A 57,671-nucleotide genomic window follows, 5' to 3' on the forward strand; every position below is an offset into this window, starting at 1 on the left:
ACCAGAAGCAACCTGCTGGCTGCCTTTCGACAATTTGGTCAGGCTATCCTTTAGTGCGTTTATTTTTTCCTTCTCTGTTGGATCAGTCGTACTATCCTCCATGCTGCTTACTTGATCGAGCAGCTGCTGAAGTCCTTGACTGACCGTATCTGCACCGGACTTGGTATGGTCAGCTCCTGTCTTCCAACTACCTAAGGAAGCTGAGAGCTGCTCAGAACCATTTACAATCTGCTTTGCTCCGTTTTGCAGACTAGGAACATTTTCTGCAGCAGATGTTAATCCATCAGCTAATTGCTTCGTGCCATCCTCCGCTTTTATCGCACCTGCTATCAACTTCGTATTGGCATTTTTCATTTGGCTGAGACCATTGCTGAATTGCTGCAATCCGCTTTGGAGCTGTTTTGAACCCGACGAAGCTGAAACCACTCCATTTGAAAAAGCAAGAGATTTATCTGCTAAAGCCTCAAGGTTTTGCTTAATCGTTTTAGCGCCATCGTCCACTGATTTTGCACCATTCGCTAATTTTTCTGCACCACTGTTAGCAGATGTAATTCCATCTGATAAACTACCGGCCCCTTCTTTGGCTTCTGCCATCCCGTTTGAAAGTTCCCCCGCTCCATCACTAGCTTTGTTCAACCCTTTAGCGACATCCTTTAAACTGTCAAACATGGACTCGGCATAGGTCTTGGTGACGGATTCGGAAACGGCTGCTTTTATCTTTTCAACAGCTGAATCGCCGATTTTGGATGATAAATAGTTATTACCTTCATTTACGGTATAAATTAGATTTAGTTTTTTAGGACTTTCACTTTGTAACGTCGTGGCATTTTTTGAAAAGTCTTTTGGAATTTCAATTTCCAAATAATAATCTTGACTCTTCAAACCTTGTTTTGCCTTTTCTGTACTGACAAAATTCCAATTAAAAGTTTTTTTCTCTTTCAAATTCTCAACTAAATCACTGCCAACTGTTAAGTGCTCTCCATTGTACTCGGCACCTTGGTCATTATTGACAATTGCTACAGGCATTCTGTCCAAATGGGAATATGGATCCCAAAAAGCCCATAAGTAGGTTCCACTATAAAGAACAGGAATCGTCATTACACCGATAATGGCGATTAGCAATTTACGCGTCCGAAAAATCCGTAGAAATTCACTTTTCACAGAAGGGAAAAATTTCATGTAGATCACCTCATTCAAATTCTTATTTCAGTCCGTTGTGACCGTAATCCCCATTTAGTCATTTTGAAACAAAAAAATATTCACCCGATTGACCATTTTAGTTTTTTAGTCATTTATAAGACTTTGTTATAATACCACAACTTATTTTTAGTTTCAACCATTTCAGTATTGATTTTTGTTTTGAGAATAGACCATCAAGTCAATACTAGTAGCGGAGAAAAATGGCAAACAACTATTCCCGATAGGATGGATCGGTTGATTCATGAAGGGAAATTGTGTTAGGAGAACATCACTATGACCAAGGAAGAGGTAGTTAAACTTTTAATACTTATAGAATCGGTATATCCCAACTGCGTATTAAAGGGCGAGACGGTCCAGCAATGGTTCCAATTTTGTTCAGAAATAGATTACGAAATAGTAATGGGCCAGGTGAAAAACCACATTCGAAAAAGCCCCTTTCCACCTGCGTTTGCTGATATCGCAGTATTCACATCAGCAGAAAATGATTTCCCAGAAACATTACAAAATGGAAAGAAGAAAATAAAACGTGAATGGAAATCTGACCATCGAAATTCAATACCTGAATGGCTTTCCGAATATTCAGCAAGAAAAAATGTTTAACATAATAAAAAATAAACCGAAAATATAAAGCTTCCAAAAGAAAACTTATATTTCGGTTTTTATAGTTTATCTGTATAAAGTTATAATAGACCCACCATTTGGAGACCATGAGTAATTCCATTGTCGTCAACGGATTTTGTCACATATTTTGCAACTGCCTTTACTCTTTCTTCCGCATTCCCCATTGCCACACTATTTTTAATGGTGGTCAGCATTTCCAAATCATTAAGCCCATCACCAAAGGCAAATTGGTTTTCTTTTGGGATACCTAATTTTTCAACTATTTTTTCAATCCCTTTTGCTTTTGAGCCGCCGTTAGGGAGTACATCGACTGAAACAGGATGCCATCTTACAAAATCAAATTCACGAAACTCCTGTTCATATTGTTTCTCTTCTCCTTCTGGACAAAAAAGGAGAGATTGAAACAGCTCGCGTCCTTTGTAATAATGCGGATCGTGCGAAGGAAAACGGCTAATTTTTAATGTAGCAATACTTTCTGTAATGTAGCTATGCTCTGGTACATTCGTTTTCATATCCTCGTGATCCATAAAGACTACCGGATGATTGTTAAGAAGAGCTGCTTCTGTTAACTTTTCAATTGCTGAGGCATTTAAAGAATTTTTATATAACTCTTCCCCTCTTAACACGACGTATTGTCCGTTATAACTTACAAATGTAGTAATATCCAATTCTTTTCGCAGATCCTCAAACATAAACGGGGCTCGTCCTGTTGCTATGGCTACTTCATGTCCAAGTTCTTTTAATTTAAAAATGGATTCTTTCGTTGAAAGCGGTAGTTCTTTATCATGATTAAGCAGCGTGCCATCTATATCAAAGAATATAATACTTTTATTGGTCATTTTATGATTCCTGCTTTCGATGTGTATTTTTCTTATTAATTCCCATTGGGTTTATTTATTATTTTACCTGAGCGACTGCCTCCCCTTGATAAATCCGAAAGGCTGGAACAATCGTGTCTGAAACAATTTCTTTTCCTTTTTCACGAATGAAATCTAATTTATAATAGGCGTCAAATCTTTGGCTGATTTCCGTTTTTACCAGTTCAGGCGGAGTAACGACGATGAATTGGAACTTCAGTTTTTCGGCGACTGCGAAGATCGGGTCAAGGACATGTGCGGAAGCGGCCTGACCGAACGGATTATCACAGACTAATGGAACCCAGCTTTGAATGGTTTCGCTTTTGACGGATAATAACATCATCATCATTACCATTCGGGCAGATAACTTCTGTCCCCCACTGCCATCGGACTTCGTTTTAGAACCCTGATTAATCGTCTGCCAGGTAGAATAATGTTCTTTTTGCGGTTTCCCGTACATAAAGGCATTATCTGTTCGCATATTATAGACCAGCAGTTCAGGGTATCGATTTCGAAGTGAAACAAATAAAATTTGCTCATCACTTATCAGTTGTTTGATTTCTTCATCTAATAATCGGTTATTGTCATCAATCATATCAAATTGTTTGGTAATTTTGTTAATGGCAGTTACAAAGTGCTGCTTTAGCAGTGGTTCGATATCTTCAGCCTTTTTAGGTAAGATATCTTCTTTGAGCTGGACAAGTGGAAATGATCCTCGTTCATTTTTTAGCTTCATTTTCGAAACCATCGAACGAATGGCCTCTGAAATGCTCATTACTTTCATGCTGGCACGGCTGGCCCAAAAGTTTTGAGCTCTTTCTGCTCTTTCTTTGTCGCGTTCTAATTGTTCCAATCCACTTTGTGAAAAACGTTTCATATTTTTAACGATGGACTGGATATGCGAATAATGCCTTGTATCCAAATGGTCTAGTGTCGTTAACACTTCATTTTTAAAACGTATCTCCCAATCTTTCCCTTCAATCGTGAGCTTTAAATTCCTTAATGATTGATCGATTTTCGCATGCTTCTCTTGGCCTTCATCCTGAATCGCTTGATGTTCTTCACACCAGGCTAGGATACACGCTTTTCCTTGACTCTTAATTTTCTCTAGATCATCATTCGTAAAAACTGCAGCATCCTCTTTTAAGATAACGGAAAGCGTTAATAAATCGCCTTCATAACCCGTAATTTTGGAGCCCGTTTCTTTTTGGCGTTTCTCAGCCTGCTTGATTTCTTCTTTCGCTAATCTTGTTTGGTCTTTAATTTCTACTTCCTTGACTTCTAAGTCAAGGGCTTCCCACTGTTCAGGCTGTTTTTCATGTTTCTCGACTTTCTTCCCTAACTTATCACGCTGTTCACCCGCATGCTTTAAGGACGTTTCCGCCACTGTTACAGCCGTTCCTTGTTCCCGTTCTTCTTTTTCTGCTGTCTTCGCTTCCTTCTGTGCCGTATGCAGCATAGTCTCTAATATACTTAGAGGTTCATCAGGTTCTGCTGCTTTATTCCAGTCAAGATCATGGGTAGTCAGTTTTTTCTCTAATTTCTTTTGCTGCTTTTGTTCGGTTTCTCTTTTTGCTTGAAGAACGAGTAATTCTCTAGCCTGTTCTTCTTTTGATTTTTGAAGCTGTTTTAACTCTTCCGTACTTCCGTTATTCTCTTGTAGTAAATGCGTTGAAAGATGAGGGACCTCTTCGGATTGTTCGGCTTTTTCCTCAGCAGGAAAAGCTGCTTCTTCAATAAAAAACCGGATTTCCTTAATATTTTGCTCGGTTGTAAGCTTCCATTCCACATACGTTTGATTCCACTGGTTTTGTAGTTCAACTGTATTCTGGTGCTCTTTCCCTATTTCTTGCTGCTGAGCTCCTAAGGCTTCCTTTAGCATTTCTTTCTCGACTTTTACCCGTTTATTTTCATGATGAAGAGTTTTTTCTTGATCAAACTCCTCTAATTTTTCTACATTTCTAGTAAGTTTCTCAATTTTACCTTTTGTCTTTTCAAGTTGTTCTTTTAACCCAAGCTGTAAGACTTTTTCTTTTTCTTCCTGTGTTTTAATTTCCTGCAATTGCGTCTTTTTAGTAAGTAGAGCGTTTTGTTCCTGAGTGAGAACTTTTTCGATATCAGTCGAAAGTTCGCTAGATAAAAATCGATCGATTTCTTTTAAAATACGACGCAGGGAGATTTCTGTCTTTTCAATTTCTAGAAGTGTATCTTTCTTTTCGTCTATTTGTTTAGCAATCGTTATTTTCCAACTGGTGAATTGATTTTTATCACTTAATAGATCTTTTTCCGATCCATTAATAATCACAAAGGACGGGTGGTGATATTCGCTGTTCATTTCCTCACGCAAGAAAATTGGTACAGGACTTTTAAACATCCTTCCTGTAAGAACCTGCTGATTAATTTTTTGCCATTGCTGCCCGCTTACGACCAACCCGTATGGAAGGAGCGGATACGTCATAAGGGAATGAGCCATTTCCTCTGAACTTAATGATTGGAGAAATTGGGTTCCATAAAATACATCAATTCCCGTCTTCTCATCGATCCATTCCTTTAATTCCTTCACATCCTTGTTTGCGATCCAGAAGGGCTCATCGTTTAAGGAATGGTCGAGTTGTGTTTCCCAAAGTTCCTTCTTTATTTGTTCAGCTTGTTGGCGGTTATTGCCTAGAACTTCTTCTATTTGTAATGCGTACTTCGACAGGAGTGATTGAGTAAATGGTGCTGTGACATCATCAATTAAACCAAGTAGCTTATCAAAGAGTTTTGCCTCTTTTTGTTTTTGCTCTTCATTTGCTATGTTTAAGTCTTCACATTTTTCCTCTGAATACTGAATCGATTGGACAAGCGTACCATGTGAAGTGGCAAGTTGATTTTGCTTTTCACTAGATTCTTTATCTTTTGCCTGCAGCTCAACTAATCCAGCCTTTTTACCTTCAATTTGTTTTAAAAAACTCTCGATCAAGCCCTTTAAGTCATAGGTTAAGCGATCGCCAAATTCTTGGATAAGTGCCGCTTCCTTCGACTCAAACCTATGCATTTGTGTATAAAGAAAATCAATTTCCGTACTTAGTTGAGCTATTTCTTTTGTCTTTTGTTTATCCTGTTGCAACAGCCCCGATGCTTTTTTATGTAAGAACTTTTGATAGCCCAAATACCGTTTTACACCATCTTGAATCAACAAATAGGATTGCTCCCATTGCTTTCTAGCTTCTTGTTTAATTTCTTCCATTCTTTGATTCACTTGCTCCAAGCCGCTGTTTTGCTCTAATGTCGCAATCTGCTGTGATAGAGAGCGAATAGTTTGTTCGTTTTCACTCCACTCTTTTAATAACAGCTGAAAGTCTAGTTGTGCTTTTCGTTCCTGTTTCTCTTTAACAATTGTTTGTAAGGAAGTATGTTTCTCCCTTTCTTCCACTAATTTCTTCTCCCAGTCCATGACCTCTCTATGAGCTTTCGCAAACTCTAAATTATCTTTCTGATAGCGCAAATCTGCCTGTCTAATCGCCAGTTTTTCCAATTTTTTCTCTAAACCATGCAGCATTTCCTCTTCCGATTGCTTCAAGTGTTCTAATGCACCAAGCAGTTGTCTTCCGGTCTGTATACTTGCATGAACAATTTCTTTATGTTCTACTCCTTTAGCTACGTACTCTTCAAATGGGACAATGTCTTCTAAAAATTCTTTATGGGCTTGCTCTCTTTTTAACAGAACAGGCAGGTCCTTCGCGATACTAGCCTGGCTTTTGAAAATTTCTACTAAATCGTTCTTTTGATGTTCAGCTCGATGCAACACTTGACTTACTGTAGGAATGATTCGTTTTTGAAAGAGAGAATGATCATCCTCAGCGCCCTCGAAATATTTTCCAACGCCCCCTTCATCCTTGTTAATGTCCTTCATAATATCCCAGTCTTTACGATTAATACCATATGTATCAAGGATGCGATAGTGCTTCTTCGGATCTCGGTAAACGTCATATCCATTCCATTTTAGATAGTCCTTTAAGCTTTCCGTTTCAGCAACCTCACCATTTTCATAAAGTGGAATATGCTCAAGCGATGCCTCTTCTTTCCGTTCAAATTCTCTTGTATAAAAGGTAAAAATAGGGAGAATTTTTGCTTCCTGTTCCAATGGTATCCCTTCATGTCCACCTTCATCATTCATCGAAATCCGCTGCTCGGCTGAGAACATCCCGCCCGTCACCAGATGCCGGTTTTCCGCCCCATCTAATTCCCACTGAATGAGAACATGGAAGGTATAGGGAATAAATTGCTCTTTATTGTTAAAGAAAAACTGCTGATAATATCGATTGTTTTGTTTTCCCCACGATGTTCCAGGTTTGAGTATTTGGAAAATAGTCTGGAGGAACACACCTTTCCCGCCCCCATTCATCATGGCAATGAGCCCATTTGTTGATGTCTCATCATTATGAAAATTAAACGTGGTATCTTTATATTGCTTTTGCATGCCATCATACTTGAGGCCGACAATTCTAATTCGATGGATTTTCGGCATGCATATCCTCCTCTGTAGTCATTAATTTTTTAAAAACTTCATAACGATCATAATCATGATACAAATATTCAATTCGCTCAAAAAGTTCTTGTTTGGGAATAACCTTAGCTATATCGTCCCGATCAAGAATGACAATAAGCCCCTCTGTCTCTAATAAGCGCATAGCGCCGGCAATTAAACCGATACGGGTCCGTCTATTGCCTTTTTTACTCCCATAATCATCCGAGTCAACCTCCATGTATTTCCATGTTGTTACAACTTCCTTCATATCAATCCGTTCTTCTTCTCCAAAGGTCGGTTCAACTTTAAGAATGCTCTCCCATTTCATCATTAAGTCATTGACTTGCCGTTCTAATGCATAGTAACTAATCCCTTCCCGCTTTGTGCGGATTTTTGCTGCCTGGTTGCGGTCTATGGCTGCTAAAAAAGACATAATGACAACGCTAATCAGATGAAAATGTTTCTTCGTTTCAACTTGTCTATGCTTTTCCTTCATATGGGTAAAATTCGTAGCAAAGACAGATCCGGTTGGCTGAACAACTAAGTGGATCCGTTTAGGCGATTCAATGATATATGTACCTGATTCGTCTGCCAATAAAAGAACGGTCTGTCTCACTTCCGGATCAAAATATGTCTGAAAGTGTTCGCTATTTTCGTCGATGACTTTATCTTTCAATAAAGAAAAATAGACAGCTGATGCTCTTTTGATCGTTTCTGCATTCATCATTTCTCCTCCTGAACACAAATTTTAAAAGGGGTAATTTTCATTTGATACCATTGATGCGGCTCTGCCCGATGGTCAAACATGGTATAAATCTTTAAGCCTTCGAAGACTTGAAATTGCGGATATTCCTTCATTAATTTATAAAGAAGAATTTCCCTCTCATCTGTTAAGGTTTCTTCCTTTCGATGCAGCACTTGAATCTTCAGCGGTTTTTTATCGAACATCATCCACAAATCAATCGTTTCAGATTCTTCAAACCATAAATCCTGTACTTCTAGTGGCAGCTCGGCTATATCAGCTAACGAGAACTCACGGTTTGTTTGTAAAAATTGAAAAACATAACTCCATGCCTTAATAACTGAATCCCAGTTCGTCACTCGCAACCGAGTAATGTTTTCTTCTGCCTCTTCTTCAATAACGGCATCAGTTAGTTGTTTTTCATCAAATTCTTGTTCGCCCCAAATCCAATCGAGCGGCAGAATAAATTCATTCTTCGGTGAAAATAACGGAGAAAGGACACCTTCTATTATCTCGAAATTTTTGATCCCTTCCTGCATGAACCAATTTTCATAAAAATGCTCCCGAAATGAAACCAGACTGTTTTCCCAAAACAATGAAGGGTTTTCCGCCTTTAATTTCATTTCATAGGAAATATTTTGAATGACTAGCTTAGCAAAACGATCATGCAATTGTCTTGTATGGCCAATTTTTTCTTGAAGAAGAATCAATTCTTTCTGCATAAAATCATCTTCTTCATTCCTGCGTTTGGTCTTTTCTATCATATTAGTAATGGTCCGGAAGTGATTCTTTTCTTCTTCAAATTGCTTTTCAATTTCAACCCGATTGTCGGCCCTTTGCCATTCCTCTTCCATTAATAAGATTTTGGGATTGTTAATCATTTCTTTTTGAAAGGTGAATTCATTTGCCATTAAGCGGTTTACTCTTGAAATGAGGTGATCGAGGTTTCGTGTAGCTTTTCGAAAATTACCGTTCTTAATCAACTGCATACTATAGAGCTGTTCTATTGTAATGGAGAATTCCTCTGCCATTTCTCTGCTCATAAAAATCATTTCCTGAGAGACATCCGTGAGTTTATAAACAATGGATCCGCCTATTTCTAAGTTCGTATATAATTCATCCATCGTGACATATCGATAGGTTTGAGTTTCCCATGATTGTCTGATTTCATCGTAATATAGAGCTTCAAACGGTTTACTATACTCTTCCTTTCCCTGATATAAAAGGCCACTGGTAATTCGTTCAATTTGCTTTTCGTCTGCTAAAAGCTTCATTTGCTTTATGGAATCTTCCACCATGTATTTGATATCGGATTTACTTCTATGATCATCATCATTTAATTCTCGATAAAAAATGGTGAGTAGCACATGCATGAGAATGGTTTGGATATGAGGTTTTAGATCCCCCACCTCCATTCCTCTGCCAAGTTCAAATAATGGATTTAATCGTTGCATCCGCTGGGCGAATCCTTCCCATGACTCGTTCACATCCATCGCCTCCATGATTCGATCGTTAACACTTCTTGCGCTATCCGCTTATTTTCCTGCCATAAATCCTGTAATAGCGCTTGCTCTTCTTCTGTAAACCATTGAAAGAATAAATCACGGTATTTGAGGTTTTGTGTTTGACCTTGTTTCTGTTCATTCCTTTGTTCTATACATTCGAGCATCTTTCGGTAAATTTTTAAGGCTGGCTGAATACAGCAATCTGGATATTTTTCGATAAGCCGAATAAGGATTCCGTAACCTGCAGCATCAAGGTCTCCTGCATAATAGAAAAGATAGGATTTAGGTGGAAACATTCTAAAGAAAAAGGAGAAGCTCCGTTCAATTTTCGTTCCTTCACCATAAATAATCAGTTCTGGTTCATAGTCGAGTTGATTTGCTTCCAATAACTTAATGGATGTATGAAAGAAAGATAGATTTTCGACGATTAGAACTCTCTGAATATCTTTCATTTCTTTCCCTTGTTTCATCCAAAAGACAAAAGGCTCGCCGTAGTTTACCATTTTAAGCTGGTCTTCTCCAATGCCAATTCTAGCTAAAAAACCTTTTCCATCAGGAAAGCTATCACTGTCGAGTAAGAATTTTTCATGACCAAAAAGCTCTAGGCTTCTTTCTTCGACTGACACGACCTCCCGTTCCTGACTGGACTTTAGAAATGTATAGACATTCTGGATACGATTCCATTCATCTTTCGTTTGCCATTCAGGATGCCGTTCATAAAAGGAAAAATCAAACTGATCACCTAATTTCATCATTTCAAGACGATCCCATTTGTTTTCCTGAACTTTTAAATTTACCCAGTGATATAACGATAGAGATGGTGTTCTTCCATTATATTGATTATTTAGAATGGGGATTAGTTGTCCTTCTTCTTTCAATGTTTCAATGGCACGATAAAACAGCGAATAACCATCCATTTCAAAATAATCATCTATTAGCTTCCGCAACTGAAGTTCTAAATCGTTAATATTTATTTTCTTTTTTTGTTTAGGGTGTTGAATATCAGCTATAAAACTTCTCACCCGTGTTTCAATGATGTCGATTGTATTCACCTACTTAGATCTTCTTAGTTTCATAGAAATAGACTATTACAGCCAATTTGGACATCCTTTTATTATAAACTAGTTGTGATATGGTTGGTAAATGAAATTTTCTTAAAATAGTGACTGGATGCGAAAGGACAAAAAAACAATGCTAAAACACTCGAACCTACGAGTGGAATTTAATCAAAAAACCGCACAAGTGAAAAATCACCGTGCGGTTAGTTTTTAACTTCATGTATATCAATACTGATAAATTAAAGTCCACTAGTGTCTTCATCTGTTTTGCCCCACTGACTTGTCAGTTGATCGAGTTTTTCCATACAAACTTTAAGCCGATTAACCTCGGTATGGAGTAATGAAACATGGTGGTGTAGACATGCTTCTCTTTCCACAATCGCCCGCTGCATTTCTTCCGGTGCAGGTCCTCCAGGAAGCGACCGAATTTTCACAAAGTGTTCTGGGTCCATTGCTGTGCGAATAATCTCATCCGATAAATTCAATGGAAATCCGACAACTGTTTTTGCAGCTTCGTCTACGAGTACAGATGTGACATGAGTCGCATTTAGTCCCCTTGCCAAGGCAATTTTCACCACCTGGCTGGCTATGGAATGTGAGGTTCGGAACGGTATGTTTGCTTTCCTAAATAGCGTATCGGCCAATTCCGTTATCGTGGCAAAACTTTCTTGGGCCCTTCTTTTTAAAAGTGCTTCATTTACTTCCAACGTTCCGACCACCACTTTTGCTAACCGAAAAACTTGATCAATGAGGTGCAGGCCCTTCCATAAATATGGCTGAAGGTCATCCTCAGTATCATTTATATCTCCGTACGGTGTGTTATGTAACATTTGAAGTACGGTTTGGGCATTTCCAATTCCGCTTGAACTTAATGCACGAATATGCTCTAGTGATACAGGATTTCTTTTTTGCGGCATAATGGAACTCTTCTGAACATAAGGGTCTGCCACACGAATCGCTGAAAATTCCTGGCTGGACCATAAGAGAAGGTCTTGTGAAAATCGGCCGAGATTGATAAAGGTTAATTGGATCGCTGTGGCAATTTCCCCTAAATAATCGGCACCGCCAATCGAATCATAGGCACTCTTGATGATTTTCGGAAATCCTAATAGCTCTGCGACTGTTTTTCGGTCAATCGGAAATCCGGTTGTAGTAAGTGCAGCAGCGCCGAGTGGACTTACATTGCAAGTATCATAGGCTGCTTTCAATCTTTTTAAGTCACGGTCAACGACATCGTACATACCCAGAAGATAATGGGAGAACGTCATCGGCTGGGCTTGCTGCGTATGGGTATGCCCCAAGACAATGGTTTCCTTATAGTTCTCGATCACCCTCAAAAGTGTTTCTTGAAACGATAGCAGCGCCCGGGTGGCGAGGAGAATCTTGTCCCTAAGAACCATCCTGTATATTGCAACACCCATATCGTTCCTACTCCGGGCAAGGTGCAAACTTCCGCCAATCTCGCCAGCTACATTCATAATTTTACTTTCCACAAGAAAAAAAAGATCCTCAAACTGTCCATCATAGGTGGAATTAAGAAGTGCTTCCTTATCAAGTGCGGAAATCCCTGCCACAATTTGGGATGCTCCATTCTCCTCCAACAACCCTTGTTCTTTCAACATAATCAGGTGGGCTTTATGGACAGCGAGCATCGGCTCTAATAAAGTTTGTTTGGCATGCTCATAAGCAGGTGCCAATACTACCTCTGAATAGGTCGCTCCTGGAAACTCTCGTCCTTCATTTTCAAAAGTGCTATCCTTAATATTCATCACAATACCCCCTATTAATAATTATGTTACTTCAGTTCCCTCAATCCCCAATTTCTGCAGATTTGGGGGCTTTTCTTCCGCTTGTCAGCATAGAATGTAGACAAGCGGAAGTGATCTCTCAATGAAAATAGTTAACCTGGAGGGAATAACCTAATGCAATTTATTGAAGATGTTAAAGACGTCAAATTTAGCTTTTTGGAAAAACCGCCAGCGTCGTCTATGACTTATGCCTTTGTTTATGTTAATAATCACAACGAATACTTTGCAGTCAAAAATGGAGAGCGTTTGTCACGTAGTGAATTGCGGATTGGCAAATATAATAGGGTTTATACAGTCAATATGCAGCAGCAAACTATCGCCTACAAGGAGGAAGTCCCTTCGGCAACAAGAGGTAGAAGGTTTTCTGTCAATTTATTTATCGATATTGCTGTTGAACACCCCGAAAGGTTAGTTCAACAAAATGCAGGAGAAATTGGCAACATTTTCAACAATAATCTGCCCTTCTGGGTGGAGTCGGAAGCAAGATTTTTTCCTATTGAAGAGGATCTGAGTTTTGCCAGACATATTGAAGAATTTTTTCAAACCTCGCGATTGGTCAAGGTGTTAAGAGAGGCTGGTATTGTGGTTCGAAATGTTCGTGTTTTGATCCGGCAAGGTATTCGGGACCAGCGCCATGATGAGGCGATCGCCGATTTAGACCGGAATGCAGAACTAGCCGCCTATCAAGAAGCTCTGGACTTGGAGGAAGCACGCCGGATTTCGGCCTCGATTAAAGAAGCCCTTCAAGCAGGTGATTTTATCACTGCAGGGAAGCTTGGAGAAAAAAATGAAATGGCAAAGCGGTTAGTAGAATCGGAGTTTAGCCAAAATCAAGCCTTCAAATATGAGGTAAACAAACAACTTTTAAACTTGATCAACGATCACACTATTAACCAGTTTGAGGCAGAACAAAGATTGGCCAAGCTAAAAAAACTATTCCCCTATCTCCCCGTCAATTTGGAAAACATCAATAGAAAAAAACAGATTGAAGGTCCAAGGAGAGAACTTTCATCCTATTTATATAAAGGAGATTAGCGATTGTGGAATCCATTTTAAATCAGCTGTTTTGGATCTGGTCACTTATTTCTGTACTTCCGGAATGGTTGCGTATTTTTTTGGTTCTCTTTGTGTTCCTGCAGCTCGCAAGGCTGATTTTGTTGTACATGGTTCCTCCCTTCTTAAACTTGTTGTGCCGTTTGTTGAAAAAAATGCTTTATCCCATTTCTTACCCAATCATGGCACTTCTTTGCACGATCCAAAGAAGCCGGAGAGAAGAGGGAAAAGCTGACATTTCTGTTTGGATTGATATAATTGAAGGATTGCTCGCCTTGTTCGAAAGATTTTTCAACAGAATCATACAGCTTTCCATGAAACGGAAAAGAAATAAGACAAGGATTAAAAGATGGTCCTTCTATTCTGCCACAACTCTAGTGATCTTGCTTACTGCAGCAATCATCAACAATCCAAATGAGTGGTATACACAAAAATGGAAGAAAACTGAGGTCTGGTTAAACCAAGAACATGTGCACATACAAGCATCCGTGACTTCACCTGAACGAAAAGAATTAATTTTAAATAAGAAATATGAAGAAGGCGGAAATATTCGTGATGCTCCTACACTAACCGCGCCCCATCTATACACTATTACAAATGGTGAAATAATGCACTTTTTAAATGAAGAACAAGTTGACTCCAAAGGAATAAAGTGGCTAAAAGTTCAAACCCCAAACGGAATTGAAGGCTGGATTTCAGCCCTGATTGTCAGGGAAAAATAAATTGAGAGAGACCATCTGAGTGTCGCAATGAATGGAACCATTTCCATTATTTAATGATCCTTTGTCACTAGTTTACGGAAGAGATTGGTCTTCATTCGCTTGATGATGACCTTTCCTTCGGCTTTCTTATGAAGTTTTGGTCAATAGTAACTAATTTTTCACCAACACTATTATAACAAAAGTAAAAATCCCACCTTCCATAATAGAAAGTGAGATTTTCACCAATAAATCCTCAAATTTAAGCTTGATAAAAAACTATTTAAACCAATCTACATTTTACTCTGTCCTATCAACTATTGATTGCTTGATAAAGTGAATTGAGCAATATCCCCACTGCAAGTACGAACAAAAAAACATGTGCGTGGTTTATCGTACGCTTTCGTTTATTTTGAAGAAAAATCCATATCCAAAGGATAGCTAAAAGGATATTAATCATGTCCCCTACAAGTTCATTTCCTGGCAATGGCACCCTCTCCTTATAGTCTTAAGCAAATACGATCGTTTTATTACCGTGAACAAGTACCTTATCCTCTACGTGCCAGGAAACGGCCTCAGCAAGAACCCTTCTCTCCACATGACGTCCGGCGGTCTTTAAATCCTCTGCAGTATAGCGTTGGTTAATTCGCTGTACATCCTGTTCAATAATTGGTCCTTCATCAAGATCATTCGTAACGTAATGTGCAGTTGCACCGATTAACTTTACACCACGGTTAAATGCTCTCACGTAAGGATTTGCGCCAACAAATGCCGGCAAGAATGAATGATGGATGTTGATAATTTGATTAGGATACTTTGAAATAAAGTTAGGGGAAAGTATCTGCATATATCTAGCAAGGACAATTAAGTCCACCTTCCCTTTCATTAATTCTAATGCTTTCTGTTCGGCATCTTCTTTCGTTTCGTGAGACATTGGAATATGATAAAAAGGGATGCCATAACTTTCAACTACTTCTTTTAAACTAGTATGATTACTAATTACCATTGGGATATCTACTGAAATTTCATTGGATTTCCAGCGCCAAAGAAGTTCGTTTAGACAATGATCAGTTTTCGAAACAAAGATAGCCATCCGCTTTCTTTTTTCATTATTGCTCAACTGCCAAACTAAGGCATGATCCTGCGCAAGCTCATGTAAATCTTCTTCAAGCTTTTTAATAGAAGGTTCAAATTCTTCCAACTCGAACTCGATTCTCATAAAAAACATACCTGCTCTTGGATCTGTTGTATGTTGATCAAAGTGGACAATATTGGCTTTGTGTTCTAATAAAAAATTCGTGACAGTCGAGATAATACCCGGCTTTTCCCGACATGAAATTAGTAATTTTGCCCGGTTGGGCTTCGATGTTGTGATCACGCTTATACACCATCCTTAAGATTATTAATTATGTATTATAGAAGGACGAATACCCTCGTAATGAGTTAGGCATGAATTTCCTGTCCATACACAGCAAGGGCAGCTTCACCAATAGCTTCGGCTAATGTAGGATGCGGATGAATTGTATGGGCAATATCCATTGCTGTTGCATTCAATACACAAGCAAGCCCGGCCTCAGTAATCATATCCGTTACATGTGGACCTACCATATGTGCTCCTAAAAGCTTATTCGTTCCTTCTTCAACAACCAGTTTGACAAATCCGTCAGATTCACCAAAAACCAATGCCTTTCCAATCGCACGGAAGGAGAATTTACCAACCTTCACCAGATAGCCCTTTTCCTTTGCAGCTTCCTCTGTGAGCCCGACACTCGCTACTTCTGGGCTGCAATAGATACATCTGGCAATAAGGTTTGAATCAAGTAGATTTGGCGTTTTACCTGCCATATGTTCAATAGCAATGATTCCTTCATGTGAAGCAGCATGGGCAAGCTGTAAGCCGCCAATGACATCACCAATGGCGTAAATGTTCGGTTCATTTGTTTGGTAGAACTCATTTGTTTGAATAAAAAACGGATTTAGTTCAACGGCCGTTTTTTCAAGGCCAAAACCTTCTGTATTTGGAGAGCGCCCTACAGATACCAAAAGTTTGTCTGCAGAAAATGGTGTTTCTTTGCCTTTATGCTCCGCTTTAATGGAAACACCCTCACCTTTTTCCAGCGTTTCTGGAAGAACTTTTGCTCCTGTAACGATTTTTACTCCTTTTTTCTTCATCAAACGCTGTACTTCCTTTGAAATATCTGTATCTTCTGATGGTAAAATACGCTCGGCAAATTCAATTACAGTAACTTGGATGCCGAAGTCAGAAAGCATAGATGCCCATTCGATTCCTATTACCCCGCCGCCAACGATAATGATAGAACTCGGAAGCTTCTTCATTTTTAGCGCTTCATCCGAAGTCATCACATACTTCTCATCCACTTCAAGGCCAGGAAGTGTTCTTGGACGGGACCCTGTGGCAATTAAGATATTTTTGGGGCTTAAAATGACTTCCCCTTCATCATTATTCAATTCCACTAACACATCTTTTGTCTGTGTAATACTTCCCTTTCCATCAAAAACATCGATCTTTCCTTTTTTCATTAAATGTTGGACACCTTTATATAGGCGGTCCGTAATTTCTTCTTTCCGGGCCTGTACTTTTGAAAAATTAAGACCCACTACAGGGGCAATTACACCATACTTATCTGCATGCTTTGTTTGAGCGAATACTTCTGCACTTCTTAATAGGGCCTTACTCGGAATACAACCAGCGTGAAGGCATGTTCCACCAATTTTTCCTTTTTCAATAACCGCCGCTCTTAAACCTAATTGTGAAGCGCGAATGGCAGCTACGTACCCACCCGTGCCACCACCGATAATTACGACATCATATTCTTTTGTCATGTGTGTTATCTCCTCTTAACATTATATCTGTCGGAAAACTGCTGAATCTTTCCTATATAGTTAATAAGCTTCTCTACCCGATTAATCGATTGGAATGGCACATGCACTAGAGGCAAAGCTTTCCCCAACTACAAATCCTTGTTCTGTGCTATAGTCAATATGCGTTTCCTCATCTAAATAGCGTTTTGTAAAACGGTCTATTTGAATTTGGATCCCTTCTATTTCCATACATAAATCGTTTCGCCGAGGTTCATCAAATACAATTGAAAACCTAACAGACATTCCGCATCCTCCGCTAACTTCGGCATCAATCCGAGGATTATGATTTTCATTCGCCATCATTTCTTTTAGTTTATTGGTGGCCGCTTCTGTCATTTTTATTATCATAGACTTTCTTCTCCTTACACCTATTTCATTACACAATTACATTTGCGGCATTGACCTGTTCGTCCGCATGATAAGAGGAGCGAACAAGAGGACCTGCCTCGCAGTGACTAAATCCTTTTGACATGGCGATCGTTTTTAGTTCCTCAAACTCTTGTGGACTCCAATACTTTTGAACTTTTAAATGATGTTTGGTAGGCTGCAAATATTGACCAATTGTCATAATATCCACATGGTTCGCTCGAAGATCGCCCATCGTTTCGATAATTTCTTCCTTTGTTTCTCCAAGTCCAATCATAATACTTGATTTGGTTGGAATACTGGCATTCATTTCTTTAGCCCGGCGCAAAAACTCTAAGGAACGTTCATACGTTGCCCGTGCCCGAATACTTGGTGATAACCGTTTAACTGTTTCAATATTGTGATTTAATATATCAGGCCTTGCATCCATTAATGTTTTTAAGTTTTCATATTCACCTTTCATGTCGGACGGAAGGACCTCAATGCTGCAAAATGGATTTCGGCGTCTTACAGCTCTGATCGTTTCTGCAAATACCCCCGCTCCGCCATCTTTTAAATCATCTCGAGCAACAGCGGTAATCACGACATGTTTTAAGCCCATTTTTTCCACTGAATCTGCTACACGCTCTGGCTCTTCCCAATCAAGTTCTGTCGGCAGGCCCGTTTGAACCGCACAAAACCGGCAGGCTCGCGTACAAATACTTCCTAATATCATAAAAGTCGCTGTTTTCCGTTCAGCCCAGCATTCATGAATATTTGGACATTTTGCTTCTTCACAGACGGTATGAAGGTTTTTTTCACGCATCATTTTTTTTAGGCCTGTATATTGTTCATTTGTATTTAGTTTTATTTTTAACCACTCTGGTTTTCGAACATAATTTGTAGACATGTCTATCACTCCTAAAAACAGACATTAGATTTTTTGTATTGGCTGTGTGTTAAATAGGTCTGTTGGTTTCCGTTCCAGGCACTTCGCTTTCCGCGGGCGTGCCGGGGAGCCTCCTCGTCGCTTTGCTCCTGCGGGGTCTCCCCTGCCCCGTACTCCCGCAGGAGTCTTCGTGCCTGGAACGAAGGCCAACAGGGTTTCAAAATCAACATAACCGTTAACACAGCCTTTGTATTTAATAAACCACCAAGAATGAGAGATCATAGGAAGGTTTATTGTCTCCATTTCTTCATTCCTAGTGGTTCAATGATCATTCGTTTAAGATTTTACTGTTACCTTTTGATTAGTTTCTTCTATTATATATCGTAAGATTGGTTGTCTCGCCGCTTGTACTTCATCCAACCGGCCGATGACTGTCGTGTGTGGTGCCTCTAAAACAATCTCTGGGTTTTCTTCTACTTCTTTTGCAATTTTTATCATCACATCGGCAAAGGCATCCATTGTTTCCTTTGACTCCGTTTCTGTAGGTTCAATCATCAAACACTCCTCAACATTCAGCGGGAAGTAGATGGTCGGTGGATGATAGCCAAAATCAAGGAGCCGTTTTGCCATATCAAGAGTTCTTACACCCAGTTTTTTCTGTCTAGAACCGGATAAGACAAATTCATGTTTACACACTTGGGAATACGGAGCATCAAAATATGGTTCAAGTTTTTTACGGAGGTAGTTCGCATGAAGCACTGCCCCCTCAGAAACTTGACGTAATCCCACAGGTCCCATCGTACGAATATAGGTATAAGCACGAACCAAAATTCCAAAGTTTCCATAATATCCTTTTACACGGCCAATTGATAGCGGATGATTCGAGTTCAGTACATATTTCTCACCATCTTTTTCAATACGTGGGACAGGTAAGTACGGAATGAGTTTCTTTTTCACACCGACTGGACCAGCTCCTGGGCCGCCACCGCCATGTGGAGTCGTGAACGTCTTATGAAGATTTAAATGCACAATATCAAATCCCATATGACCCGGTGTTGTTTTTCCAAGAATGGCGTTGGCATTTGCTCCATCGTAGTATAATAAGCCGCCTGCTTCATGAACAACTTTGGCAATTTCCAAAATTTCTTTCTCAAACAATCCAAGTGTATTAGGATTTGTCAGCATCAATGCAGCTGTATCCTGATCCACATGCTTTTTTAATTCTTCTAAGTCGACCAATCCATTTTCATTGGAAGGAATGGTGACTGTTTTAAACCCGGCAACCGTTGCACTGGCAGGGTTTGTACCATGCGCGGAGTCCGGAACAAGGACCTTTGTTCTTTTTTCTCCTTTTTGTTCAAGATAGGCTTTTACCATCATTAAGCCAGTCCATTCTCCCTGTGCTCCTGCAGAAGGCTGTAACGTTACTGAATCCATGCCGGTGATCTCTGCTAATTCTTCCTGCAAATTATATAAAAGCTCTAAAGCGCCCTGAACCGTTTCTGCCGGCTGATAAGGGTGTATGCGGCTAAAGCCATCAAAACGGGCAACATCTTCGTTAATTTTCGGGTTGTATTTCATCGTACAAGAACCTAATGGATAGAACCCATTATCAATTCCGTGGTTTCGGTTGGAAAGCGCTGTGTAATGACGGACAAGCTGAAGTTCTGATACTTCCGGGAGCTCGGCTGGTATATCACGAATCAAATGCTTCGGGTATTTCGTGTTTAAATCAATACGATCGACGTCAGTTTCCGGCAGGCTTGAACCCATACGACCTTCACGACTAATTTCAAAGATTAGCTCATTATATTCAATCATTTACAACTTCCTCCAATACTTTTACAAATTGGTCAATCTCTTCTTTTGTTCTCTGCTCTGTTACTGCAATAAGCATTTGATTGTCAAAACTATAATCACTTTCTAAATCAAATCCTCCGATGATTCCCGCCTCAAGCAGTTTGGTGTTGACCTCTTTGACCGAACGAGGAAGTTCTACCACAAATTCATTAAAAAATGGTGATTGATTGATAATGATAAAACCTGCCTTTTGCAAACACTTTGCCATATAATCGGCTTTCTCAACGTTTAGCTGGGCCATTTGTCGAATTCCTTGCTTTCCAAGTGCAGACATGCAAATAGAAGAAGCAAGTGCATTTAATGCCTGATTGGAACAAATATTAGAAGACGCTTTATCACGGCGAATATGCTGTTCACGTGCTTGCAGCGTTAACACAAATCCACGTTTTCCTTGCTCATCCCTTGTTTGTCCTACAATCCGCCCCGGTACTTTACGCATAAATTTTTTGTGAACTGCGAAATAACCGCAGTGTGGGCCTCCAAAGGCCATCGGTATTCCTAATGGCTGCATATCACCCACCACAATATCTGCCCCGAGTTTACCTGGTGACTGCAGAAGCGCAAGTGCCAATGGATTAGCACTTACAATGAGTAATGCTCCTTGTGTATCCGCAATTTTTTTAATTTCTGCCAAATCTTCAATCGATCCGAAGAAATTCGGGTATTGAACAATAACGGCGGCAATGCTCTTATCCATTTGTTCTTTTAGTCCTCTTAAATCGGTGACATCATCAACAAGATTGACTTCTTCTACTGCATATTCTTGGCCGCGTGCTACTGTATTTAATATTGCTCGTGATTCAGGATGAACCGCTTTTGAAACAAGCACTTTTGAACGCCTTGTTGATGAAATAGCAAGTGAAGCAGCTTCTGCAAGTGATGTAAAGCCATCGTACATGGAAGAGTTGGCAACATCCATTCCTGTTAACTCACAAACCATTGTCTGGAATTCAAAAATGGCTTGCAATTCACCTTGACTGATTTCCGGTTGATATGGCGTATAAGCTGTGTAAAATTCTGAACGTGAAATCATATGATTTACCACGCTTGGAATGTAGTGATCATATGTACCTGCACCAAGAAAGGTTGGATAGTTATTTGCACTTTTGTTTTTGGAAGCAAGCTGTTGCATTTTTTTCAACAGAAGCGGCTCTGGAACCGCTTCTGGAATGTTTAACTCACCCTCTAAACGTATTTCTTTTGGAATGTCCTCAAATAAATCATCGATGGAAGACATGTTTAAAAATGAGAGCATCTCCTCTTGATCTTGTTTCGTATCAGGAAGGTATCTAAATGTGTTGGTCATCTTATTCCCCTCCTTCAATATATGCCTGGTACTCATTTTCATTTAAAAGGGATTTTAACTCCTCTGGATTGGATAGTTCCACTTCTACTAACCACCCTGCATCATATGGCTGTTCATTGATTGTCTCAGGACTATCGTTTAAATCCTCGTTTACACAAATAACCGTGCCTGATACTGGAGCGTAAATTTCAGAAACGGCTTTAACCGATTCGATGGTGCCCATCGATTCCTCCACTGTAACTTCATCATCTACCTCCGGAGTTTCAACAAACACGATATCCCCTAATTGTTTTTGTGCAAAATGAGAAATTCCAATTCGTACCCGATTTCCGTCTAGTTGTAATACCCATTCGTGTTCCTTGCTATATAGTAAACTTGCAGTTGCGTTTGTCATAATTTTACTTCCCTTCATTTTTGTATTTGAATTTGACCATCTATCATGTAATTAAGTACTGTGGGTATCGAATTCTATGATTTTATTAACCCATTTTATAAAACGGTGTCTTAATTACTACTGCATCAATTTGTTTATTACGGATTTCTACTTTTATTTGTGTGTCAACTTGTGCATACTCCGCTGATATAAGAGCAAGACCAATACTTTTCTTTAGAGTGGGTGATTGTGTTCCCGATGTAATGACACCAATTTCCTCTCCACTCTCTGAAACTACTTTATAACCGTGACGGGGAATCCCACGACCAGTAACTTCAATTCCTACTAATTTGCGTTTTAATCCCTCTTCTTTTTGTCTTAAAAGTGCCTCTTTTCCAATAAAATCACTTTCTTTATTGGTTTTCACCGCGAAGCCGATTCCTGCTTCAAGGGGACTAATATCGCTTAACAGTTCTTGACCATAAAGTGCAAGACGTGCCTCTAAACGAAGGGTGTCACGTGCACCCAATCCGCATGGCTTTAAGCCATCTTCACACCCTGCTTCTATCAATTTTTCCCATAGTGCTTCCGCCTGACCAGCTGCTAAATAAAGCTCAAAACCATTTTCACCTGTATAACCTGTACGTGATACGAGGATATCTGTTATTCCGGAAACATTAACATGTTGTGCAAATTTAAATGAGCCAATTTCAGATAGATTGGTTTCCGTTAGTTTTTGCAAAATACGTTCAGCCTCTGGTCCTTGAATGGCTAGCTGCGCAATTTCATTGGAGATATTTTTGAGTGTTACCTCTCCTTTTACATGTTGCTTCATCCATTCAAAGTCTTTATCAATGTTGGCCGCATTGATGACCAGTAAATATTTATCATGCGTTAATTTATAAACTAGTAAATCATCGACCGTTCCGCCGTTCTGGTAGCACATTGCAGTATACTGTGCCTGATTGATACTGAGCTTCGTCACATCGTTTGTGACCAGATAGTTTATGTAGCTTTCTGCATCTTTTCCCTCTACCACTACTTCACCCATATGAGAGACATCAAAAAGTCCTGCTCGGTTACGTACTGACTCATGCTCTTCTAAAATACTTGAAAACTGTACCGGAAGCTCCCAGCCGCCAAAATCGATGACCTTTGCGCCATGTTTTTTATATGTTTCAAATAAGGGTGTCCGTTTTAACAATGTATTAGTAGTCATTGTGTTACCTCCGATTTAGATTTCCGACAAAATAACTGTTCTTTTACCTTTTTACCTGTTTCGGTCATCGCCAGCCCGCCAAGTGCGGTTTCCCTTAGTGTCCTTGGCATTTCCTTTCCAACCTTATACATCGCTTCTATGACTTCGTCACATGGAATCCGGCTTTCCACACCAGCAAGTGATAGATCGGCAGCAGAAAAGGCAATCGAGGTACCAATGACATTTCGTTTAATACAAGGTACTTCAACAAGTCCTGCAACCGGATCACACACCAAGCCTAATAATGATTTCATAGCAATTGCGGTTGCATTTACAGCTTGTTGTGGTGTACCGCCTTTTAACTCTACGATTGTCCCCGCAGCCATTGCCGTTGCGGATCCCACTTCTGCTTGGCAGCCTCCTGCTGCTCCTGAAATAAAGGAACGGTTAGCAATCACGTAACCTAGCATACTTGCAGTAAATAAGCCCATGACTAAATCTTTATATGAATAGGTGTCATTTTTATAAAGTGAAAACAATACACCAGGTAAAATTCCAGCTGCTCCCGCAGTTGGTGTAGCAACAATAATCCCCATACGTGCATTGCTTTCAGATGTAGCTAATGAAAACGTCATGGCATTACTAATGTAATTTCCTGACAAGGGATTGCCCTGAGTCATATAGTTATACATTTTCACCGCATCACCGCCGGAGATACCACTTGGTGCTGTTGAGCCGTCTTTAATTCCGCTATCGACGGCCTCCTTCATTTTGATCAATCGTTCTTCCATCATGCTGATAATGGTTTCTTCGTCTCTTCCCGACTTTTTCGCTTCCAACATCAACATGATTTGACCAATGGTTTTTTGTTCTCTTTCACAAGCTTCAATCAGTTCTGCCATGGACTTAATTTCCATTAAATTGCCTCCATAAATACTTTCTCGTTTGGTTGGAAATGACTAGCAAGGGACGTAAAATCATCGCCTGAACTTAACCGAATATCCACTTTTCTTCCGTTAATCATAAAGATTTTGGATAAACCACCGCCAAGGGATACCCCTCCAACTTTTACAGCCCGATTATTGCATTTGGCTGTCACAATCGTTGTATTGGGATGGTTATAAAAAGTACATTTGTCTTCAAACTCGAAATGGTACTGCATACCTTCCTCTTTTGCCCACTCCAACGAATTTTTTATTCGTGAATCGTCGGTATTCATACCAAGCAATCCGCCGATAAGCGCTTTATCTGTTCCATGTCCTTGGTACGTTTCAGCAAAGGAATCGTAAAATACAATTTTTGTCTCTTCTGGACAACGACCTAATAGTTCAAATATAAATTTTCCGATTGACACAACACCTGCTGTATGTGAACTCGAGGGCCCAACCATAATCGGGCCGATTATATCAAAGCAACTTTGAAATTCCATGGAATGTCTCCTTCTTAAACAGTAATTAACTGTTGAAATAGTGGATAGTTACCACAAATATTTTTAGTCGTTTCTTTTGCTTGTTTAAGAACTTCAAGATTACCTTTATTCTTCAGAACAGCAGCGATTACTTTACCGATCTTCTCCATATCATCCTGCTTCATTCCGCGAGTTGTTAAAGCAGCAGTTCCCATACGGATTCCACTTGTGACAAATGGGCTTGCAGGGTCAAAAGGAATCGTGTTTTTGTTAACAGTAATTCCTGCTTCTTCTAACAATTTCTCTGCTTCTTTTCCTGTTAAGTTCCACGGGCGAACATCTAAAAGAACAATGTGATTGTCTGTACCTCCAGAGACAAGGGTTGCTCCTTCTTTCTTTAACGTATCCGCTAGTGCTGCTGCATTATCAATGATTTGTTTCGCATAATCTTTAAAGCTTGGTTGTAAAGCCTCATTGAAAGCAACTGCTTTAGCTGCAATGATGTGCATAAGGGGGCCGCCTTGAATTCCTGGGAACACAGATTTATTAATCGCTTTAATAATCTCTTCATTGTTTGATAAAACGATACCGCCTCGAGGTCCTCTCAACGTTTTATGAGTGGTGCTTGTCACAACATCTGCGTATGGAACTGGCGATGGATGAAGACCAGCAGCAACGAGTCCTGCAATATGCGCCATGTCCACCATGAATTTTGCACCCACTTGATCTGCAATTTGTCTAAAGCGTGCAAAATCAATTGTTCTTGGGTAAGCACTTGCCCCTGCAATAATCAATTTTGGCTGTTCTTTTTTCGCAACTTCTTCCAGTTCATCATAATCAATCAAATGAGTGTCTTCTTTGACGCCATAGGACACAACCTCAAACCATTTTCCTGAAACACTAACAGGACTTCCATGCGTTAAATGTCCACCTTGTGAAAGGTTCATTCCCATGATTTTATCGCCAGGCTGAAGAAGTGCGAAAAAAACAGCAAAGTTAGCTTGTGCACCTGAGTGAGGTTGAACGTTTGCATATTTAGCACCAAACAGCTTTGTTAAACGATCAATAGCTGCTTGTTCTGCCACATCGACAAATTCACATCCGCCATAGTAACGCTTTCCTGGATAGCCTTCTGCATATTTATTGGTCATCACACTTCCCATTGCTTCTAGGACATCTTGGCTAACGAAGTTTTCCGATGCAATCAACTCCAATGTTTGATGCTGACGATCCTGCTCCTTTTTAATCGCTTCAAAAATGGTTTGATCATTCTGTTGTAAACTCATGTTAACTCCTCCTTGAAATATTGTTCAGGCTCCCCTTTATGCTTCAAACATCTGCTTTTTTGCACGCAAAAAAGGACAGAAGAAGGGGAAGCAAAAAGCTTCATATTCCCTTCTCTGTCCTTTTTACCTGAGAGTTTAGTTCTGTTACGAACATTCCCCTTTGGTGGCATAAATTTAATGCGCTCTCCAGAGTTGCGTCCCGCTGTGGTTCCATCTACCTGAGAGATTAATTCCAAGGGTTTTTTTGGAACTTGCTCCTTCGGTGGCGTGTAAAAATTGCACTCTCCCACAACCGTCATCCGCTCTATTTTTTTATTATTTTCAGAATAATTGTTACTGGAAACCAAGTCAAGCTTTTTTTGAAAACGGTATCAAAAATGGATCATAAGACATTTTTGAGTTAGGTATTAATTTTCTGCTATCTTTTCCTGATTGACTTGATCTGCATAGTTTGCCTTCATATTCCGCATCTTATAGATGGCAATTAGTAAAATAAACCAAACTGGAGTTACAAACAAGGCAACGCGAGTATCTTCTGCAAGTGCAAGCACAACCAGAACAAATGCTAGAAAAGCTAGGATCAAGTAATTAGAAAATGGATAAAGCGGCAATTTAAATTTGTTTATTTTTGCTAGATCTGGTCTTGTTTTTCGGTATTTCAAATGGCTGATAATTGTAATACCCCAAATAAAGATGAAACATACGGTAGAAATACTTGTTATTAGGGTAAATACTCCTTCTGGCATAACATAGTTCAACACAACGGCAATTAAAATGACCACAGTTGAAAAGAGCAATGCATTTGAAGGTACTTTACGGGAAGTAAGTTTTGTAAATGGTACAGGTGCATTTTTATCTCTGGCAAGTGAGTATACCATCCGGCTTGTACTAAAGATGGCACTGTTACATGCCGAAGCCGCGGAAGTTAGAACGACAAAATTGACAATACCAGCAGCTGCAGCGATTCCAACCGCCACGAAGACTTGAACAAATGGGCTTTTCGCAGGATTTATCGCGTTCCATGGATAAATACTCATGATGACAATAAGGGCTCCAACGTAGAAAATTAAAACTCGAATAGGAATATTATTGATGGCCTTTGGTATTACTTTTTCTGGGTTTTCGGTTTCACCTGCTGTAAGTCCTACTAGTTCTATGCCAACAAACGCAAACACAACCATCTGGAATGAGAGAATAAACCCATTTATGCCATTTGGAAACCAGCCGTCATGGCTCCATAAATTCGTGAAACTGGATGCTCCTGCATTGGTAGAAAAGCCTTTAATAATCATGAACACACCGATGACAATGAGTGCCAGTATCGCGATGACTTTAATTAATGCGAACCAGAATTCCATTTCGCCGAAAAGTTTGACAGTAGCGAGGTTCATAACTAGCAAGATGACAAGCGCAATTAATCCTGGCATCCACTGTGGTACAGAAGGAAACCAATATTGGGTATAAAGACCAACTGCTGTTAAGTCTGCCATTGCAATTGATATCCAGCAAAACCAGTAGGTCCATCCTGTGATAAAAGCTGCCATATTACCTAAATAGTCTCTTACAAAGTCAACAAAAGAATGATAGTTCAAATTGGTTAAGAGCAGTTCCCCAAGTGCCCGCATGATCAAAAAGCAAATTACACCTGTAATTAAGTAAGCAAATAATATTGATGGACCAGCTAAATGTATAGATTTTCCGGCACCTAGAAATAATCCTGTTCCGATTGCTCCACCAATAGCGATTAATTGTACGTGCCTATTTTTTAGGCCTCTATCCAATTTCTGTTCCTGCATATGAATTCCCACCCTCTACTTTTTTATTTTGAAAAAGGTCAGTCCCATCCGATTAAAATTCTTTATCCTCCTTATTTTAAAAATGAGTTAATTCCTTAATCAGTAGAAAAAAAGTTATAAAAAAGCCATTTAAGAAGTGTTTTTGATGATCTTCACTTTATATGGCTATTGCTAATGTAGGGTTTAGTAGTGATTAATAATTATTTTGTTAATTTTTGCAACAAAAAAAGGACAGAAGAAGGCAATGTTTCACCTTCTCTGTCCTTTTACCTGAAAGTTTGTTCCGCATAAAAGCGGATCCCCTTTGGTGGCATATACAGAAATATGCACTCTCCAGAGCTACGTCATGTAATGGTTCTTTTTACCTGAGAGATTAATTCCAAGGATTTTATGGAACTTGCTCCGTCGGCGGCGACATTCGTCACTCTCTCCCAATACAATCAATCGTAAACTATTAAATTATCTAAAAATTGAAAGCGTATTCACAACGCTATATTCTCATAGACATATTCCATTGTCAATCAAATAATAAATAAAATTTAGAATTTTCTTTTTTTGAATAACAAAAAATAGCCCTAACAAAAGGTAGGGCCTGAATGAATATTTTTATTGGCGTTAAGTTAAAAGAAATCAAAAAATGACGATTTCATCGCTGGAATCTTTTTTTCGAATAGATCAATCTCAGTCTTGGAACCTTTCAAATATCCCATTTCAAAAAGGTCCATCGGTCTCTTGTACCCGAATAGAATCGCTGAAAGAGAATTAATACTTAATTGAATCCCTTTTTTGGGAGGATGAACACACTGACTTCCCGTTTTATCTTTAAACACCCTGATTTCTCCCTTTCCTAGCAGATAACTCCCATTATTCCATGGTGCATGTGTATCTTCAAGATGGAGGAACAGTGGCTCATTTTCTTGTAGGAACGGAAATTTCAGTAAACATGCTTCAGCGTCGATAACCCTTGCCATAAAATAGAGAGCTAACTCATTTTTCACCTTTGGCTGGGGCAGAAAATAAGGAAATGGATCGTGAGTTGCAAGAGTCATAGTAACTGTTTCAACCATGGAGTCATGCTGGCAGATAAAATTCCATAGCCCTTTTCTCGCATCGTGGTCAAGAGCAACCAGCTCCTCCACCTCCATTTTTCTATCCTTCACCTGGTACAGAAGATAGCCCTTTGCCTCGTTCGAGGAATGGTAATATACAGCAAGCTGCGAATCCTCATTATAAACGTGTTTTTTCCACCAATTTGTATCGCGTTTTAACATTCCGGTATGTTGCGTGGAAAATTGCTGGTAAATCATTTCAATCTCCTCATTATGGGACTCTTTGGAATATCTCTTTATAAAACCTGTCTGCGTTTCAAGGAACTTAAGGTTTACTTTTTCAAACGTTAATTTCTTCTGTTCACTTAAAACCTCCCAACCATATTTCCGGTAAAAAGAGATATCAAATGGGTGTAACAGCGATACAATCTGATTATTGTTTCGCATATGCTTTAAGGACTCGATAATAAGTGCGTTTACATAACCGTTTCTTCTAAATTCAGGGTATGTAGCAACTCCTGCAACCCCACCCATTTTCCATTCAGCATCCCCCATGAATATGGTGAGTGGAATAATATGAAGTTTGGCAGCCAGTATGTTCTCATCGTCCCATATTCCTAGAATAGTATGACTTTTTATTGATTCTTTTCTAGCCGGTATATCAACTTCCGGGATCTTATATTGAAAAGCATACATTGATAGTTTCATTGCTTCTAAATATTCATTCTCGATAATTTCTCTAACCTGCATTTAACACAATCCCCTTCATTCCTCGACGTTAGTATATTTATGATTTTAATGATAAAACAATATGCTTATTTTTCCAACAATATTTGGAAATCAGATACGATCTTTACTTCAACTATAAAAATCAATTTCTTCTAAAAAAGCCTCGTTTGCTTCATTGGGTTTCCCAACAAGCACACGAGGCTGCCCTGACATCATTGGATTAAACTTCTCTGGTTTGGCTTACCTTTTCTCTAGTTAAAGCATTTTTAAACTGCTCGATTAGAATAGGAACGATTTCGAAGGCATCGCCCACAATTCCATAATGGCAATTCTGAAAAATGGGAGCCTCTTTGTCCTTATTTATGGCAATAATTAACCCGGAGTTTTTCATTCCCACAATATGTTGAATTGCTCCGGAGATTCCAATTGCAAAATATATTTTTGGTGTTACCGTTACACCGGTTTGCCCCACTTGATGAGCATGGTCGATCCAACCCGCTTCTACTACATCTCTGCTTGCACCAACCGCTCCTCCAAGCGTTTCAGCCAATTGGTGGATGATCTGAAATCCTTCGAAGCTCCCTAATCCTTTCCCACCTGCAACAATAATGTCCGCTTCGTCGATTCGAACTTTCTTTACTGTTTCCTTTACAATTTCCAAGACCTTTGTCCGAATATCTTCTTCCTTCAGGGGTATAGTTTCCTCAACAATCTTGCCGCTTCTCCCCGGCACCGGGTCCAGTGCCTTCATGACTTTAGCGCGTACTGTCGCCATTTGCGGCCGGTATTTTTTACATAAAATAGTCGCCATTATATTTCCGCCAAAAGCCGGTCTGCTCGCCAGTAGTAAACCGGTTTCCTCTTCCACATCAAGTTCCGTTGTATCCGCTGTCAAACCTGTCGGAAGATCGGTGGCAACAGCACTTGCCAGGTCTTTTCCTGTTGAGGTGGCCCCGTAGAGAATAATTTCTGGTTTATATTTGTCAGCACACTCCAGCAGCGCCTTCATGAAAGTTTCAGTCCGGTAATGTTTAAAGATAGGTTGATCATATACATACACGGTATCGGCTCCATATTCAAAAATGGTCTTTGTTAATTGTTTAACATTTTCCCCGATTAGAATACCGGCCAATTCCACTCCCCGCTTGTCTGCCAACTTCCTACCGGCACCCAGTAGTTCTAGGGATACGGAAGCAACTACACCATCCTTTTGTTCAATAAATACCCAAACACCTTTGTAATCTTTGAAATCCAATTACACTCCCTCCTTTGTTTCAAACAACTCTTTCTTTTCTAGCAGGACAGAGAGCAATTGCTCAACTTGTGCAGATGGGCTACCTTCAAGGAACGTACCCCCTGCCGGTTTCTGCGGAGCCCATACTTTGGAAACAATCGTTGGAGATCCCTTCAATCCAAGCTGTTTAATATCTACCTCTTCCAAGTCATCGACAGACCAGATGTGAGGATTATATCTGGCTGCTTTCAGCATGTTTGGCAGCGGAGAATAGGGTACTTCATTAATTGTTTTTTCAACAGAAAACAGACATGGCAATGTGGACCTTACGACTTCATATCCTTCCTCAAACTTGCGATGAACAATAGCATATCCTTCCTCTTGATTTACTTCCGCTACTTTATTCACAGACGTAAGGGGTGGAATATCAAGACGTCGAGCAATTCCGGGTCCGACTTGCCCGGTATCTCCATCGATGGACATTTTCCCGCAAATGATTAAATCAACGGGTTTCGTTTTTGCAATTTTTTCAATCGCTTTTGTTACGGCATAGCTCGTTGCCAATGTATCCGCACCTGCAAACCGGCGGTCCGTGATTAAATATCCCTCATCGGCACCTATCTCAATACACTTTTTAATAGCGGTAACCGCTGGAGGCGGCCCCATTGTTACAACAGATACGATTCCTCCATACCTATTCTTTAGACGAACCGCCTCTTCAACAGCATGAGCATCATACGGATTCAAGATCGCGGGCGCTGTCCTGCGGTCCATCGTGTTTGTTTTTGGATTCATCTTAATAATTTTGGTGTCAGGCACTTGCTTGATACAGGCTACAATATGCAGCATTTAACCCCTCCCCTTTATTAAAAACACTTAGTTACATTAGTTAAAATAATATAAAACTAGCCGGCTGTTCTCTGGTTAAGAAGCCTTTTTACTCCCGTTACATTTACTTTATTAGAAGAGATGTCCATACATTCGAACTTTCTAACAATATCTATGTAAATGTTGCAAATGACAGAAGTTTTGAACTCTTGTTTGTTAGCCAAATATAGAATAAAAAAACACGACTCTTATTAATTTTGAGTCATGTTTTTCATCTGGCGCTTTTCCTTAATACAAATCACGCCTATCACACCAATCATAGAGAAGATAACTGGAGTAATGAAACCGTAGTAGTATCCATTACCCACACTACCTGAAGCTGTCAGAAAATGATCCAAAATATATCCAAAAATGCTTGGCAGCAATACCGCACTTAGAAATCCGCCTGTATTCGCAAACCCCGATACAATGCCGGATTCTATCATCGGAAAAGATTGGCGAACGACAGCAAAAGTTAAGGCACTTGCCCCGTAACCAAAGCCAATGATAAAGAAAAGCAGAACGAGCACGGAAAAGGGTGGATTCCCCTTAAATAAAAGAAAGAAGGACCAACTCAATAAAATCATAGTATGAACAATAACATAAGGTCGTTTAATTGTGTCTAATCGACTTGAAATCCAACTAGTTAGAGGAGCACCAATAAGTGCTCCAATCAGTCCAATCATAATAAGTTGACTTGCATATGAACGAGTCATTCCATAGACATCCATCCCATAAGGCACTGCCCACGAACCGATAAATCCCACATATGCACCTACAATCCCAAAGTGACAAAAAAATAAAGCCCACGCTTGTCGATTCGAGAATATTCTTCGTAGTATCGTAAACGTTTTTTCACGTGGTATCACTTTTTTAACAGCGGCCGATTTGGTAAGAAAGATTTGTTTTGGTTTTTTTATAAGAACAAAATAAAGAAGGATTCCACACAGACATAAAAGCAGTCCAGCTGAAAAAAATGCCCCCCTCCAACCAAGTAAGTTAATTAATATGGAGAACGGGACTGTTGCAAAAAGGAAACCTAGACTTCCCGTCATTCCCGCCAAACCAATTAATCGAACAAATTCCTTTACTTTAAACCATTGACCCAAAATTAACACCATATTTACCCAAATGGTCGCATCCCCCGTCCCCGTCAGTATTCTGGCCAAAAACAGGACAATTTCATCGGTACCAAGACTATACATGATTGTACCTATGCCAGTAAGTATGGCACCTATCACGAGGAAAAAATTGGGTCCATACCGATCTGCCAAAATACCCATTGGGATTTGCAATCCTGTGTATACAAAAAATTGTATACTTGTAAGTAAACCAATCGTTGTAGCAGTTACATTAAAATCCTTCATCACTTGTTCTGTAATCAACCCCGGTGCAGTTCGTTGGCTCGCCATCAATAAATAAGTAAACATGACAGAAGCAAATACAATCCATCTAAATCTGCTATTTTGTTTGTCCAATGATTTCTACTCCTATTTTCTTTTACTCCTATTTATATGGATTTTCTTTAACGGTAGATGTGGAAAATTACCTTAAAATCTAATAAATGTTTCAAAATTCCATTTATTAAATATTATTTGTATGATATTATTTTTTAAAAAAGAAGGGGTTAACATATGGAATCCACATTCTCACCACCAAAAACAACATCTAAGACAAAAGTCATTGTCATCAATGCATTATTCATTGCCCTAACTCTTTTAGCTACGATGTTCATTAACATTAAGCTCCCAATTATGGGTAACGGAGGGCTTATCCATCTGGGCAACGTTCCACTTTTTATTGCTGCCCTGGTTTACGGCAAGAAAACAGGAGCCATAGCTGGAGCTTTCGGTATGGGGTTCTTCGATCTAATCTCAGGCTGGGCTATTTGGTCCCCATTCACATTTATCATCGTAGGTGCAATGGGCTTTGTAGTCGGACTTATTTCCGAAAAAGTACCTGGCAATAAAATGTTTGTTAACACTCTAGCAATTGCCACCGCATTAATAATTAAGGTTGTTGGCTATTATTTTGCAGAAGTGATCCTTTATAGCAATTGGATACAGCCATTCGGCTCCATCCCTGGTAACATCATGCAGGTCGTAATAGCAGGCATCATTGTAGTACCTTTAGCAGAACGCTTAAAGAGTAGAGTCTTCAGATAACTTAATATAAAGTGCAGAGTCTATTTTTAGTTTATTCATGGAGAGAGGATATTTCCTCTCTTTTTTTAATAGGTTTACGTAAATCCATTTCATCTTAGACCTTTGTCTCCCCTCCCCTATCTTCAAAAATGTAAACTCTCTCATAATTACCTATCTAATTGAATAGGATTAATGGTGACATGAAATTTTACACCCCTTTTTCAGATTCCTTTTGGTTTTATTCATCCATTATTTTTTACTATTATTTAAAGTCCAATGTTTTTAGTAGTATAGAATAACTTTCTATTACAATATTAAAGGAGGGCAACTCAATGAGCGAGTTTGTTTCAGCATTTCAAGGGATTCCAACCACATGCATTTCTGACACAATGCAAGGATTAAATAACATGGATCCATTAATTAAACCATTAAAAGAGGAATACAGAATAGCAGGTCGTGCCTATACTGTAAAAATGCCTGTTGGTGATAATCAATGCGTGTTACGTGCGATTCGTGAAGCCAAGCCAGGAGATATTCTCGTAGTGGATGCCAAAGGTGATAGCTATCGTACCATTGCAGGGGATTTTATCCTTGGACTTTCACAAACATTAGGAATTGCAGGGATCGTAACCGATGGGGTTATTCGTGACATCCTTGGTGTAAAAAAGCTTAATTTTCCAGTCTTCTGCAAAGGTACGACTGTTGCATCCAGTGCTAAGGGTGGTTGGGGAGAAGTAAACGTGCCGATTTCTTGCGGTGGAACCTCAGTAAGCCCCGGAGATATCATTGTAGCGGATGCTGATGGGGTTGTAGTCGTTCCGAAAGCTATTGAGGAAAAAGTATTAAGGATAGCAAAAGAAAAGCTAGTTAAAGATCAAGAACGGGATGAGAAAGTTTCCGGAAAACCAGTTGAAGTAATCCGCTATTTAGATAGTATGTTGAAATAAATAGATAACCAAAAGAAGGGAAACGCGATAGTGACGTTTCTCTTCTCTTTTTTTTCATTTTATTAGAAAAGAGAAAAATACTTTAATGGGCTGCAATCTAGGATGATCACTCCACAAGAAAATCCTTTTTTTTCCATATAAAAATTTCTTATAGATAAGTATAATTTTTATCAATTTTTATTATTCTGAAAACTATATTATTATCATCCGTATAGTAACTTATATTTTTTTAATAAAGGCGCAACACAAATAATGATTAATAAATGGGAGAGAAAAAAATTTATGTCAATTTTACATGAAGAAGCATTAAGGATACATAAGGAAAAGCAAGGAAAACTTGGCGTTATGTCAAAGGTCCCCTTGCGTGATGCAAAGGATTTGAGCCTTGCTTATTCTCCTGGGGTTGCTGAGCCGTGTATGGAAATTTATAAAGATGAAAACAAAGTGTATGACTATACAATAAAAGGGAACCTCGTTGCTGTTGTCTCCAACGGAACAGCTGTATTAGGGCTTGGAAATATTGGACCTAAAGCCGCTATGCCAGTCATGGAGGGGAAAGCCTTATTATTCAAATCATTTGCAGATGTTGATGCATTCCCAATTTGCTTAGATACATCAGATCCAGACAAGATTGTCGAGGTCGTTAAATTATTAGAGCCGACTTTTGGTGGTGTGAATTTGGAAGATATTGCTGCACCGCAATGCTTCGAAATCGAAGACAGATTGAGAAAAATTTGTAATATTCCAATTTTCCATGATGATCAGCATGGCACAGCCATTGTTACCGCTGCAGGGTTAATTAATGCGTTGAAACTCGTTGACAAAAAATTAGAAGATATTCGTGTTGTTGCAAACGGCGCAGGTGCTGCAGGGGTAGCGATCGTTAAGCTGCTGCTTAATATGGGTGTAAAAGATGTTATTTTATGTGATACAAAAGGAATCATTTATGAAGGTCGCCCAGATGGGATGAATCGTTTTAAGGAGGAACTGGCACGCATCACTAATAAAGAACAAAAGCAAGGTACACTGGCAGATGCTCTTGTTGGGGCGGATGTATTTGTTGGAGTATCAGCAGCTGGAGCCGTTACAAAAGAAATGGTTTGTTCGATGAATCGTGATTCTATTATATTTGCAATGGCAAATCCGATTCCGGAAATCATGCCGGAAGAAGCAAAGGAAGCTGGAGCATTTGTTGTCGGGACAGGCCGTTCGGACTTTCCAAATCAAGTCAATAACGTATTAGCATTCCCTGGCATTTTCCGCGGTGCTTTAGATGTTAGTGCAAAAGAAATCAACGAAGAAATGAAACTAGCAGCTGTTTATGCGATTGCTGGGTTAATTGAGGATGAAGAGCTTACCCCGGATTATGTTATTCCGGATCCATTTGATCCTAGAGTAGCTGCACATGTTGCCGCTGCAGTAGCTAAGGCTGCAATGGAAACAGGAGTTTCACAAAGGACTATTAATATAAACGAGATCGAAGAACGTTTATTGGTATTAAGGGACTAACCTGTCATAGCTTAAATTCTATATTGCAATATATAAAAACAATATAATAAGGAGAGAGGACACACCTATGTCCCCTCTCCTTATTTTTTTCTCCCCATTTATCAAAACTTGATTTTTTATATGCAAAAAAACTGGGACAGTGTTCCTGCCCCATGTCATAATTATTGTCAATCCATATAGCGATGTTCTCTCAGATTATTCAAAATAGAGATTTCCTGTAATAATTTCTCTCCAATATTTGTTTCTCTTACCTTTTTTCTCTTTAATTCTTTATCTACCAATCTTTTTATTGATAAAACATCAGTACCGTTTAGCAGGACATCTTCTTTTGAATTAAAATGCTTATGTGCGACGAGCTGCATACCATAGGAATTATAGAGTAATGTATATCCTGCAATACCTGTTGTTGATTGATAAGCTTTAGAGAAACCGCCATCGATGACAATCATCTTACCATTTGCTTTAATTGGATTTTCTCCCTCAATTTCTTTCACTGGTGTATGTCCATTTATAATATGCCCCTGGTCAGGATTCAGATCAAATTCAGTTAGAATTCTGCGGCAAAAATCTTCATTTTCGCGTAAATGATAGTATGGATTCTTCCCCTCTCTATGAGTGGACTTATCCTTAATAAAGTACCTCTCAAAAGTTGTCATTTCTTTTTTTCCAAAGAGTGAGGAATATTCTCCTGTCCATAAATACCAGACCATATCTGTCGCAAGATCATCTGTCTCTTCAGGATGTGCAAAAGAATGGCGCAAATAATGTTCAAATACATCCAGTAAATCACGACCTGAATAGGTTTTATTTTCAATCACCATTTTTCCCATATTCCCTTCTTCATCAAGAGGAATACAACCATGTATTAATAGGTTCCCATTATATTTTAAATACAGACTCCCTTTCTTCATTAAGAAATTCATATGTCTAGCAAGCTTTTCTGAATGCTGGATAGAAAATAATAATTTTTCCATAACCTGCTTTTCTTCTTCTAATAATTGATCAGGCTGCTCCGGATTTATGGTTGCAAAGCAAGTATTTTCTAGAGGGTAGGTCCTCCCGTTAATCGTTATTTCGCTCTTGTCATAATCAATTTTCTCAAGCAATAGCCTTTCGGACATATTAAAATTCGGGCGTCTCTTTATAATAGGCATTTCGAGTTTAAACTGAATCATCGCAATTGCTTGATGAATTTTCGTTATTTGTAATTTTTCATGGTCCGATAATTTCTTTTCCGAATGTAGCTTAGGCCTGAAAGCTGGATTGTCCTCGTAGTATTTCTCCGCAAGATTCAGCAGGGGCCTAAGATTGATTCCATATACATCTTCAATAATATCCAAATTGTCGTATCTCGCACAGATCCGTATGATATTAGCGAGACAAACCATTGAACCAGCAAATGCACCCAGCCATAATACATCATGGTTTCCCCACTGAATATCAACGGAATGATAATTGATCAAAGTATCCATGATTTTATCAGGTTCAGGTCCACGATCATAAATATCCCCCACTACATGAAGATGATCGACAACTAATCTCTGTGTGGTATAGGCAAGCCCTGTTATGAGTTTATCTGCCTGACCTAAAGAGATGATCTGTTGGACTATTTCCGTATAATATTGTTCTTTATTTGTAGATTGGTATGTTTTGTATAGCAGCTCTTCTATAATAAACACAAACTGACTCGGTAATGCTTTTCTTAATTTCGAACGTGTATATTTAGAGGATGCATGAGAAATAAGCCTTATCATCCGCTCAATGATTACAATGTACCATTGGTTTAATTCTTCTTCATTACTAAAATGATTTTTAATTATTTGTAACTTTTCTTCAGGATAATAAACTAATGCCGCAAATTCATTTATTTCTTTTTCAAATAAAACATCTTGAAACAAGTCCCTGATTTTCTCTTTTACATTCCCTGAACCATTTCTTAACACATGTTGAAAAGCCTGATATTCCCCATGTAAATCACTGACAAAATGTTCTGTTCCCTTTGGTAAATTAAGAATGGCTTCCAGATTAATAATTTCAGTTACTACTTTTTCTTCACAATCATATTTTTGGACAAGTAAGTCTAGGTACTTTGAGTTCAAAATTATGTATCCCCTTTCAAAATTCATCATTTATTTTCTATGTATTCGATTGAGATATATTATTTATATTATCAGATAAACTTAAATTATAGTTAAATTACCATTAAGAATCTCTATGTCAACTAGATTTTTTAACAATTACCAAAAAAAAAAGGTTTGGGCCTTTAGCACATTGGGGTGCAAGAAACCCAAACCTCTTATAAACTTAATAATCTGGCAGTCTTCAAATGGTGACATTGCAATGCTACAGAGACACTATTAAAGTCAACGATATCATATTCTAAGTAATTCGAATTCTACCAACTCTTCTATTTCGATTAGGATGTTTATTACTCATTGCTCCTTGAGATTTAGGAATACCTGGAAGTGATATGAGGCCAGCCTTAAACAGGGTATACCCGATAAATGTAGCATAGATCGTGCTTCCGATCAGAAACCAGATAAGTCTTCTGCCAACATTGCGTAACATATTTTCACCTCTTTAACCTCTAATTGGTGATAAATATGATGAAATCATCTTTTTTATGTCGTCTTATTCAACTCTGCCATCCTTATTCACTTCCGAGAATTCCAGGAAATTACTTAAACTTAATAGTTAGGATGAGGGAGGAGACTTTTACTTTTCCCCACCAAATCGAAGCTTCAATAAAAAACCATACATAAACAGGGAAACCATAATACCCATCATTTAAAAAAAGTAGTGGAACATCGTCCCGCTACTTCATATTTTAAAAATCCATATCTATAATCTCTTTAATTGTCCCTGTAACTCGATCACTTTCGAGCAATTGACCTTCTTTCAAATCGTTCACTTCATTAGCTTGTTCCACAACGGCCGTTGTGTTACTTGGATTTGCAGTATCAACTGGACGAACAATAAGTTCACTTTTAAGTCTATTAATTTCATTTAATAACTCGCTGCGAAGGGATTTTAACAACGTTTGGAATTGATCCTTATCTAACTTTTGCTCACCAAGTTTTGTTACAAAATCCTGTAACTCGTTTGTTTGAACGGACCCGACCCCAGTTCTGCCAACATCGAAACGGGAGGCAAATTCTTGTTTAAGTTGATTGATCTTAGCTAAAAACTCTTCACGAAGTGTATCTATTGTCTCTTCTTTTTCAAATTTATTCATATCCTTCTCAACAAGCTTTGTTAGATAATCCTCCAGTTCATTTGCTTGGGCTTTTTGCTCAAGAAATGAATACACTTTTGGAGAGATTTTCGAAGTTTTTAATGTCAACCCTACATGTTCGTTTTTACTTACTGACTCCATCTTCATTAATCTGAACACATCCGTTTGGAGATTAGCAGCCGTTAAAAAAAAGTTTGAGAGAGCGTAAAATGGTGCAAACATCTGTGCACCCAGATGGGAATCCCTATTGTTTACTCCGGAAGCGGACTTATCACCAAGAAGATGATCTTTGTTGCTCATACGTTCTTCTCCCCTTCTTATGCGAAAACAGCGTTTGTTTCATGCCTGCTTAGAATTTCTAGTCCATACAAATTTAACTTTCTTGAATCAGGTAGGAATAGATGATTTTGCTCTCTAATTTCGACGCCATACCTTGTATCAATCGATTCCTCGATGAAGCGTTTAAGAATCCCTGCGATTCCACCTATATAAACATATTTATAAACTTTATCTTTAGGAGATGGGAAAGTGTTTTCAATTTTCGTTAATAATATTTGCGTGTACTCTCTTAATGACTCATGGATTTGCTCTGTAAGATCAACTTTTTTACCACTATTTCCATCCTGTTGCTCCATTTTTGTTTTCTCGATTGTTTTAATAATGAATTCTTCTAGCGAGCGAACATCCTCAAAATACTCAAGTAACTTTTCACTTCTCAGTTTATCGATATGCTTTAAGTACGAAATGTCAGCAAAACAGTTTAATGAATCCCTGCTCTTAGGAGCTTGAAGTCCGGCTTGAAGCAAAGCAAGATCAACAGTCCCTCCCCCTAAATCGACAATTAGGGTTTCATAATTATTAAATGAATTGGCTTCCTCACGATCTTGCAAATCAAAATCTTTTTTAATTGCCCAACGAGCAACTTCGCTTTCAATCCGGCATTTGCTAGTTTCGACGTGAATGGAAATAACTCTTTCAAATCCTGGAGTTAAAATCGCTACTTGGTGCTCCCCTTCAAATCGGCTGGCCATTTTATTCTGCATATCACTGAACTTGTTCGTTTTCTTAAGTAACCAAATTGGAAGCATGGTTGAAAAATAATTAATGTTCACTCTATTATCTTCTTGACCATTCCCTTTTAATACATTGTAATAGGCCACTGAAGCCAGGAACATCACGTAAGGAATCTCAGATTCTGTTTTATCATGAAGCTTGTTGATATGAATATTTCCTAACACCTGCTTTTCCGCTGAATCGCCCACCAGATAATATTTCTCTACACCGTCTATCTTAGTTGAAATGAGCATATTTTGAAGAAGGTATTGGGGATCATTAAAAGTAGACGGATAGTGGCCGTCTGCCTTTTCCTTCGTTATTTCTACGACATTTGTAGGAACCTCAAAATAATAACCATCTACAAGGGTTTGAAAGATAGAATTACCAAAATCGACATTTTGACGTTTTATATCCATTATTTCTCCTCTTTTCATGCTTTTTCCTGATATTAAGTATATATTCTTCTCTTCCATTTGTCTAAATATGTTAATAGTTTTTTAGATTTTGAAAATTTAATATGAATGCTTTTGTAATGGTTTTAAATTCCTGCCTTGAAAAATATAAAAAAGACTGCAGGTGCGGAAACACCATACAGTCTTAGACAATTAACATTCCTTCATACAAGCTAGACTATTTTAAACCCATTGAATTGAGCCGAACTCACCATGTGGATGGTTTTGTAATTTAAATTTCCTATACTCATATTCTAATTTCGATAATGGAAATTTATAAAGCTGTTGATCATCTTTATTATATACATTTAAAAAAATTAGTTTATTGATAAGTTTGTTCCGCTTTTTTTCATCATTTTTTCTCATCATAAACACTCCTTCTGTTTTCAACAAACTTCCCTTGCTTCCATCAACTTTAAATTCAGTCTGATTAAATTTTTTATTAGATTAATAATATTATAAACCCAATAATTCCTATCTGTAAAGTATGAATTAAAAAAATAATGAAGGCACTATCATCCTGACAGTACCTTGGGGATTTCCATTTATTTGAGACAGGGGTCAATTTGTAAATTGGTTGGCTTAAACTAAAGTCAAATGATTTCAATATCGAATTCCATGTATTTATTTAAATTATGACTTAATGGACCGTCTTCGGTAATTAAGTAATCAAGTTCTGAAACAGGACCAACCAAGTAATTGGAAATCGTATTAAGTTTACTTCTTGTAACCAGGGTTGCGATCTTATTTGAACTTTTAATCATCTGACGTTTAGCATAAGACTCTTCTATATGAGGAATGCTGATACCAAAGTCAGGGTGCAAAGAATACACTCCTAAAAAACAGAGATCGGCTCTAATATTTTTAAGCACTTCAATAACATCTAATCCTACAGTCACAAAAGATTCTTTAAAAAAGGTTCCTCCCAAAAGGATGATATCAATATTTGGATGTTTGGATAATGCCAAACTAATAGAGGGACTATTCGTAATAACGGTCCCTTTAAACTCTAGTGGAATTTCTTGAGCCAGAAAAAGATTGGTTGTACTTCCATCTATTAAAAGAACTTGTCCATCTTTAATTATTTTCACTGCTTTTAAGGCTAATTCTTTTTTTGCATCTATATTTTCTTCCGTTCTTTCAGAAAATGTTAAAGCGCTCGCAGATGCAGGAAATGCCCCGCCGTGTACTCTCTTGAGAAGACCTAATGAATCCATTTCCCTTAAATCTCGTCTAATTGTGTCCTCGGATACATCCCATTTCATGCTTAATTCTTTAGCAACGACTTTCCCTTCTTTTTCAAGTATTTGTAAAATCTTGCTTTGTCGTTCTTTTCTCAGCATAACAATGATCAGCCTCCGTGTTTTTGCATGTTTTTTCTTATATTATATTATTTTTTCTTGAATTCACAAATTTTTTTTAAAAACAGGCAAAGTTATTCTTGTTTTTTCTTGTTTTTAAAGATAGAATATTCACGAATAAGAAAAAACTTGCGTTAAAATGCAAAAGCAAGAAATTCTTTGAGGCAAGTAAACAAACCAATTATTTAAAATCATATGAATAAAGAGGAGGAAAAATGATGAATAATAGTATCGAAACACTAGCTGTAAATACGATTCGCACCTTATCAATTGACGCGATCAATAGTGCTAATTCCGGTCATCCAGGCCTGCCTATGGGGGCTGCTCCAATGGCCTATGCACTTTGGGCGAATCATCTAAATCATAATTCTGCAAATGCAAAATGGTTTAATCGAGATCGTTTTATTCTTTCTGCCGGACACGGCTCTAGCTTGTTGTATAGTTTGCTTCATTTAGCTGGGTACAATGTATCTTTAGAAGATTTAAAAAGTTTTAGAAAACTTAATAGCAAAACACCTGGTCATCCAGAATTTGGTCACACAGACGGTGTTGAAGCAACAACTGGGCCATTAGGGCAAGGGATTGCAAATGCAGTAGGAATGGCGATGGCTGAAGCGCATTTAGCTGCAAAATTCAATCAAGATGGATATCCTGTCATTGACCATTATACATATGCTTTAGTGGGCGATGGAGATTTAATGGAGGGCGTCTCTTATGAAGCCATGTCAATGGCTGGCCATATGAAACTAGGAAAATTAATTGCATTATATGACTCCAATGATATTTCTTTGGACGGTGAATTAAACCTTTCCTTTTCAGAAGACATACAAAAGAGAACTGAATCCGCTCATTGGCAATATTTACGAGTAGAAGATGGCAATGATGTAGCAGAAATCTCAAAAGCTATTACACTAGCTAAACAAAATGTAAACCAACCAACCTTGATCGAAATTAGAACTACGATTGGTTTTGGAAGTCCCAAAGTGGCAGGATCAAACAAGGCACATGGAAATCCACTTGGAGCAGAAGAAGCTCGTGCAACAAAAGAGGTATATGGCTGGCACTATGAAGAGGATTTCTTTGTACCAGAAGAGGTTAAAGCACATTTTGAAGAGCTAAAACAAAGAGGAATGGGTCAAGAAGAACAATGGAATGCATTATTCCAGTCTTATCAAGAGACATATCCTGAATTAGCAAAAGAACTGCAACAAGCCATCACGGGAGAGGTTTTAATTAATGAAGAAGACATCCTGACATTTGAAACAGGTAAAACAATCTCTACTCGTGTAGCCAGCGGAGAAGCTATTAACCATTTTGTCAAATCAGTTCCTTCTATTTTTGGAGGAAGCGCAGATCTTTCTCATTCCACAATGACAGATATCAAGGAAAACGCAGCATTCGCGGTAGAATCATTTAGCGGACGGAATATTTATTTTGGTGTCCGGGAACACGCAATGGGAGCGGCTGGCAATGGTTTAGCTCTTCATGGAGGAGTAAAGCCATTTGTAAGCACATTCTTTGTTTTCAATGATTATCTCAGACCATCCATTCGTCTGGCAGCCTTGCAAAAGCTTCCTGTCACTTATGTATTTACTCATGATTCAATTGCGGTTGGTGAGGATGGTCCAACGCATGAGCCAGTTGAGCAGCTAGCTTCTCTTCGTGCCATCCCAGGGCTAACCGTCATTCGTCCATCAGATGCGAACGAAACAGCAAATGCTTGGGCATATGCACTAAAACAAACAGACGGTCCTGTTGCGATGGTCCTAAGTCGTCAAAACCTTCCTGTGCTCCAAGAAACACAAGCGGGTTTAGACAACCTTTCAAAGGGAGCTTACGTATTAACCCAAACAAATGACCAACCAGAGGTTATCTTAATCGCAACTGGTTCGGAAGTGTCATTAGCCATTAACGCGAAAGCTGAACTTGAAAAAGAAAATGTATCAGTTCGCGTTGTCGCTATGCCAAGCTGGGAACTTTTCGATCGTCAACCGAAGGAGTATAAAGAGCTTGTCCTCCCTGCTTCGATCAAAAAGCGTGTGGCACTCGAAATGGGTATCTCTCTTGGCTGGGAACGCTATGTAGGATTAGAAGGGAAAGTATTATCGATTGAAACTTTCGGTGCTTCAGGAACAGGCGCTGCAGTCATGGAGCTATTTGGATTTACGACTGAAAATGTTGTTCAAACTGCTAAAAGTCTACTATAATCTTAAAATGGAGGAAATTTACGATGAAATTATTTATTGATACTGCAAACCTTGTTGATATTAAAAAGGCATATAAAATTGGTGTTTTATCAGGTGTTACAACTAATCCTTCCCTTGTTGCGAAGGAAGGCGTAAAATTCGAAGACCGCATTGAAGAAATCTGCCAAGCAGTTCCAAAAGTAGAGTCTGTTTCCGCTGAGGTAACTCCAGATGCCGTTACAGCTGACGAAATGATTGCTCAAGCTGAGGAGCTTATTAAAATTAACGGCGGAGATGAGAAAATTACAATCAAGCTTCCTATGACTTTAGACGGTTTAGAGGCTTGCCGTTATCTTGCTGATAAAGGCGTTAAAACAAATGTTACGCTTATCTTTACAGTAAACCAAGCGCTATTAGCGGCTCGTGCAGGTGCAACTTATGTATCTCCATTTTTAGGACGCTTAGATGATATTTCCGAAGACGGCGTACAATTAGTATCAAAAGTAGCTGAACTTTTCAACATTCATAATTTCGACACACAAATTATTGCCGCATCTGTTCGTCACCCAGATCATGTTACTCGTGTAGCAATGGCAGGTGCACATATTGCAACGATTCCGTTTTCAGTCATTGAGCAAATTTCAAAACATCCACTTACTAATCAAGGGATGGAAAAATTCGCTGCAGATTGGGAAAATACTCTTAAAAACTAAGTTATAGAAAACACGACAGGTTAATCGCCTGTCGTGTTTTTAATCCCAATTCACTTTTTATGATTAATTTATATAATGGTTTGAATATATTACTGGAACCTCCAACCATTTAACATTTCAAAAAAGTGACTTTGATTCATGTCAGTCAGGTTCACTAAAAAAGGAGTCTCCCCTTTTTCTTTTAATACCTTCGCAGCCGGACCATCTCCAATTGGTGTACAAAATAATAAATTAGTTCCGTTCAACTCTAAAATTCTACAACGTGCATTGGTTTGCGTATCAATATACTCCTTGCCTTGTCTAAGACAAAACAATTTCTTCCAAATTTCTACTGTTTGATCCAAATCATTTACGACAAAACCAACACTTTCCAATTTTGGCTGGCCTAATATGTGTGACCCTATCAGTCTTTGTTCCTCTAATTCCGAATACCTTTCTTCATCTGATTTCTCCCATTGAATAAAAAATGGTAAAGAAACCTTGTTTTCTGCGTATTCAGGGAATAACAATGACCACCTGATTACTTGACCATCAGCACGAACTCTCTCCCCAGTTAGCGGCCCATATACGGTAAGTCCTTCCACTTTAAGTTTGATTGCTAGTTCTTCCATTTCATTTGTTCGGATTGCTATTTTCGCAGGACCTTCCCGACTTTCTTTTGCCAGCTGTCGAACGATTTGCGTATTCAATCGATTTTCATCATGTTTTTCAGCTATTGATACATTCTCAATTCCTAAAAACTCAATATAACTTAATCCAAAATAGGTTAGGGTATTATATGTTCCCCAAGATTCATGTCGCCCACCCTTCACAACATGAAGTCCTCTTTGTTTTAACGGAGAAATAGCTTCCTCTGGTTTCTTAAAAAACCAAACAAGGTGATCAAAGTAAAATTGCATTATTGTACTCCTCTACAAATAAAATAAACTTCAAAAATTGAGTCATAAAGTCTTGTTATTTAATGCCGCCAACCTCTGAATCATAATAGAATTGTTTCCTTTTCTAATTTACGATGAAGTACTTCTCCCATACGCTTCATACCTTCCCTAATTTTCTCTATAGGCATATTCGAATAATTTAAACGTAAAGCATTGTTCTCTGTTCCATTCGGAAAAAATGGCGAACCAGGAACAAACGCAACATTATTTGCCAAACATTCAGCGAATAACTCCCTAGAATCAACAGACTCAGGAAGCTCAACCCAAATAAATAATCCACCTTCTGGCTTACTGTAGGACAAATTCTTTGGGAAAAATTCCTCAATGCAAGATAACATAACTGTACATCTTTCTTTATAAACTGCTTTGATATTATTAATGTGCTCTTCGATATTGTAAAGTTCCAAATATTTTGCTGTAATTCTTTGAGCAAAGCTATCAGTATGTAAATCAGCTGTTTGCTTAAAAGCAACGTACTTTTCAATAAAAGGTTCATCTGCACAAATCCACCCGAGTCGAAGACCGGGAGTAAAAATCTTAGAAAAGGTGCTGATATAAATCACTCTGCCCTCTGTGTCAAAATATTTTACAGGCGGGAGTGTTTCCCCAGCAAATCTAATCGCTCCATAAGGATTATCCTCTACAATCAGTACATCATATTGATTTGCAAGCTCTATCATTTTCTTTCGTCTTTCTAGCTTTAATGTGCGACCTGTAGGGTTTTGGAAATCTGGAATTGTATAGATAAATTTCGTATTAGGATGCTCTTTCAGCTTTTTCTCTAGCTCTTCCATAACCATCCCATCATCATCCATAACTACTTCAACAAATTTGGGATTGTATGACTTGAATGCATTTATTGCTGCAAGGTAGGTTGGGCTTTCACAAATAATCGTATCTCCCTCATTGATAAATATTCTTCCAGTAAGATCGATGGCTTGCTGGGATCCTGATGTGATCAGAATTTTATCAATCGTAGAGTTGATTTTCATACCTTTCATTCTTTGATTAATAGCTTCTCTTAAAGGAATATATCCTTCAGTCGTACTATATTGAAGAGAAGCCGCACCTTCTTCATTCAATACTGCATTGCATGAATTCTTAAGAGCTTCTACAGGGAACAACTCTGGAGCTGGCAGGCCACCTGCAAAAGAGATAACCTCTGGTCTTTCGGTTACTTTTAATATTTCACGTGTCTCAGAAGGTTTTACTAAATTAGTTCTATCAGCAAATTTATTTTCCACTTTTCATCATTCCTTTTTAATAATAACTAACTTCACGTTAGAATACGCTGAATTTTCAGTTACTTTTTCAGAACATCTTAACACACGCAAAAAAACCATACAACAATATAATTGTATGGCAAACAATATTATGAATGTAAAGCAAATTCAATTAGGTATAATCGTTTAGTAAACCTTTGAGAATGATCAATCCTTGCTTAAGCTCTTCGAGTGTTTCTGTTGCACTTACGGCAATTCTTACAGCACGCTCTGGACAACTATTTCCAACTACAAAACGTTCCGCCGCAAACACTTGTACCCCATGCTGGGCAGCTACCTTTTCAAATTCCGCACCTGTGATTTTGCCTGGTAATAATAACCAACGAAAAATACCTGTTTCAGTACCTAAACAGGTATAGTCTGACAAATATTGATTTACGACTTGGTTTCTACGAATCGTTTGTTCCCGATGACTCTGAATGATGTTTTCAAATTGATTCGATACAATCGTACGTGCTGACAGTTCTGCTAATAATGGGGAAACCGATATATTAAGATTATAAAGTGCCTTTGAAATTGGCTTCTTGAATCGACTGGACACGGCCACATAGGCTAGGCGTAACCCCGGTGCTATTAATTTCGATAAACTTGCAATATAGATAACCTGTTCTGGAGCAAATGATGCTACTGCTGGAATTGGATTTTCGTTGAGGAGTTGATAGGTTGCATCTTCGATAATGAACTGATCATACTTTTTAGCAATTGCTGCAATCGTTTTTCGATTCTCAACAGACAAACAGGAAGCTGTCGGATTATGATAATCTGGAATCAAATATATGCCTTTAATATTGTCATTTTTACAGGCATATTCAAAGGCATTTGGACTCATTTCATCGTTCTCTGACTTTATCGGGACTATTTGCACACTAAGCATCGCGGCAACCGTTTTTAAGCCAGGGTAGGTATGAGGGTCAGCACCAATACGGTCCCCAGGCTTACAAAGACTTGCCAATGTAGCAGCAATCGCATTTTGACCACCATTTGTAAATAAAATGTGATCAACGGTTGTTTCAAATCCACCTCTTCGGATTAGCTTTTGTGCTGCAACCTTTTGCCAGAGGCGTTCCCCTGTTCGACCATACCCAAACCATTTTGCATAATCAGGCTCTTGCAGCATATTTTTCAGTTGGAGTAGTAGTGGCTCGTATGAAGCATTATCTGGTAGTGTCGCTCCCATTTCAATTAAATACTTCGGCTTTGTATCTTCAAGTAAATACGAATTCGATAACGCATCAAATGATACAAATGTGCCACTTCCCACAGAGGCACTGATCAATCCCTTTAACTCACACATTTTTAATGCTTTTGAAATGGTACTCAAATTTAAATCTAAATAATCGGCCAATTCGCGCTGTGGGGGAAGCTTTGTTCCGGGTAATAAAACACCGTTTAAAATATCCTGTTCCAATTGCCCTGCAAGTGTTTGATAAATTGGCTTTTTTGTTTTATCAATCGATGGCTTCCAGCTCATCGGATAGTTTTCAAACGAATTAATCGGCATGATACGCATCCTTTTTCATACAATTATATGATTGTGTGGTTTATAAAACAATTGCAGGCTCATTAAATCAAATCAATAACCTTATTCCACTCACAAAGTATTGCAACAAGAAAAAAGGATCCTCTCTGCAACCTCTTATCGACAAACACTCATTGGTTTCGTTAAGGCCTCTCCGATTGTGGCCCCTTGCTGTTGATTAATTGGATACGTTTCGGACACTCTAGAAATAGGAGGTGCGTCTTTATGTATTCTTGGATATACTCTCATTTTATAAACACAGGCTGGTTTGTCATCACTGTGTTCTCGATTCCTTTAGTTTTATTAGCTTTTTTATTATACTTTGAGGTAAAACAGCATATGCAAAATAATGACGGTAGTCAAAATCAATAGTACATCGCGTTATTTCTTCCATATCACGCACCATTACCCGCACATATCCGAAATACCGCGTTCATTCTATTATATTCCCCCGGTAGGTATAATGTAATATCCTCAATAATTCCGACAAATAAATGATTTTAAAAAGGATAACGCTTACAACTTAGCGAATATATATATTGAGTTACTAATAAAATACACGGAGGGATGTCTTTTGTTGAATTGCAAAAAATGTGAAAAAGAGTTTTATTTCCAAGTTACGGAAATGAATGTCCCTGGAGGCAAAGTGCGTGAGAATATAAATTGCCCACATTGCGGTGAAACAAATGGCTCAGTTCTAACGAGCGGTGTCGTGTATATTCATAAAATTGAGGAAAACTCTAAGAATTAATTAACTATCGATACTTTACACGACAAATGGGCCCTTGTATATAGGGCTTTCTTTAATTTTTGTACAAATAAAAACGCCATCCACGAGTGAGGAAATGATAACCGATTTTTGGTCTTCCTCCAACGTGGCTATCTTATCTTCAATTCCCTGATTATAAATTTTCAAAATCGATTCTGATCATTTATTGAAGCCAGTCTTGTTCTATATTCCTCTTTCATTACTTTATCCCCTAGATTTTTATCTGCTTACAACCAATATATAAAAAATTTTTAATTTCCAAACAAATATTGGTTGCATTTTGCAAATAATTTGTATATAAATAAATCAGAGGTGAAAAAAATGGAAAACGTGAGAGAATTGTTCCAAGTTATGACAAGGCGATTTGGTCTTTTAAATAAAAACTGTTGTCAAATAGGTGAAACTGAAATTTCTCTTGTACAGAGTCATATCCTTTATGAAATTCTACGTCATGATAAACCTTCCATGCAACAGGTTGCTGATACTCTGGGGATGGATATAACCACTTTTAGTCGCCAAATCCAAACACTAGTAAAGATGGAACTAGTTAAAAAAGCGCCTCTTCCTGATGATAGACGTGTTTCAATACTTACTTTAACTACACAAGGAAATTATGTTGCTGCTAAAATTGATGCGGAAATGAATCAATATTTAAATGAAGTATTTTCACATATGAGCGAATTTGAACGTGAAATGGTTATTAAATCAGTCAAATTACTTAACGAAGCAATGTCAAAATCCACTGTTTGTTGTAAACCATTAATTTGAGCAAGAATCACTTGCTCTTTTAATAAAATAAATACTTGCAAATTGCAAGTATTTGAAAGGAGGGATTATAAAACATTTCTTGAAAAAGTCATAAAGAAATGGACTGAAGGTCGACAGTCATCAAGAGTACAATCAAATTGCTGTAGTTGCACATGTTAAACCGTTGGCTTATTGAATAAATCCAAATCATATTATTGATGATTAATCAAATTAAATTATTAGGAGGAAATTGAAATGAAATATGCACATGTTGGTCTTAATGTTACTAACCTAGAAAAATCCATTGGGTTCTACAGTAAAGTTTTTGGAGTTGATCCAGTTAAAGTAAAGCCTGATTATGCAAAGTTTCTTCTTGAAACACCAGGATTAAACTTTACCCTTAATCTTCAAGATAATGTAAGTGGAAATCAAGTAGGACATTTTGGTATTCAGGTTGAAAGCACAGATGAGGTTATTGCTCACAAGAATAGACTTGAAGCAAATGGTATTCATACACAATACGAAGAAATAAACACTACATGCTGCTATGCTCTCCAAGATAAATTTTGGGTTCTTGACCCAGATGGAAACGAATGGGAGTTTTTCTATACAAAAGCAGATATTGAAGTTAACAGTGAAAATGAATCTTCTTGTTGCACTCCTAAACCGAAAGTTGAAAAAGTGGAGCAGTGTTGTTCAACGGCAACTCAAAGCAAAAATACAACTAATTGCTGTTCTTGAAATACTCTAATGATCTATCAAAGGGTCTCCTTATAGATAGAGACCCTTTTAATAAGGGAATATATAATTAAAGAAAGAGATTTTTTCTTATTTTAAACCTATTAGACTTTCTCCTGGGTATTCAATCCTCTTATTCACCAGTTTCAGCAAAACGCTTAATGCGAACTCCAATTTCATCTCGGACACGTTGGAAGAATGCCCATTTTTCTTCTTCAGTTCCTTCTGCCTTTGCAGGGTCATCAAATCCCCAGTGCACTCGTTTTACATGAGGAGGAGTTACTGGGCAGTTATCTGATGCATGTCCGCATAGCGTGACAACCAGATCAGCATTGTTTAAAATTTCAGGGTCGATGACATCAGATGTTTGGTTTGAAATATCGATTCCAGCTTCTTTCATTGATTTTACAGCATTAGGGTTTAATCCATGAGCTTCAAGCCCAGCACTTTTCACTTCCCACTCATCACTTAGATGCTTTTTAGCCCAACCTTCTGCCATTTGGCTACGACAAGAGTTCCCTGTACATAAGAAGTAAATTGTTTTTTTGTTATCCATAATATTCCACCTTCAGAATTAGTTTTAAGCTGCATGTTCTTTAAAATATTTTCTTTTGAACCACAAAGCCACGTTTACTAAAGCAATCATCACTGGCACTTCTACAAGTGGTCCAATGACTGCTGCAAAAGCTGCACCAGAATGGATACCAAATACACCAACAGCTACCGCAATTGCTAATTCAAAGTTATTACTTCCAGCAGTAAAAGCAAGGGTTGTGGTAACAGGATAACTTGCTCCTATCTTCCTTCCCATGAAAAAGGAAACAAAGAACATAATTACAAAGTAAATTAATAAAGGAATTGCAATACGAACTACGTCTAATGGCAAGCTCACAATAGCGTCCCCTTTTAATGAGAACATAAGGATAATCGTAAAAAGTAATGCAATTAATGTAATAGGACTGATTTTAGGAATAAACACTTTCTCGTACCATCGTCTGCCTTTAGCCTTTACCATTGTAAAACGTGTAATCATTCCAGCTATAAAAGGAATTCCAAGATAAATGAAAACAGATTTAGCCACTTCAATCATCGTAATGTTTACTACTGCCCCCTGTATTCCTATCATTTCAGGGATGATGGTTACAAACACATATGCATAAACAGAGAAGAACAACATTTGGAAAATCGAATTGAATGCCACTAAACCTGCTGCATATTCCGTATCACCCTTTGCAAGATCATTCCATACAATGACCATTGCAATACATCGAGCTAAACCGATCATAATAAGACCTACCATATATTCTGGTTTATCAGGAAGAAAAATAATGGCTAATAAAAACATAAGAACTGGTCCAATGATCCAGTTTTGTACAAGCGATAATACTAATACTTTTACATCTTTAAATACACGCCCTATCTCCTCATAACGAACTTTCGCCAATGGAGGATACATCATTAAAATCAAACCAATGGCAAGTGGAATCGATGTTGTTCCTATCTGCAAGCTGTTCATACTATCGACAAAACCTGGAGAGACAAACCCTAATCCTATTCCGATTGCCATAGCAAGAAAAATCCAAAGTGTTAGGTATCGGTCCAGGAACGATAGACGTTTCTTTTCTGTCTTACTCATTTTCTCACTCCCTAATTAAATAAAACTAACAACCACATCGGAATGTGGGATTGTTTTTTTCAATCATTTTGATTTTTTCTGTTTGATCAGGTACATGCTCCAAAATATCTTGTATCATTCCATATACCTCAATTTGTTGATTAAGGGAATAGTAAATCCACTGTCCTCTTCGTTCTTCCTTTACCATTCCAGCATCTTTTAATTTTCGAAGATGCTGACTAATTGATGGTTGACTCATTTTGAACACTTCAAGAAACTCACAAACACAGCATTCACGTTGTTTCAACATCGCAACAATGGATAATCTTGTTTTATCCCCTAATAGTTTTAATATGTTTGCTGATCGCTCTATTTCAACCACTGATTTCAACATGAAGGACATTTCCCCTTATTTTGATATTGTTCATATGTCATAGTTGCCCTAATAATTACATAATCTCCTTCAAATCAATATATAACTATTTGCTTATATATTAGTTTTAAATTTAATTAACTTCAAGTGCTTAATTGTAAAGATACTGTAAATATACAAAAGATGCTAACCCCTCTGTTTTATTAGCAGTCATAAATATATTATACATCCAATGTCAGGATATTTGATTCAGTTTTGGATTTCATTTTGCTGCCCTCTCTAATCTTCCCTACTTTCGGCTTAACCTATTTGGGCGAATCTTGGTCTGCATAAAAATCAACCTCCAAAAAATAATTATTTGGAGGTTAAAGGAAACGTTCTCTACAGTCTCGCCAACAGCCCTTCTACAGTCTTGTCAGTAGATAGAGGTGAGACTGTGAAGGAATATGTAAAAACTTTATTCAAAGTAAATCTACAAAGACCCTTGATAAATCAACTTTTATGGCGGGACTGCGTGGGAATCGAACCCACCAGACCTGGCACGCAGGTCTCGAGCAGTTTTGAAGTTTGCTGACACCTGTTTTTCTGGTATCTCCATGTATCTTCAAGTGCTGATAAATCAAGGTTTCTTACTTCCTAGTGTTTTCATGTGTCTTTAATATTAAAAATTTGGGCACCAAGCATGGCACCAAAGCACCAAACCATATTTATTTTGAAATATAAAAAAGGCGCCTTTTTATAATTATCTTTTAGTCATTTAGGTCATCATTGACCATTATGACCTGAAATTAAACTAAAAGAAAACAGGATAATCAGAAATCAAAATATATAATTAGGTGAGCTCAACTCTGTCAAGGTTGTAAAGTGAATCTGATTATCACAGAATCATTTGAAAACGTTGGTATAATAGGCTTATCTTTTACAATTATATGATTCAATCAGAAGTAGTTGGTGGCAAAGGCATCTACGGCATCTGTCTTTACTTTTCTTAAACTTGATCCTCTTGCCTTGTATGAAATCAAGGGGTTGATAATAATTAATAAATAACCTCGTTCTTCCAAATAATGAACGACAGGTGTTTGATAGTGCCCAGTAGCTTCTAGTATGATTGAAGGCTTCTTACCAGACTCTTTTTTCACATCCTCCAGAAACAATACAAGATAACTTAGCCCTTCAACTGTATGAGATACCTTAAACTCTTTCTGAATGGTTTGCCTTTATCTAAAAATGCTTGAACTTGACTTTCGCCTTTTGAAATATCCAGACCAACGACTGGATTCATTCAAAATCCTCCTAAACTAGTAATTTGCCAGTACCCCTAATTCCTCCATGCAGTGTCACAGCTTCGCTTGTTATACGAGATCTAAGTCCCAACCAGCCTAAATCATGTTTCTACAAGTAGGGGGCGAACCGTTTAGCTGACGGGGTCAAAGCCCCACGAGCAGATACGTTCTACCCTGGCTACTGTTATAATAAGACCATAAAAAATAAGGTCAACCAGAAATATTTAGCATTCTGGCTAACCTTATAATACGAACGAAGCAGGTTAGCTTAAGAAGAAGCATTTAAATATCTCCCACTTTTTTACCGATTTATGGTAATGTTAAAGTAGTGAATATTTATGAAGAATTACTATGTAATAGTGATTGTCCTCTTTCAATATTTTATGTCTTTTGTTGGTTTAGTTGTTCTATTTCTTATTTTTCGATATGCCGTTAGGAGCGGGATTTCAGAACGAAATTGGTTACAGATTGGATCACTTAGACTGCCGAGGGGGAAATGTGTCAATGAAAAAACGAGCACTTGGTCATAACGGTCCACTGGTTTCTGAGATTGGTCTCGGTTGTATGGGGATGTCATGGCTATATCGTAATGCTGAACGTAGCGAAAGCATTGCAACAATCCACTCAGCGCTTGAGGAAGGCATTACACTCTTTGATACAGGGGATTTCTATGGCGATGGACACAATGAATTACTTCTACGTGAAGCATTCCAAGGAATCCAACGGGAAAATGTGTTCATTTCAGTAAAATTCGATGGCAAGCTCCATTCTCAGGGCAAGAGTCATCGAAAGAGTGATAACCACCCTCATACAGTAAAGAATTTCCTTGAGGATACCCTACTGCGCCTAGGTGTTGAATACATCGATCTTTATCAACCAGGCACAGCCTGCATCGATCCAAACGTACCAATTGAAGAAACGGTTGGTGCCATGCCGATATGGTAAAGAATGGATATGTGCGTTACATTGGTCTTTCTGAAGTAGGAGTAGATACAATTCGTCGCGCACACGCTGTACATTCTATTAGTTGGCTGCAAATGGAATACTCACTATTTAATAGGGGTATTGAGACCACTATTTTGCCTACTTTACGGGAATTAGGCATTTCGCTTTCGGCTTATGGTGTTCTCTCTAGAGGGTTACTGAGTGGTACATGGTCTAAAGAGAGAGTGCTAGGTTCAGATGATAAGCGCGTTAATGCGCCGCGGTTTACCAATGAAAACCTTGAAAAGAACCTAGCCCTTGTAGAGTCCTTGCGTGAAATTGCTAAAGAAAAGCAAGTAACTGTTGCGCAGCTTGCTATCGCATGGGTTCTATCTCGGGGTAAAGATGTTATCCCATTAGTTGGAGCAAGAAAAAGATCACAACTTCAGGATTCACTCGGTTCACTTGACCTGAATTTAAGTTCAGACGACCTTTTTACGAATTGACAAAGCCGTACCTCCAGAACTTGTCGCTGGTGAATACTTTCCTATACCGCGGGAGAAATGGTTTTTAAACTACCATGAAAATTAACTTCTGTAATATTCGTAAAATGGCAATACTAAAATAGACGCAGCTCATTCATTTTGAATCGTGACTGGATTAAGATGCTTTAGGTTCTTCCAACGTAACGGTGTATCCTAAGCTTTCGAGTCGTCTCAGTGAATGCCGAACGATATATTGTTGTCTCTGCTTATCAAAGTTGTCTTCGCCTAGGTCTACATACATTTCTTTTCGGGTTAAGAAATAATAAGAGATACGTAACATTGCGTGAGCGACTACAATACCAGCACGTTTCTTACCCTTTCGGGATGCTGTACGTCTATACAGTGCTCCGAGATAGTTTTTGGATCCTCTTACTGAATGAGCTGCTTCGGTTAACGCCGATCTTAAATACTTATTTCCTTTTTTAGTTTTGGCTGATTTTCTTTTTCCGGCACTTTCATTTTGCCCAGGAACTAATCCTGCCCAAGAACACATATGAGCTGCAGTTGGGAATTGTTTCTTCACATCAGTCCCAATTTCGGATAGAATTTGCTCAGCCATTCTGGTCGCTATACCAGGAATCGAATCCAATCGTGATACATCTTCTTGATGAGAGCTGACTCTGTCCGCAACTTCCGTATCAAGTATCTCGATTTGCTCAGTAAGAAAATCAATATAACCTAAAATGGTTTTTAACATGAGGCTTTGATGTGAATTGATATAGCCTTTTAGGGCGAGTTCCAGTTCTTCTTTCTTCTTCATGCTGCGTCGAACGAAGTTTGCTAGTTTTTCAGGGTCCTCTTCACCATCGGCAATGGCATCAAGCATATCTCGTGCTGAAACACCCAACACATCTGAAACCACAGATCCCAACTTAATGTTCGCGCCTTCTAACACCTTTTGGATTAGATTATGTTGTCTGGCACGCTCCTCGATAATACTTCGACGATAGCGAACGAGTTCACGCAATTCACGTTGATTTCGGTCAGGGATATAACTAGCTTTAAGTAGTCCATGGCGAAGAAGTTTGGCGATCCATTCTGCATCCTTTACATCTGTCTTGCGTCCTGGAACTGCCTTCATATGTTGGGCATTCACCACTAAAAACTCAATATCCTCGGCTTCTAGTAAATTCACAATAGGCTTCCAATAAACACTCGTGCTCTCCATGGCGACATGAGTACAATTATGTTGTTTAATCCAGTCAACCAACTGTAATAGAAATACAGTTTTAGTAGAGAACATTTGATTCTCCTTTCCTTCAGGTGTCAAAATACAGGCAGTAATATTGTCCTTATGGACATCCATACCGCATGCTCTTTCAATGACTACATCCATTGAAAACATCCTTTCTACGGCGATCATTATAATTAGAGGCTGGTGCAACAACCAGAATAGGATTAATTTACCATGTGTGCTTCCCGTAAGGGAGCGACAGTCAGTGGTGCACCGTGGTCGGTGGAGTCAGACTAACGGATGGGCTCAACGCACCATAGTTCATTGACCTTCCTCTCCCAGCCGTAGAATCAGTATTTACGGTTCCAACCCATTTTCATTCTCTGTAGTGAAGCGCTGATTTTTGCGCTTCATGGCTGGCTAACGGGTGCAAGTGTTTAAGTACGGAGATCGCTGCGGCGATCTTTTCATTTTGTTCTAACGGAGATTAGTTGAAGAATAATTTACATTTGACTAAAAATATAAAAACATAAATTGGTCCGTGAGAGCACATGAACGTTAACACAGCCAAATAAAACATATGGTGTCTTTTTCAACGGGTGCGTTCAACAAAAGAGTGCAATACTCCAACTGAAGTAATGCTTTAAACTATCGCTCACCATATAGTTTTATACAAAATCATAAACAATCCTTATCACCAAAAATGATTTTAGTTTACCGTTATTCATGATACGGTTCTCCGTACTGTATCTAAGTGAGGTTTTTATTCACCCTCTTTACAGTACACAGCTACTAATGCTGTTTCCACACAGTTTTTAGTCCCAGAAATCACTTTCTGTTCAATACAAATAAACATTCAAAGGTCAATCCTTACTTCTTTGTTAA

The 57,671-nt window shown here is 38.4% G+C and carries 51 protein-coding genes, 1 pseudogene and 2 riboswitches (1 of these 54 cut by a window edge); of the genes and pseudogenes, 13 read left to right on the top strand and 39 right to left on the bottom strand.

Going from position 1 to position 57,671, the window contains the following annotated elements:
• Positions 1–1,179, bottom strand: the 5' portion of a protein-coding gene (locus M3610_RS00540) for a YhgE/Pip domain-containing protein (RefSeq protein WP_251455999.1). It extends 1,158 nt beyond the left edge of the window; only the first 1,179 of its 2,337 coding nucleotides appear in the window; it begins with the start codon at positions 1,177–1,179; its stop codon lies beyond the left edge, outside the window.
• A gap of 294 nt (positions 1,180–1,473) precedes the next feature.
• Here M3610_RS00540 and M3610_RS00545 point away from each other — a divergent pair, with 294 nt between their 5' ends.
• The gene (locus M3610_RS00545) at positions 1,474–1,800 is read left to right on the top strand and encodes a replicative helicase loader/inhibitor (RefSeq protein ID WP_251456001.1); all 327 of its coding nucleotides are present in this window, start codon (positions 1,474–1,476) and stop codon (positions 1,798–1,800) included.
• Positions 1,801–1,880: 80 nt separating this feature from the next.
• Here the strand turns inward: M3610_RS00545 and M3610_RS00550 are convergent, their stop codons facing one another.
• The 6 genes from M3610_RS00550 to argH all read right to left on the bottom strand — a co-directional run bounded on the left by M3610_RS00550 (position 1,881) and on the right by argH (position 12,262).
• The gene (locus M3610_RS00550) at positions 1,881–2,660 is read right to left on the bottom strand and encodes a Cof-type HAD-IIB family hydrolase (RefSeq protein ID WP_251456003.1); all 780 of its coding nucleotides are present in this window, start codon (positions 2,658–2,660) and stop codon (positions 1,881–1,883) included.
• Positions 2,661–2,718: 58 nt separating this feature from the next.
• Positions 2,719–7,188, bottom strand: a complete 4,470-nt coding sequence (locus M3610_RS00555; RefSeq protein ID WP_251456005.1) for a coiled-coil domain-containing protein — start codon at positions 7,186–7,188, stop codon at positions 2,719–2,721.
• Complete coding sequence (locus M3610_RS00560; RefSeq protein WP_251456007.1) at positions 7,166–7,915, bottom strand: DUF6063 family protein; 750 nt, start codon at positions 7,913–7,915, stop codon at positions 7,166–7,168. Before M3610_RS00560 ends, M3610_RS00555 begins: the two co-directional genes overlap by 23 nt.
• A complete protein-coding gene (locus tag M3610_RS00565; protein WP_251456009.1) occupies positions 7,912–9,423 on the bottom strand; it encodes a hypothetical protein in 1,512 nt (503 codons plus the stop codon). The genes M3610_RS00560 and M3610_RS00565 overlap by 4 nt, the downstream gene beginning before the upstream one ends.
• Positions 9,414–10,487 carry a Wadjet anti-phage system protein JetD domain-containing protein gene (locus M3610_RS28295; protein ID WP_098575157.1) on the bottom strand — a complete coding sequence of 358 codons (1,074 nt, stop codon included), beginning with the start codon at positions 10,485–10,487 and terminating at the stop codon, positions 9,414–9,416. Before M3610_RS28295 ends, M3610_RS00565 begins: the two co-directional genes overlap by 10 nt.
• Before the next feature lie 245 nt (positions 10,488–10,732).
• Complete coding sequence (gene argH / locus M3610_RS00575; protein ID WP_251456011.1) at positions 10,733–12,262, bottom strand: argininosuccinate lyase; 1,530 nt, start codon at positions 12,260–12,262, stop codon at positions 10,733–10,735.
• 153 nt (positions 12,263–12,415) lie between these two features.
• Between argH and M3610_RS00580 the strand changes: the two genes are divergently transcribed.
• Together M3610_RS00580 and M3610_RS28300 are read left to right on the top strand one after the other, a co-directional pair.
• Positions 12,416–13,336, top strand: a complete 921-nt coding sequence (locus tag M3610_RS00580) for a hypothetical protein (protein WP_098575155.1) — start codon at positions 12,416–12,418, stop codon at positions 13,334–13,336.
• Positions 13,337–13,341: 5 nt separating this feature from the next.
• A complete protein-coding gene (locus M3610_RS28300) occupies positions 13,342–14,076 on the top strand; it encodes an SH3 domain-containing protein (RefSeq protein ID WP_098575154.1) in 735 nt (244 codons plus the stop codon).
• A gap of 289 nt (positions 14,077–14,365) precedes the next feature.
• Here the strand turns inward: M3610_RS28300 and M3610_RS00590 are convergent, their stop codons facing one another.
• The 18 genes from M3610_RS00590 to M3610_RS00675 all read right to left on the bottom strand — a co-directional run bounded on the left by M3610_RS00590 (position 14,366) and on the right by M3610_RS00675 (position 32,753).
• Entirely contained in the window at positions 14,366–14,539 is a 174-nt protein-coding gene (locus M3610_RS00590; protein WP_180230168.1) for a hypothetical protein, read from the bottom strand.
• Between the two features lie 21 nt (positions 14,540–14,560).
• Positions 14,561–15,436 carry a formyltetrahydrofolate deformylase gene (gene purU, locus M3610_RS00595; RefSeq protein ID WP_373561725.1) on the bottom strand — a complete coding sequence of 292 codons (876 nt, stop codon included), beginning with the start codon at positions 15,434–15,436 and terminating at the stop codon, positions 14,561–14,563.
• Between the two features lie 59 nt (positions 15,437–15,495).
• The gene (gene lpdA / locus M3610_RS00600) at positions 15,496–16,896 is read right to left on the bottom strand and encodes a dihydrolipoyl dehydrogenase (protein WP_098575153.1); all 1,401 of its coding nucleotides are present in this window, start codon (positions 16,894–16,896) and stop codon (positions 15,496–15,498) included.
• 81 nt (positions 16,897–16,977) lie between these two features.
• Positions 16,978–17,283, bottom strand: a complete 306-nt coding sequence (locus M3610_RS00605; RefSeq protein WP_098575152.1) for a HesB/IscA family protein — start codon at positions 17,281–17,283, stop codon at positions 16,978–16,980.
• Positions 17,284–17,311: 28 nt separating this feature from the next.
• Entirely contained in the window at positions 17,312–18,190 is an 879-nt protein-coding gene (gene lipA / locus M3610_RS00610; protein ID WP_251456013.1) for a lipoyl synthase, read from the bottom strand.
• A gap of 24 nt (positions 18,191–18,214) precedes the next feature.
• A complete protein-coding gene (locus tag M3610_RS00615; RefSeq protein ID WP_251456015.1) occupies positions 18,215–18,472 on the bottom strand; it encodes a hypothetical protein in 258 nt (85 codons plus the stop codon).
• Positions 18,473–18,505: 33 nt separating this feature from the next.
• A complete protein-coding gene (gene gcvPB / locus M3610_RS00620; protein ID WP_251456017.1) occupies positions 18,506–19,990 on the bottom strand; it encodes an aminomethyl-transferring glycine dehydrogenase subunit GcvPB in 1,485 nt (494 codons plus the stop codon).
• Positions 19,983–21,335, bottom strand: coding sequence for an aminomethyl-transferring glycine dehydrogenase subunit GcvPA (gene gcvPA, locus M3610_RS00625; protein WP_251456019.1), 1,353 nt, complete (start codon positions 21,333–21,335; stop codon positions 19,983–19,985). Before gcvPA ends, gcvPB begins: the two co-directional genes overlap by 8 nt.
• Before the next feature lies 1 nt (position 21,336).
• Positions 21,337–21,729, bottom strand: a complete 393-nt coding sequence (gene gcvH, locus M3610_RS00630) for a glycine cleavage system protein GcvH (protein WP_144552414.1) — start codon at positions 21,727–21,729, stop codon at positions 21,337–21,339.
• An 85-nt stretch (positions 21,730–21,814) separates the two neighbouring features.
• A complete protein-coding gene (gene gcvT / locus M3610_RS00635; protein WP_251456021.1) occupies positions 21,815–22,927 on the bottom strand; it encodes a glycine cleavage system aminomethyltransferase GcvT in 1,113 nt (370 codons plus the stop codon).
• On the bottom strand, positions 22,924–23,823 hold the full coding sequence (gene sdaAA, locus M3610_RS00640; protein WP_251456022.1) for an L-serine ammonia-lyase, iron-sulfur-dependent, subunit alpha: 900 nt from the start codon (positions 23,821–23,823) through the stop codon (positions 22,924–22,926). The genes gcvT and sdaAA overlap by 4 nt, the downstream gene beginning before the upstream one ends.
• On the bottom strand, positions 23,823–24,335 hold the full coding sequence (locus M3610_RS00645; RefSeq protein ID WP_251456023.1) for a serine dehydratase beta chain: 513 nt from the start codon (positions 24,333–24,335) through the stop codon (positions 23,823–23,825). Before M3610_RS00645 ends, sdaAA begins: the two co-directional genes overlap by 1 nt.
• A 14-nt stretch (positions 24,336–24,349) precedes the next feature.
• A complete protein-coding gene (gene glyA / locus M3610_RS00650; protein WP_251456024.1) occupies positions 24,350–25,600 on the bottom strand; it encodes a serine hydroxymethyltransferase in 1,251 nt (416 codons plus the stop codon).
• 104 nt (positions 25,601–25,704) lie between these two features.
• Positions 25,705–25,800, bottom strand: a riboswitch (glycine riboswitch).
• Between the two features lie 207 nt (positions 25,801–26,007).
• Positions 26,008–27,396 (bottom strand): amino acid permease, encoded by a 1,389-nt coding sequence (locus tag M3610_RS00655; RefSeq protein ID WP_251456025.1) that lies wholly within the window; start codon positions 27,394–27,396, stop codon positions 26,008–26,010.
• A gap of 342 nt (positions 27,397–27,738) precedes the next feature.
• Positions 27,739–27,840, bottom strand: a riboswitch (glycine riboswitch).
• Positions 27,841–28,016: 176 nt separating this feature from the next.
• Positions 28,017–29,195: a GNAT family N-acetyltransferase gene (locus M3610_RS00660; RefSeq protein ID WP_251456027.1), complete on the bottom strand. Its 1,179-nt coding sequence runs from the start codon at positions 29,193–29,195 to the stop codon at positions 28,017–28,019.
• Positions 29,196–29,394: 199 nt separating this feature from the next.
• The gene (locus M3610_RS00665; protein ID WP_251456028.1) at positions 29,395–30,429 is read right to left on the bottom strand and encodes an electron transfer flavoprotein subunit alpha/FixB family protein; all 1,035 of its coding nucleotides are present in this window, start codon (positions 30,427–30,429) and stop codon (positions 29,395–29,397) included.
• Entirely contained in the window at positions 30,430–31,257 is an 828-nt protein-coding gene (locus M3610_RS00670) for an electron transfer flavoprotein subunit beta/FixA family protein (protein WP_098575139.1), read from the bottom strand.
• A 230-nt stretch (positions 31,258–31,487) separates the two neighbouring features.
• The gene (locus tag M3610_RS00675; protein ID WP_251456029.1) at positions 31,488–32,753 is read right to left on the bottom strand and encodes an MFS transporter; all 1,266 of its coding nucleotides are present in this window, start codon (positions 32,751–32,753) and stop codon (positions 31,488–31,490) included.
• 156 nt (positions 32,754–32,909) lie between these two features.
• Here M3610_RS00675 and M3610_RS00680 point away from each other — a divergent pair, with 156 nt between their 5' ends.
• The 3 genes from M3610_RS00680 to ystJ all read left to right on the top strand — a co-directional run bounded on the left by M3610_RS00680 (position 32,910) and on the right by ystJ (position 35,875).
• Complete coding sequence (locus M3610_RS00680) at positions 32,910–33,440, top strand: ECF transporter S component (protein ID WP_251456030.1); 531 nt, start codon at positions 32,910–32,912, stop codon at positions 33,438–33,440.
• A 311-nt stretch (positions 33,441–33,751) separates the two neighbouring features.
• Positions 33,752–34,366 (top strand): RraA family protein, encoded by a 615-nt coding sequence (locus M3610_RS00685; RefSeq protein ID WP_251456031.1) that lies wholly within the window; start codon positions 33,752–33,754, stop codon positions 34,364–34,366.
• A gap of 282 nt (positions 34,367–34,648) precedes the next feature.
• A complete protein-coding gene (gene ystJ / locus M3610_RS00690) occupies positions 34,649–35,875 on the top strand; it encodes an NADP-dependent malic enzyme (RefSeq protein WP_098575135.1) in 1,227 nt (408 codons plus the stop codon).
• A gap of 167 nt (positions 35,876–36,042) precedes the next feature.
• Here the strand turns inward: ystJ and fbp are convergent, their stop codons facing one another.
• The 6 genes from fbp to M3610_RS00720 all read right to left on the bottom strand — a co-directional run bounded on the left by fbp (position 36,043) and on the right by M3610_RS00720 (position 41,961).
• Positions 36,043–37,974: a fructose-1,6-bisphosphatase gene (gene fbp, locus M3610_RS00695; protein ID WP_251456033.1), complete on the bottom strand. Its 1,932-nt coding sequence runs from the start codon at positions 37,972–37,974 to the stop codon at positions 36,043–36,045.
• A gap of 280 nt (positions 37,975–38,254) precedes the next feature.
• Positions 38,255–38,443, bottom strand: a complete 189-nt coding sequence (locus tag M3610_RS00700; protein WP_098575133.1) for a hypothetical protein — start codon at positions 38,441–38,443, stop codon at positions 38,255–38,257.
• Positions 38,444–38,702: 259 nt separating this feature from the next.
• Positions 38,703–39,410, bottom strand: a complete 708-nt coding sequence (locus M3610_RS00705) for a hypothetical protein (RefSeq protein WP_098575132.1) — start codon at positions 39,408–39,410, stop codon at positions 38,703–38,705.
• Between the two features lie 17 nt (positions 39,411–39,427).
• Complete coding sequence (locus tag M3610_RS00710) at positions 39,428–40,582, bottom strand: ParM/StbA family protein (protein WP_098575131.1); 1,155 nt, start codon at positions 40,580–40,582, stop codon at positions 39,428–39,430.
• Positions 40,583–40,801: 219 nt separating this feature from the next.
• Positions 40,802–40,987 carry a Fur-regulated basic protein FbpA gene (locus M3610_RS00715; RefSeq protein WP_251456034.1) on the bottom strand — a complete coding sequence of 62 codons (186 nt, stop codon included), beginning with the start codon at positions 40,985–40,987 and terminating at the stop codon, positions 40,802–40,804.
• Positions 40,988–41,211: 224 nt separating this feature from the next.
• Entirely contained in the window at positions 41,212–41,961 is a 750-nt protein-coding gene (locus M3610_RS00720) for a DeoR/GlpR family DNA-binding transcription regulator (protein ID WP_098575129.1), read from the bottom strand.
• 236 nt (positions 41,962–42,197) lie between these two features.
• Here M3610_RS00720 and tkt point away from each other — a divergent pair, with 236 nt between their 5' ends.
• Both tkt and fsa read left to right on the top strand, forming a co-directional pair.
• A complete protein-coding gene (tkt, locus tag M3610_RS00725; protein WP_251456717.1) occupies positions 42,198–44,186 on the top strand; it encodes a transketolase in 1,989 nt (662 codons plus the stop codon).
• 23 nt (positions 44,187–44,209) lie between these two features.
• Positions 44,210–44,878: a fructose-6-phosphate aldolase gene (fsa, locus tag M3610_RS00730; protein ID WP_098575127.1), complete on the top strand. Its 669-nt coding sequence runs from the start codon at positions 44,210–44,212 to the stop codon at positions 44,876–44,878.
• 89 nt (positions 44,879–44,967) lie between these two features.
• Here fsa and M3610_RS00735 read toward each other — a convergent pair whose 3' ends face one another.
• The 3 genes from M3610_RS00735 to M3610_RS00745 all read right to left on the bottom strand — a co-directional run bounded on the left by M3610_RS00735 (position 44,968) and on the right by M3610_RS00745 (position 48,600).
• Positions 44,968–45,777 (bottom strand): VOC family protein, encoded by an 810-nt coding sequence (locus M3610_RS00735; RefSeq protein WP_251456035.1) that lies wholly within the window; start codon positions 45,775–45,777, stop codon positions 44,968–44,970.
• 80 nt (positions 45,778–45,857) lie between these two features.
• A complete protein-coding gene (locus tag M3610_RS00740) occupies positions 45,858–47,060 on the bottom strand; it encodes an aminotransferase-like domain-containing protein (RefSeq protein WP_251456036.1) in 1,203 nt (400 codons plus the stop codon).
• Positions 47,061–47,211: 151 nt separating this feature from the next.
• On the bottom strand, positions 47,212–48,600 hold the full coding sequence (locus M3610_RS00745) for an aminotransferase-like domain-containing protein (RefSeq protein ID WP_251456037.1): 1,389 nt from the start codon (positions 48,598–48,600) through the stop codon (positions 47,212–47,214).
• A gap of 243 nt (positions 48,601–48,843) precedes the next feature.
• On the opposite strand from M3610_RS00745, the gene M3610_RS00750 reads away from it, so the two are divergent.
• The 3 genes from M3610_RS00750 to M3610_RS00760 all read left to right on the top strand — a co-directional run bounded on the left by M3610_RS00750 (position 48,844) and on the right by M3610_RS00760 (position 50,875).
• The gene (locus tag M3610_RS00750; RefSeq protein ID WP_180230167.1) at positions 48,844–48,990 is read left to right on the top strand and encodes a hypothetical protein; all 147 of its coding nucleotides are present in this window, start codon (positions 48,844–48,846) and stop codon (positions 48,988–48,990) included.
• Between the two features lie 718 nt (positions 48,991–49,708).
• Entirely contained in the window at positions 49,709–50,155 is a 447-nt protein-coding gene (locus M3610_RS00755) for a MarR family winged helix-turn-helix transcriptional regulator (protein WP_098575123.1), read from the top strand.
• 234 nt (positions 50,156–50,389) lie between these two features.
• Positions 50,390–50,875 (top strand): ArsI/CadI family heavy metal resistance metalloenzyme, encoded by a 486-nt coding sequence (locus M3610_RS00760; RefSeq protein WP_098575122.1) that lies wholly within the window; start codon positions 50,390–50,392, stop codon positions 50,873–50,875.
• A 130-nt stretch (positions 50,876–51,005) separates the two neighbouring features.
• Here the strand turns inward: M3610_RS00760 and arsC are convergent, their stop codons facing one another.
• The 4 genes and pseudogenes from arsC to M3610_RS00780 form a co-directional block, all read right to left on the bottom strand.
• Positions 51,006–51,428 carry an arsenate reductase (thioredoxin) gene (gene arsC, locus M3610_RS00765; RefSeq protein WP_098575121.1) on the bottom strand — a complete coding sequence of 141 codons (423 nt, stop codon included), beginning with the start codon at positions 51,426–51,428 and terminating at the stop codon, positions 51,006–51,008.
• 24 nt (positions 51,429–51,452) lie between these two features.
• A complete protein-coding gene (gene arsB / locus M3610_RS00770; protein ID WP_098575120.1) occupies positions 51,453–52,508 on the bottom strand; it encodes an ACR3 family arsenite efflux transporter in 1,056 nt (351 codons plus the stop codon).
• A gap of 25 nt (positions 52,509–52,533) precedes the next feature.
• Complete coding sequence (locus M3610_RS00775) at positions 52,534–52,881, bottom strand: ArsR/SmtB family transcription factor (protein WP_251456038.1); 348 nt, start codon at positions 52,879–52,881, stop codon at positions 52,534–52,536.
• A gap of 935 nt (positions 52,882–53,816) precedes the next feature.
• A pseudogene (locus M3610_RS00780) lies at positions 53,817–54,142 on the bottom strand (IS110 family transposase); the annotation flags it as partial.
• 505 nt (positions 54,143–54,647) lie between these two features.
• Between M3610_RS00780 and M3610_RS28575 the strand changes: the two are divergent.
• Both M3610_RS28575 and M3610_RS28585 read left to right on the top strand, forming a co-directional pair.
• A complete protein-coding gene (locus M3610_RS28575) occupies positions 54,648–55,088 on the top strand; it encodes an aldo/keto reductase (protein ID WP_251456039.1) in 441 nt (146 codons plus the stop codon).
• Positions 55,089–55,099: 11 nt separating this feature from the next.
• Positions 55,100–55,573 (top strand): aldo/keto reductase, encoded by a 474-nt coding sequence (locus M3610_RS28585; RefSeq protein WP_251456040.1) that lies wholly within the window; start codon positions 55,100–55,102, stop codon positions 55,571–55,573.
• Positions 55,574–55,727: 154 nt separating this feature from the next.
• Here the strand turns inward: M3610_RS28585 and M3610_RS00795 are convergent, their stop codons facing one another.
• Positions 55,728–56,948, bottom strand: a complete 1,221-nt coding sequence (locus M3610_RS00795; RefSeq protein ID WP_098572266.1) for an IS110 family RNA-guided transposase — start codon at positions 56,946–56,948, stop codon at positions 55,728–55,730.
• Positions 56,949–57,671 lie beyond the last annotated feature (723 nt).

This window comes from Neobacillus sp. MER 74, from assembly GCF_023714155.1.

Coding starts and splice junctions, on each gene's coding strand:
- M3610_RS00715 (WP_251456034.1), bottom strand. CDS start 40,987: ATGATGAGAAAAAATGATGAAAAAAAGCGGAACAAACTTATCAATAAA.
- M3610_RS00760 (WP_098575122.1), top strand. CDS start 50,390: ATGAAATATGCACATGTTGGTCTTAATGTTACTAACCTAGAAAAATCC.
- M3610_RS00680 (WP_251456030.1), top strand. CDS start 32,910: ATGGAATCCACATTCTCACCACCAAAAACAACATCTAAGACAAAAGTC.
- lpdA (WP_098575153.1), bottom strand. CDS start 16,896: ATGACAAAAGAATATGATGTCGTAATTATCGGTGGTGGCACGGGTGGG.
- M3610_RS00545 (WP_251456001.1), top strand. CDS start 1,474: ATGACCAAGGAAGAGGTAGTTAAACTTTTAATACTTATAGAATCGGTA.
- arsB (WP_098575120.1), bottom strand. CDS start 52,508: ATGAGTAAGACAGAAAAGAAACGTCTATCGTTCCTGGACCGATACCTA.
- gcvH (WP_144552414.1), bottom strand. CDS start 21,729: ATGACAAACGCAACTGCAAGTTTACTATATAGCAAGGAACACGAATGG.
- M3610_RS00645 (WP_251456023.1), bottom strand. CDS start 24,335: ATGGAATTTCAAAGTTGCTTTGATATAATCGGCCCGATTATGGTTGGG.
- M3610_RS00605 (WP_098575152.1), bottom strand. CDS start 17,283: ATGATAATAAAAATGACAGAAGCGGCCACCAATAAACTAAAAGAAATG.
- M3610_RS00705 (WP_098575132.1), bottom strand. CDS start 39,410: ATGAGCAACAAAGATCATCTTCTTGGTGATAAGTCCGCTTCCGGAGTA.
- M3610_RS00720 (WP_098575129.1), bottom strand. CDS start 41,961: ATGCTGAGAAAAGAACGACAAAGCAAGATTTTACAAATACTTGAAAAA.
- tkt (WP_251456717.1), top strand. CDS start 42,198: ATGAATAATAGTATCGAAACACTAGCTGTAAATACGATTCGCACCTTA.
- M3610_RS00795 (WP_098572266.1), bottom strand. CDS start 56,948: ATGGATGTAGTCATTGAAAGAGCATGCGGTATGGATGTCCATAAGGAC.
- M3610_RS00655 (WP_251456025.1), bottom strand. CDS start 27,396: ATGCAGGAACAGAAATTGGATAGAGGCCTAAAAAATAGGCACGTACAA.
- arsC (WP_098575121.1), bottom strand. CDS start 51,428: ATGGATAACAAAAAAACAATTTACTTCTTATGTACAGGGAACTCTTGT.
- M3610_RS00560 (WP_251456007.1), bottom strand. CDS start 7,915: ATGATGAATGCAGAAACGATCAAAAGAGCATCAGCTGTCTATTTTTCT.
- ystJ (WP_098575135.1), top strand. CDS start 34,649: ATGTCAATTTTACATGAAGAAGCATTAAGGATACATAAGGAAAAGCAA.
- lipA (WP_251456013.1), bottom strand. CDS start 18,190: ATGTCTACAAATTATGTTCGAAAACCAGAGTGGTTAAAAATAAAACTA.
- M3610_RS00670 (WP_098575139.1), bottom strand. CDS start 31,257: ATGCTGCATATTGTAGCCTGTATCAAGCAAGTGCCTGACACCAAAATT.
- M3610_RS00750 (WP_180230167.1), top strand. CDS start 48,844: ATGTATTCTTGGATATACTCTCATTTTATAAACACAGGCTGGTTTGTC.
- M3610_RS00580 (WP_098575155.1), top strand. CDS start 12,416: ATGCAATTTATTGAAGATGTTAAAGACGTCAAATTTAGCTTTTTGGAA.
- glyA (WP_251456024.1), bottom strand. CDS start 25,600: ATGAGTTTACAACAGAATGATCAAACCATTTTTGAAGCGATTAAAAAG.
- gcvT (WP_251456021.1), bottom strand. CDS start 22,927: ATGACTACTAATACATTGTTAAAACGGACACCCTTATTTGAAACATAT.
- gcvPB (WP_251456017.1), bottom strand. CDS start 19,990: ATGATTGAATATAATGAGCTAATCTTTGAAATTAGTCGTGAAGGTCGT.
- M3610_RS00550 (WP_251456003.1), bottom strand. CDS start 2,660: ATGACCAATAAAAGTATTATATTCTTTGATATAGATGGCACGCTGCTT.
- argH (WP_251456011.1), bottom strand. CDS start 12,262: ATGAATATTAAGGATAGCACTTTTGAAAATGAAGGACGAGAGTTTCCA.
- M3610_RS00735 (WP_251456035.1), bottom strand. CDS start 45,777: ATGCAATTTTACTTTGATCACCTTGTTTGGTTTTTTAAGAAACCAGAG.
- M3610_RS00755 (WP_098575123.1), top strand. CDS start 49,709: ATGGAAAACGTGAGAGAATTGTTCCAAGTTATGACAAGGCGATTTGGT.
- fsa (WP_098575127.1), top strand. CDS start 44,210: ATGAAATTATTTATTGATACTGCAAACCTTGTTGATATTAAAAAGGCA.
- M3610_RS00775 (WP_251456038.1), bottom strand. CDS start 52,881: ATGTTGAAATCAGTGGTTGAAATAGAGCGATCAGCAAACATATTAAAA.
- M3610_RS00565 (WP_251456009.1), bottom strand. CDS start 9,423: ATGGATGTGAACGAGTCATGGGAAGGATTCGCCCAGCGGATGCAACGA.
- M3610_RS00660 (WP_251456027.1), bottom strand. CDS start 29,195: ATGCAGGTTAGAGAAATTATCGAGAATGAATATTTAGAAGCAATGAAA.
- M3610_RS28575 (WP_251456039.1), top strand. CDS start 54,648: ATGAAAAAACGAGCACTTGGTCATAACGGTCCACTGGTTTCTGAGATT.
- M3610_RS00615 (WP_251456015.1), bottom strand. CDS start 18,472: ATGGAGACAATAAACCTTCCTATGATCTCTCATTCTTGGTGGTTTATT.
- gcvPA (WP_251456019.1), bottom strand. CDS start 21,335: ATGACCAACACATTTAGATACCTTCCTGATACGAAACAAGATCAAGAG.
- M3610_RS00745 (WP_251456037.1), bottom strand. CDS start 48,600: ATGCCGATTAATTCGTTTGAAAACTATCCGATGAGCTGGAAGCCATCG.
- M3610_RS00555 (WP_251456005.1), bottom strand. CDS start 7,188: ATGCCGAAAATCCATCGAATTAGAATTGTCGGCCTCAAGTATGATGGC.
- M3610_RS00710 (WP_098575131.1), bottom strand. CDS start 40,582: ATGGATATAAAACGTCAAAATGTCGATTTTGGTAATTCTATCTTTCAA.
- M3610_RS00685 (WP_251456031.1), top strand. CDS start 33,752: ATGAGCGAGTTTGTTTCAGCATTTCAAGGGATTCCAACCACATGCATT.
- M3610_RS00700 (WP_098575133.1), bottom strand. CDS start 38,443: ATGTTACGCAATGTTGGCAGAAGACTTATCTGGTTTCTGATCGGAAGC.
- sdaAA (WP_251456022.1), bottom strand. CDS start 23,823: ATGGAAATTAAGTCCATGGCAGAACTGATTGAAGCTTGTGAAAGAGAA.